Source organism: Arthrobacter globiformis, from assembly GCF_046536215.2.
In the GTDB taxonomy this organism is placed as follows: Bacteria; Actinomycetota; Actinomycetes; order Actinomycetales; family Micrococcaceae; genus Arthrobacter; species Arthrobacter globiformis_E.
This window is the reverse complement of record NZ_CM143421.1, coordinates 1,435,520-1,493,190: the sequence shown is the minus strand read 5'-3', so window position 1 is coordinate 1,493,190 and position 57,671 is coordinate 1,435,520. Positions and strand designations below refer to the sequence as shown.

The window sequence follows — 57,671 nt, the reverse complement described above, 5'->3', positions numbered from 1 at the left end:
TTGCCGCGGTGCGCGGATCCGGATCCTGGGCGGCCCAGGCGCGGGCGTCGTTGAGCAGCTGCAGATCGGCTTCGGAAGACGTCATGGAAACCAAACTATCGTCAAAGTGCGGCGGAGCGGTGCCGGGCGGGGCCGCGGACGCGTCATAACCCGGCGGGTTCAGAGCAGCCGGAATGCTTCTTGACAGCAAAAATTCTGGACACGTAGCGTCTGGGTTGTGAAGTTGAACCAGGGGGTGGAATGGGCACTCCATTGCTGCGTCAACATGGCGTGGGCGCCCGTCGGTGAACCGATCAGCAGCGGCCGGCTTGCCGAACTGTACAAGCTGCCGCCGGCATACCTGAACAAGCAGCTTCAGTGCCTGGTGCGGGCCGGTGTCCTGCAGTCCGTGTCCGGCCCCAAGGGAGGGTTTCAGCTGGCGCGCCGTGCCGACCGGATCTCGGTCCTGGACGTGGTGCTGGCCATCGAGGGCCGGGACCTGGCATTCCGCTGCGACGGCATCCTGGCGAACTGCCCCGGCGGTGATGCCGGCGAGGACTATCTCCGCAGCTGCATCATTTCGCAGTCCATGCGCCAGGCGGAGCTGGCGTGGCGCACCGAACTCGCGCGGCAGACCGTGGCAGGCATCGCGCAGTCCCTCGAACGGCGGTTTCCCCAGGCGCGTGCCGACGCGCTCGCCGAACTCCTCGGCGTCGACAAACGCGGGGTCACTTAGCGCCCCCTCCGAGGCCCGCAATGGGCGATAAGTGACCCCGCGTTGCGGTTAGAGCCGGGCGATGATTTCCGCCAGCAGCTTGGAGATGCGCGGCCCGGCAGCGTGTCCGGCTTCGAGCACTTCCTCATGGCTCAGCGGAGTGGGGCTGATGCCGGCCGCGAGGTTGGTGACCAGCGAGATACCGAAAACCTCCATGCCTGCGTGCCGGGCAGCGATTGCTTCCAGCGCCGTCGACATGCCCACCAGTTCGGCGCCGATCCGCTTGGCGTACTGCACCTCGGCCGGCGTCTCGTAGTGCGGGCCGGTGAACTGGGCGTAGACACCTTCCTCCAGGGACGGGTCCACCTCGCGCGCCAGGTTCCGGATCCGCGAGGAGTACAGGTCTGTCAGGTCCACGAAGGTGGCACCCTCCAGCGGGGATGCCGCGGTGAGGTTGATGTGATCTTTGATGAGCACGGGGGTGCCGGGTGCCCAGTCTTCGTTGAGGCCGCCGCAGCCGTTGGTGATTACCAGGGTCCGGCAGCCGGCGGCGGCAGCGGTGCGGACGCCGTGGGCCACGGCCCGGACGCCCTTGCCCTCGTAGTAGTGGGTGCGCGCCCCGAGGACCAGTGCGCGCTTGCCTTCCCGCGTCAGCACGGACCGGATGGTTCCCACGTGCCCCTCCACGGCGGGAGCCGAAAAGCCGGGAACCTCCGGTGCCGCCAGCGTGGCGGTCGTCTCACCGATGAGATCGGCGGCCTCGGCCCAGCCCGAGCCCAGCACCAGGGCGATGTCGTGCGCTGCGACGCCGGTCTCCGCCGCGATGTAGTCCGCAGCGGTGCGCGCCGCCTCGAAGGGATCCGTGTCCAGGAATTCTGTTGTGCTCACCCGGTCCAAGCTACCGTGCCCGGGCCGGTGCGGGCAGCAGAAACGCGCCCCCGCGGGCCGCCCGGCAGGCCCCGGAAGGTTGGTGGTCCGGCGCAGGATGCGGGAGAATGGTCGCTTGTGACTATGCATCCTGATTTCAGCGCCCCCCGAATCGCAATTCTCGGCGGAGGTCCGGGTGGTTATGAAGCCGCCATGGTGGCCGCCTCGCTGGGAGCCGTCGTCACCATCATCGAGCGGTCCGGCCTGGGCGGCTCCGCGGTGCTGACTGACGTCGTGCCGTCCAAGACGCTGATCGCGACGTCGGACCTGATGACCCGCGTCAGCGGCGCCGGGGAGCTGGGGGTCAAGTTCGACGTCGACGGCGGTGACTTCGTCCCGGTCATGCGCGCCGATCTCAAGCACATCAACGACCGTCTGCTCGGCCTCGCCCGCCAGCAGTCCCTCGACATCCAGACCGGCCTGGAGCACCAGAACGTCCGCATCCTGAACGGCTCCGGCAAGCTGGTGGACAATCACACGATCGAGGTCCTGACCGCCGACGGGACCGAAACCGTGGAGGCAGACGCCATCCTGCTGACGGTCGGAGCGCACCCGCGGGAGCTTCCCACGGCGCGGCCCGACGGCGAACGAATCCTGAATTGGGCCCAGATCTACAACCTGGACGAACTGCCCGAGGAACTGATCGTGGTGGGCTCCGGCGTGACCGGCGCCGAGTTCGCCTCCGCCTACAACGGCCTGGGCTCGAAGGTCACCCTGATCTCCAGCCGCGACCGCGTGCTCCCGGGCTCGGACACCGACGCCGCCGAGGTGCTGGAGGACGTCTTCGAACGCCGCGGCGTCCGGGTGCTGTCCCGCTCACGCGCCGAAACGGTGGAACGGACCGACGACGGCGTGGTGGTCACCCTGGGTGACGGCTCCAAGGTCACCGGCAGCCACTGCCTGGTGTGCGTGGGCTCCATCCCCAACACCGCAGGCATCGGGCTGGAGGAAGCCGGCGTGGCGCTGACCGAAAGCGGCCACATCAAGGTGGACGGGGTGTCCCGCACCACCGCGCCGAACATCTACGCTGCCGGCGACTGCACCGGAGTTCTGGCGCTCGCATCCGTGGCCGCCATGCAGGGCCGGATCGCCATTGCGCACTTCCTCGGCGACCAGGTGACCCCCATCAAACTGCACCAGGTGGCGTCCAACATCTTCACCTCTCCGGAGATCGCGTCGGTCGGTGTCTCCGAGGCCGAGATCGAATCCGGCAAGTACCAGGGCGACATCATCAAGCTGTCCCTGCAGAGCAACGCCCGTGCCAAGATGCGCAACGTCAAGGACGGCTTCGTCAAGATCTTCGCCCGCAAGGGGTCGGGCACCGTGATCGGCGGCGTGGTGGTGGGAGCCAACGCGTCCGAGCTGATCTTCGCCATCTCCATCGCGGTGAAGCAGAAACTGCACGTCGACGACGTCGCCAGCACCTTCACGGTGTACCCGTCGCTGAGCGGCTCCATCTCCGAGGCCGCCCGCCGCCTGCACGTGCACATGTAGGAGGCGCGGCCCGGGTCCACTGGTGGGGCCTGTCGAGACCCGGCGCCGCAACCTGTGAATGGCACAATTCTCCTAGTCGCCACCGGCAGAGCTGAGTAAAATTCAGACTGTCGATCCCCGGGATTGGCGGCTCCGGGCTCCGACAGACCGATCCACCAGCGGTCAGCTATGCGGAGATTTTCTTCCGAAAGGTCGGACCGCGGAAGCCAGGAGCGTGCCATGATCACTGTTCAAAAAGCCGCGATAAACACCGCCCTCGTGGCGGCCCTGGTGGGCGGCGGCGCCTACCTCGCCATGGGCTATCCCATCCTTGCCTCGTCCACAAACGGCACCCAGTCCAGCACGGACGGCAAAGGTGCCCACCAGGCCAATGGGATCACCGAGCAGCTGCTGACGGGGAGCACTGCCACACGGGTGAGGAACGCAGTGCTGGCCGCCAACCCCGGAGCCACAGTCCACCGGATTGAGACCGACGCCGAGGGTGCGGTCTATGAGGCCCACATCACCAAGGCTGACGGCTCGCGGGCAACAGTGAAGCTGGACGGTTCCTTCAACATCACGGCCACGGAAGCCGGACGCGGACGGTAAGCATCGGGCGCCTGTAGGCACAGGGCCCGATTAGGCACAGGGTCCGATTCGGCAGAGGGTCCGATGGGCAACCATCGGACCCTCTGCTGTCATGCCACAGCTCAGGAGCAGGCGTACGGGGGAACGGCGTCTCCGGGCGCAAAGGGCTCGAACCAGTGCCGGATGTCCAGGCTTCCCAGGTCCTGTCCGACGGCGGTGTCCGCTTCGCCGGCACTGTCCGCGTACAGGGTCTCCGAGTCGGCGTCCTCCAGCAGGACTTCCTCAACGATGGCCCGCCATTCCTCGGGGAGGTCCAGTTCGTAGATGTCTTCGGTGATCCGGGCTTGGTCCAGCAGGCAGTGGACCGCGAGTTCCCCTGCAAGGCAGCCGGGGGCGGTCCAGCCGCGGGCCAGGGACGCCGTAACGTCCGATGCCACCACAATGAACCGCTGGGTGAACTTCGCATCGTAGCTGGAAGCGAACTGCGGGGGCAGCGAGGACAGCACGGACGTTCCGGCGATGGCCTCGGGGGTGACGTTGTCCAGCTCGTGCAGCGTGCCCAGGTCCCTGAACAGCTGGTCGATGAGGATGCTGGACGAATTCCACAGCAGGCCGGCCAGCAGCCGCGTCTGGCGCACGGACCGCTCCCGCTCACCGGGGCTGTCAGTGGCCATCGCGGCAAGATCCTCGGGATCGAACTGAAGCCGCTGCTCGGCGGTCATGTCGTCGGGGTGCGGGTCCAGGCCCAGGAGCTCCAGGCTCAGCCCGGTCAGCTTTTCGGCGTCGGCCAGCAGTTCTTCGGTGATGTCGTCGTCTTCGTCGGCATTCATGATCCCGATGCTACCGGCCAGGGGCGGCATGCCAGATTTGTGTGACGCGGCAGTTCGGGGTCCTCCTTACAGGGCCACCGCACTCCTCCGTCGAGGCAGAACGCCGTACGCGCCGCGCGGTCTTCCAGGCAGGCCGCATCGACGAGTTTGCGGTTTCCGATGGGTCCTTGCAGCTCGATGGTCACGGGTACCTCGTCGTTGCCCGGGCAGGTGTAGGCACCTGGCGGAAGCCTCCGGACATAGGCCCGAATGAGGATCCGCCCCGGCTCAACCTGCACGCTGGGATCCAGCACAGTGCCGGTCTTTCCGCCCGAACAGTCCATCCGCATTACCCCTATCCGGAGGGTTCTGGCGAACGGACTGACGTCTGCGGGATTGAGAAGACTCCATGTGCCGGTATCCCCGGTTTCCGGCGCCACAGGCGCTGCCGTGCCCTCCTGCGGCGCGGCGGATCCGGGCGCACTGTCAGCGGGCGGCGGGGCGGAACATCCGGCGAGGAAGACAACCGCGCCAACCACTGCGCCCGCCATCAGGTGTCTTGGGCAGGAGCGCTCCACTTCAGCCTCCACGTGACAAACCCTGGTAGGAACCGGCGGCGATCGCCGCCGGTTCCCGAAGTATGACACCTTGGGTGCCCGGCGCCATAGGGCGGTTCGAGTCACCCGGCCGCGGCCTTAGGCGGCAGCCCCCTGAAAGTGCTTCTCGATGAGCCCCTTGATGTCCTCGTGGCAGCCACCGCAGCCGGTGCCCGCACGGGTGGCGGCGGAAACCTCGGCCACAGTGGAGCAGCCCCCGGTGGCGGCGTCGGCGATCTTGCTGCCGCTCACGCCGGCGCAGCGGCACACGGTGGCCTCGGGATCGTTGGAGGCACCCGCCGACGCCAGCTGGTCGGGCCCGTCGAGGCGCAGAAGCAGGGACCTGTCCGCGGGCAGCTCGGTGCCGCGTTCGAAGAGCTGGACCAGCTCTCCAGCTGTGCGCGGCATGCCCACGCTGACCAGGCCTTCCAGCACTCCGCCGCGGGTGGTCATCTTGACGTAGCGCCCGTGCTCGGGGTCGGCCCACTGGGCGATCTGCAGCCGCGGCCTGCCGTTGACGGCGCCGGCCGCCAGGACTTCGTCGTCCCACGGCTCGGCGGAGTTGTCGCCGGCCACCGCCATGTTCATGCCGCGGGCCTTGAGCACGATCACGCCGGGCTTTTCCTGGGGGAGCGGGGGCAGCGAGTCGGCGTCCGCCGCGGAGCCCCCGGACAGCAGCAGGAGGTATTCGGCGAGCCATTCCGCCTGCCGCCAGCCGGGACCCACCAGGCCGGACGGCCCCCTCGCGGTGCGGCACTCGAGGCAGGCGGGATCCGGGCAGCGGACCTCAGCACAGTCGCCGATGGCGAAGATGTGCGGCTCGTGGTGTGCGCGCAGCCGGTGGTCCACCAGGATGCCTGTGCCGGTGGAGAGCCCGCAGCCTTCCGCAAGCTCAATGCGCGGGCGGACGCCGCAGGAGAGAACCAGCAGGTCCCCGTCGATCGCCGACCCGTCGTCGAGCAGCAAAGCCGAGAACCCGCCGTCGGGAGCGTTGTGCTCAATGCCCGTGGAACGGGCGTTGCCGGCCACCCGGACGCCGCAGATGCGCAGGCTTGCCGCCAGCACGGCGCCTCCGCCGCGGTCGATGTTCCGGCCCAGCGGGTGGGGTCCGTTGTGCACCACCGTGACCGTGGCGCCTTCCTCCGCGGCCGCGAGGGCCGTCTCGAGCCCCAGCACGCCGCCGCCCAGCACCACCACGCGCTTGCGGCCGGCCACCGCCCGGCGCAGCACCTCGGCGTCGCGGAGGTCGCGGAGCGCGGTGACCCCAGGCGGGAGGACGGGCGCGGCAGGGTCCGGGTTCAGGCCGGTGAGGTTGGGGATCACGGGCCGGGAACCGGTGGCGAACACCAGCCGGTCGTAGCGGGCGGAGGTGCCGTCGGAGAGGATGACGGACTGCCGTGCGCGGTCCACGCGCCGGACCTTCACGCCCAGCCGGACGTCCACGCCGTCGGCCACCAGTGCCGCGGCGTCGGCGAGGGCCAGCGCCTCGGGGGTGGTGCGGCCGACCCCGAGGTCGGCCACCAGCACCCGGTTGTAGGCGGCCTCGGTCTCCTGGCCGATGACCGTCAGCCCCACCTGCCCCGCGCGCAGCGCCGGCAGCAGTTCGTCGACCAGCCGCGCGGCCACCGGACCAAATCCGACAATTACAATCTGCTCGCTCATGAGGCCTCCGCTGTTTGAAGAAGACTGGTTGCGGGGGCGGCCGCTGCCAGCCGGACCCACACCTTGTTGAACTTGAATTCGGGCATCCCCGAGATGGGATCCGTGGCCGCTTCCGTCAGCCGGTTCGCGCTTTCCAGTTCGGGAAAGTGGAACGGCAGGAAGACGGTTTCGGGCCGGATGGCCGTGCTCAGTTCGGCCCGGCAGACCACCTCGCCGCGCTCGTTCGCCACCGAGACCTGCGCGCCGTCCGTGATGCCCATGGCCGCGGCGGCCGCCGGGTGGATCTGCACCCTCGCCTCGGGCTGGGAGGCCAGGAGCTCGGCCACCCGCCGCGTCTGGGCGCCCGACTGGTAGTGCTCCAGCAGGCGGCCGGTAATGAGGGTCATGGGCTTGGCTGCCGGGTCCGGATTAACTAGGGGATCACGACGGCGGCGCGGCGCCACCGGGGTCATGACCGCCTTGCCGTCGGCGTGGGCAAAGCTGTCCAGGAACATGCGCGGGGTTCCGGTGCTGCCGGCAGGGTAGGGCCAGTACGCGGCCGCGCCGCTGTCCAGCATGGCGTAGTCGATGCCCGAGTAGTCTGCCGCGCCGCCTGCAGATGCCAGGCGCAGTTCCTCGAAGACGGTCTCCGGGTCGTCGCTGTAGGTGGACGGTGCCTCGAGCGCCTCGGCCAACCGGGCCATGATCCACAGCTCGCTGCGGGCTCCGGCGGGCGGCTGGATCGCCTGGCGGCGGCGGAGGACGCGGCCTTCGAGGTTGGTCAGCGTGCCTTCCTCCTCGGCCCACTGCAGCACCGGCAGGACGAGGTCGGCCTCGGCCGCGGTCTCGGACATGAAGAAGTCGCAGACCACCAGGAAGTCCAGGCTGCGCAGCCCGCGGATGACGGCGTTGGCATCCGGCGAGGCGACCGCGATGTTGGAGGCGTGCACGAAAAGGCACCGGACGCCGTCGGGCTGTCCCAGTGATTTGAGCAGCTGCACGGCCGGCAGGCCGGGGCCCGGGATGAGCGACTCATCCACGCCCCAGACCCTGGCCATGTGCCCGCGGGCGGCGGGGTCGGTGATCTTCCGGTAGCCGGGCAGCTGGTCCGCCTTCTGGCCGTGCTCGCGGCCGCCCTGGCCGTTGCCCTGGCCCGTGAGCGTGCCGTAGCCGCTGTGGGCGCTGCCGGGCAGGCCCAGCAGGAGGCTGAGGTTGATGGCCGCCGTGGCGGTGTCTGTGCCGTCCACGTGCTGCTCCACGCCGCGTCCGGTGAGGATGTAGGTGCCTCCCCGGCGGGCGCCGCTGGCGAGCCGCCGGGCCGTTTCGCGGATGAGTTCGGCGGGAACGCCGGTGATGGACTGGACCCGCTCCGGCCAGTAGGCGTTGACGGACCGGACCACGGCGTCCAAGCCGGTGGTGCGTGCCTGGATGTAGTCGGCGTCGACGAGGCCCTCGTGGATGACCACGTGGGAGATGCCCAGCAGGAGCGTGAGGTCGGTGCCGGGAAGGGGCTGCAGGTGGAGGCCGCCGCCGTCGGAGGTGAACGCGGCGGTGGCGGAACGCCGCGGGTCCACCACGATGAGGCCGCCGGCGTCCCGGACGCCCTGCAGGTGCTGGACGAACGGCGGCATGGTCTCGGCGACGTTGGAGCCGAGCATCAGGATGGTGCTGGCCGTATCCAGTGCCTCCAGCGGGAAGGGGAGCCCGCGGTCCAGGCCGAACGCCCGCATGCCGGCGGCAGCCGCCGACGACATGCAGAACCGGCCGTTGTAGTCGATCCGCGAGGTGCCCAGCGCGAGGCGGGCGAATTTGCCCAGCTGGTACGCCTTTTCGTTCGTGAGTCCGCCGCCGCCGAAGACGCCCACGGAGTCCGCACCGTACTTGGCGCGGGCGTCCTTGACGGCGGCGGTGACGCGGCCCAGTGCCTCGTCCCAGGAGATGGGGCGGAAGACGCCGTCGGGCCCTTTGAACATGGGCTCGGTGACGCGTCCGGGGTGCTGCAGGAGCGAGGCCGACGTCCATCCCTTGCGGCAGAGGCCGCCGCGGTTGGTGGGGAAGTCACGGCCGCTGACCTCGAGTGCCGGCGCTGCCGGCACGGGGCCTGGCCCCGGCTGCACAGCCGGGGCCAGGCCCGTTGCGGCCGGAGCCGCCGGGGACTTGAGCGTCATGGCGCACTGCAGGGCGCAGTAAGGGCAGTGCGTGTCGGCGCTTTTGGTCATGTTAGACGTGTCCCATCGCATTTCGGTTGGCGTTGCGGATGTAGCAGAACCAGCAGACGGTCAGCATCAGGGCGTACGCTCCGACGAAGCCGTAGAAGGCCGGGGTGTAGGAGCCGCTGGCAGTGTTGGAAGCGTTCAGCACCTGTGGGATCACGAACCCGCCGTAGGCGCCGATGGCTGAGATCAGGCCGAGCGCGGAGGACGCCAGGCGCTGGGTCTGCACCGAGCTGGCGCCGGAGCGGGCCGCGCGGCTGGAAGTCGCGAAGATCACCGGGATCATGCGGTACGTGGCGCCGTTTCCGAAGCCGCTGGCCGTGAACAGCATCAGGAAGAGAACCAGGAAGAGCCAGAAGTTCTTCAGCGGCAGCGTCCAGATCATCGTCAGGGTGATGGCGGCCATCGAGGCGAAGGCGAATACGGTCATCCGCGCACCGCCCATGCGGTCGGCCATACGGCCGCCGTAGGGGCGGGCCAGCGAGCCGACCAGCGGGCCGAGGAAGGCCAGCGAAAGGGCCACCGCGCCTACGTGGATAGAGGAGAACGCCGGGAAATAGTCCTTGATGAGCTTGGGGAAGACGCCCGCGAAGCCGATGAACGATCCGAATGTACCGATGTACAGCAGGGCCATGACCCACAGGTGGGGTTCCTTGATCGCCGCGAGGGATCCCGCAACGTCGCCCTTTGCGCTGGTGAGGTTGTTCATGTACTTGTAGGCGCCGAATGCTGCGAGCAGGATCAGCGGCACCCACATGAGTCCGGCAACCGGGAGGTTGACGCTGCCGGCGGCCAGCAGCGTGATGGCGATCGGAACGGCAAGCTGGGCGACGGCGGCACCGAGGTTTCCGCCGGCGGCGTTCAGGCCCAGCGCCCAGCCCTTTTCCCGGGCGGGGTAGAAGAACGTGATGTTGGCCATCGAGCTGGCGAAGTTTCCGCCGCCGAAACCGGCCAGGGCGGCCACCAGGAGCATGACGCCGAACGGGGTTTCCGGGTTGGAGACACACAGCGCGAGCCCGGTGGACGGGATGAGCAGGAGCAGCGCGGAGACGATGGTCCAGTTCCGGCCGCCGAATCGCGGAACCATGAACGTGTAGGGGATCCGGAGCGTCGCGCCGACGAGGCTCGGCATGGAGATCAGCCAGAAGATTTCGGAGGTGCTGAACGTGAATCCTGCGGCCGGGAGCTGGACCACCACAATGGACCACAGCTGCCAGACGACGAAGCCAAGGAATTCGGCGAAGATGGACCAGTTGAGATTGCGGCGGGCGATGGAGCGGCCCTGGGATTCCCACTGGTGCTTGTTCTCGGCGTCCCAGTTGGCGATCCAGCGTCCGGGACGCTCTTCAAGGGCGGGTGCGTCGGTGGTTGTGGCGGCGGCAAGATCGAGGGAATTGTGGGTTCCGGCGTCTGCGGTGCGGTCAGCAGTCACGGTATACCTCCTTGGGGAATGTTGTCCTTCCAAGGTAGGGATGGCGCGTTTCGCAGACGGTCGCGCTTTGTTAACGTGCTGTGACATTTGCCTATCAGCCCGCCCGGGGCGGCGTTAGGCTGGTCGGACGGTCTCATGCTGAGACAACCCGGAACGTCCGCATGCTGGACGAACTTGTCCGTTCAACGGACGGTGCGAAGTAAGATTGAACTCTGTCTTATCCCTATGTTTGGAGGGGCTTCGGAACGAGGTCCGTCCAGTTCTCATGAAAGCGTCCCCACATGTCATCGCCTGCAACGTCAACGGAACATGGCACCGCCAAACCGGTGAACTCCAAGGGCAAAGTGATCTTTGCCAGCCTCATCGGAACGACGATCGAGTTCTACGACTTTTACATCTACGCCACCGCGTCGGTGCTGGTCTTCCCCAAGCTGTTCTTCCCCCAGGCAACGGAGATCAACGCCCTCCTGAGCTCGTTCGCGATCTTCGGCGTCGCCTTCATCGCCCGCCCCATCGGCTCGGTCCTGTTCGGGCACTTCGGCGACAAGTTCGGCCGCAAGGGTACCCTGGTGGCCTCGCTCCTGACCATGGGCCTCGCCACCTTCTTCATCGGCCTGCTGCCGACGGCTTCCGTTGCCGGCTGGACCATCCTCGCGCCGCTGCTGCTCGTGCTGCTGCGCTTCGCCCAGGGCCTGGCGCTGGGCGGTGAGTGGTCCGGCGCGGCGCTCCTGGCCACCGAGAACGCGCCCAAGGGCAAGCGCGCCGTTTACGGAACATTCCCGCAGCTCGGCGCCCCCATCGGCTTCATCCTGGCCAACCTGCTCTTCATCTGGTTCAACGCCGCCCTCACCCCCGAGGAATTCATCGCCTGGGGCTGGCGCGTTCCGTTCCTGCTCAGCGCCGTGCTCGTGATCGTCGGCCTCTACGTCCGGCTGAAGCTCGTGGAAAGCGTCTCCTTCCAGAAGGTCCTGAAGGAGGACAAGGTGGCCAAGGTCCCGTTCGCCGCCACCATCAAGAGCCACTGGCGCCCGGTTCTGGCCGGAACGTTCATCATGCTGGCCACGTACGTGCTGTTCTACATCATGACCTCCTTCACCCTGACCTACGGCACCAAGCCCGCCTCGGTTGCGGCCGCGCAGGCCGCCGCGGAGAAGGCCGGCAAGCCGATGTCCGCCGCCGAAGTCGCCAACTTCGTTCCCGGCCTGGGTGTTTCCCGCGGTGACTTCCTCTGGATGCTGATCCTCGGCGTCGTCTTCTTCGGCATCTTCACGCTCGTGTCCGGTCCGCTGGCCGAGAAGTGGGGCCGCCGCAAGTTCCTCATGGGCGTCACTGTGGGCATCTTCGTGTTCGGCGCACTTTGGTTCACCATGTTCGGCCCCGGCCCGGGCGCGGCAATCGTCGGCCTCATTGTCGGCTTCACGCTGATGGGACTCACCTTCGGCCCGATGGCTGCGATCCTGCCCGAGCTGTTCCCGTCCAACGTCCGGTACACCGGCTCGGCGGTTGCCTACAACCTCTCCAGCGTCATTGGCGCCGCCCCGGCGTCGTTCATCGCCATTGCCCTGTGGCAGGCAGCCGGCGGCAGCACCTGGCTCGTCGGCGTCTACATGGCGGTGGCCGCGGTGCTGACGTTCATTGCGCTGTGGATCACGCGTGAAACCAAGGACACCGACTACGAGAACAACGTGGCCTGACTCTTAGGCCTTCCGCTTAAAACGACAATGCCCGGTGTGGTTCACACCGGGCATTGTCGTTTGCTCTTCGAGCGCTTAGTCTTGGACCGCTTTAGTCTTCGATCGTGGCGATGACGGCGCCGGCGGCCACCGTCTGGCCCGCCGCTGCGGACAGGCCGGTAACCGTACCGGCGCGGTGTGCGGTGAGCGGCTGCTCCATCTTCATCGCCTCAAGTACGACGACGAGATCACCTTCGGCGACGACGTCGCCGTCGGCCACGGCCACCTTTACGATCGTTCCCTGCATGGGGGAGGTCAGGGCGTTGCCGCCCGCGGCGGTGGCGGCGCCGCCAGTGCGGCTGCGCTTCTTGGACTTGGCCGGCTTCGCGCCGGCAGCTGCCGCCCCGCTGAAGCCGAGGCTGGCGGGCAGTGCCACCTCGAGGCGCTTGCCGCCCACTTCCACCACCACGGTGCGGCGCTCGGCGGCGTCCTCACCCTCCGGTACGGCGCCGTTGGGCGTCCAGGCGGGAAGGTCGTTGACGAACTCGGTTTCGATCCAGCGCGTGTGGACGCTGAACGGACCCTCGGCCGGCGCGAACGCCGGGTTGCTGACCACGGCCAGGTCGAAGGGGATGACGGTGGGAATGCCTTCCACCACCATCTCCTCGAGGGCGCGGCGGGCGCGCTGCAGGGCCTGGGGACGGTTGGCTCCGGTGACGATCAGCTTGGAGAGCATCGAGTCGAAGTTGCCGCTGATGACGTCGCCCTCTTCGATGCCGGAGTCAATGCGGATGCCCGGGCCGGTGGGGTTCTTCAGGGTGCTCACGGTGCCCGGTGCGGGCATGAAGTTCCGGCCCGGATCCTCGCCGGTGATGCGGAACTCGAAGGAGTGGCCGCGGACCTCGGGGTCGCCGTAGCCCAGCTCTTCGCCGCGGGCCAGCCGGAACTGCTCGCGGACCAGGTCGATGCCGGTGACTTCCTCGGAAACGCAGTGCTCCACCTGCAGGCGGGTGTTGACCTCGAGGAAGGAGATGGTGCCGTCCTGGCCTACGAGGAACTCGCACGTTCCGGCGCCGAGGTAGCCGGCTTCCTTCAGGATGGCCTTGGACGATTCGTAGAGGCGCTCGTTCTGCTCCGCCGTCAGGAACGGGGCCGGGGCTTCCTCCACGAGCTTCTGGTTGCGGCGCTGCAGTGAGCAGTCGCGGGTGGAGACCACCACCACGTTGCCGTGGGCGTCGGCGAGGCACTGGGTTTCGACGTGGCGCGGGGCGTCGAGGAACCGCTCGATGAAGCACTCACCGCGGCCGAAGGCAGCGGTGGCCTCGCGGACGGCGGAATCAAAGAGTTCGGGGATTTCCTCGCGGGTGCGGGCCACCTTGATGCCGCGGCCGCCGCCGCCGAAGGCCGCCTTGATGGCCACGGGCAGGCCGAACTTGTCCGCGAATTCCAGGATTTCCTCGGCGGACTCCACGGGGTCGGCGGTGCCGGGAACCTGCGGGGCACCCACCTTCTCGGCGATGTGGCGGGCCTGGACCTTGTCGCCCAGGGCTGAGATGGATTCGGGCGAGGGGCCGATCCAGGTGATGCCGGCGTCGATGACCTTGGCCGCGAACTGGGCGTTCTCGGACAGGAAGCCGTAGCCGGGGTGGATGGCGTCGGCGCCGGACTGGCGGGCAACCTCGATCAGCTTGTCCATCACGAGGTAGGACTCGGCTGCAGTGTTGCCGCCCAGGGCGTACGCTTCGTCGGCGAGCCGGACGTGGAGGGCGTCCCGGTCGGGATCGGCGTAGACGGCGACGGAGGCGATGCCCTCGTCCCGGGCTGCGCGGATGACGCGGACGGCGATTTCACCGCGGTTCGCGATCAGAACCTTGGTGATTTTTGACTGCACTGGACCTGCGGACTGCTCCGGCTTTACTGACAAGGCGTCTCCTTCTTTCCTTCAGGGAGCCTAGCCTGAATTTGAGGATTCCGCTGATATTACTGGCGGAATCCGCGTGTAAGAGGCCCGGCCTTTGTAGGGAAGCTACAACTCCCCGGGATTTGCCGAGCCGGGCAGGTCCTGCCAGAACTCGGTGATGCTCACGTTCGCCTGGGCCAGCAGGGAACGCAGGGTGGAGACGGACAATCCGACGACGGCGTGCGGGTCGCCGTCGACTTTCCGGATGAAAGCGCCGCCCAGTCCGTCGATCGTGAAGGAGCCGGCGCAGTGCAGCGGTTCGCCCGTTGCGATGTAGGCGTCGATCTCCGCGAGCTGCATCTCCATGAAGTGAACTTCCGCGGAGGCGACGCTGCCCAGTGTGGCGCCGGAGCCGCCGTCGTCGTCCGTGTCCCGGCAGTCCACCAGCCAGTGGCCGGTGTGCAGGACCCCGCTGCTGCCGCTCATCCGCAGCATCCGCTGCCGGGCAACGTCCACGGTGTACGGCTTGCCGTGCGACTCACCGTCGAACTCAAAAACCGAATCGCAGCCGAGCACCAGGGCACCTTCGGCTTCCGGGAGCGAGGCGACGGCTTCAGCCTTGGCGCGGGCCAGGAGCAGGGCGGTGTCGTGCGGATCGGTGACGCCGTAACGCTCCTGCACGGCGTCCTCGTCGACGTCGGACACGAGGACCTCGTGTTCGATGCCGGCCTCGGTCAGGAGCTTGGTGCGGGCGGGGGACTGCGAGGCAAGAATGAGGCGGGTCACGGCTCCAGCCTAGTTGCTTTTTCGGGCGGCGGCTTAGCGCGCGGCCACCTCTGCAGGCTCGGCATCCGGATCGGCGTCGGGCTCGGCCGCCGTCGCCGGTGCCGGCTTGCTGAGCTTCGCCCCTTCGACGTCCACGTCCGGCAGGATGCGATCCAGCCAGCGCGGCAGCCACCAGGCCTTCCCGCCGAGGAGGTACATGACCGCCGGAACGATGGTCATGCGCACCACGAAGGCGTCAACCAGCACGCCGAACGCCATCGCAAAGCCGAGCGGCCGGACCATGTTCAGGTGCGAGAAGATGAAGCCCGCGAAAACGCTGACCATGATGATCGCCGCGGCGGTGACCACCGCGGAAGCGTGGCTGAAGCCGGAACGGACGGCGTGCTTCGCTGACTCGCCGTGCATGAAGGATTCACGCATGCCCGAGGCGATGAACACCTGGTAGTCCATGGCCAGGCCGAACAGCACACCGATCAGGATGATCGGCAGGAAGCTCAGCACGGCGCCGGGGTTGTCGACGCCGAACACCGCACCCAGCCAGCCCCACTGGTAGACCGCCACCACGGCGCCGAAGGCGGCCGCCAGCGACAGCAGGAAGCCGCCGGTCGCCAGCAATGGCACCACGATCGAGCGGAACACCAGCAGCAGCAGAATCAGCGAGAGCCCCACCACGATGGCCAGGTACGACGGCAGCGCATCGCCCAGCTTCGTGGACACGTCGATGTTGCCTGCCGTCTGCCCGGTCAGGCCGATGCTGACCCCGGTGGAGTTCTCGATCCCGGCGCGCTCCGCGCGGATGTCAGAGACCACTTTGACGGTGCTGGCGCTTGCCGGCCCCTCCTTCGGGATGACCTGGAACACCGCGGTCCCGCGGTCCTCACTGAGTGCCACCGGAATGACGGCGGTGACGTTCTCCGTCTTGCGCAGGATGTCCGCGACGTCGAGCTGTTTGGCCGTTGCGCCGGACTCGCCCAGGCCGTCCGGGAAGTCACCCACCACGATGATCGGCCCGGTCATGCCTTCGCCAAAGCTGCGCTTGGTGACGTCATAGGCCTTGAAGGCCTGGGAGTCGGCAGGTTCCGAGCCGCCGTCGGGCAGGGCAAGCCGCAGCTGGGCGGCGGGCAGGGCCACGATGCCCAGCGCCAGGACTCCGGCCAGCAACGCCAGCACCGGGTGCCGGGTGACCAGCCCGCCCCAACCGTGGCTGCTGCGGTGTTCGTCCTTGGCGCGGTCCTCGGCCTCGTGGTTGGGGTCGGCATTGTGCCGCTCCGCCTTGGCCCAGGCCCGCCTGGAAACCAGCCTGCTGCCCACGAGGGAGAGGATGGCGGGCGTCAGCGTCAGGGCGACGAGGACGGCAACTGCAACGGTTCCGGCCGCGGACACGCCCATGACGCCCAGGAACGGAAGGCCCGGGACCACCAGCGCAGCGAGGGCGATGATGACGGTCAGGCCGGCGAAGAGCACGGCGTTGCCCGAGGTTCCGGTGGCGCGGGCCACCGACTCTTCCGGATCCAGGCCTGCCAGCAGCTGGCCGCGGTGGCGGTTGACGATGAACAGCGAGTAGTCAATGCCGACGGCGAGGCCCAGCATAAGGGCGAGCATCGGGGAGATGGAACTCATGTCAATGAGGCTGCTCAGCGCCATGGTGCCGCCGACGCCCACCGCCACGCCGATCACCGCCATCAGCAGCGGCAGCCCGGCGGCGACCAGCGTGCCGAGCATGATGATCAGGACCAGTGCGGCGACGGCGATGCCGATGACCTCGGCTGTGCCGAAGATCTCGGAGACGTCCTCGCTGATTTCCTTGCTGGGCAGCGCCGTGACGCCCGCCGTGGAGACCTCCTGCACGATGTCCTGGACTTCCTGGCGCACCTTGGGGTCCAGCCCGTTGATGGAGGTCTTGAACTGGACCTGGGCAATGGCAGCCTTGCCGTCCGCCGAGACGAAACGCAGACCCTTGGATGCCTCCAGCTGGCGCTTGGCGAGTGCCAGCTTCGCGTCACCCGCCTCCAGTTCCCTGGTTCCGGCGTCGAGCTTTGCCTGGCCGGCGGCCAGAGCGGCTTTTTTCTGGCCCAGCTGGGCCTCGATGGCGGACGCCGGGAGTCCGGCCGAGGTCATCTGCGCCTCGGCGGCGGCCAGCTGTTCCTTGCCGGCGGCCAGTTCGGCGGCGGCCTTGCCAAGTTGGGCCTTGGCCGCCGCCGCCTTGGCTTCGCCGCCGGCCAGATCCTTCGCCGCCTGGTCCAGCTGGGCCTGCGTGGCGAACGGGTCGACGGTTCCCCGGACCTCCGGAAGGGCCTCGAGTTTGGTCAGGGCTGCGGACACCGCGTCCTTGCCGGCCTGGCTGAACTGGGCGCCATCGGCCTGGAAGACAACCCCGGCCGAGCCGCCGGAGGATGCCGGCAGCTCCTTCTGGAGCTTGTCGGCCATCTGCTGGGTTTCGGTGCCGGGAATCTGGAAGTTGTTGGACAGCGTGCCGTGAAAGGCTGCCGCTGCACCGCCGACTGCCAGCAGGACCGCGAGCCAGAGCGAGACGACGAGCCACCGGTGGCGGTAGGAAAACTTGCCAAGGCGGTACAGGAGAAGTGCCATGTCAGGACCGTTCTGCGTTGCGGGTGGAGGTATGGGCGGAAGAGTTCTTCGGGCCCGCCGGCGGTCCGGCGAAACCGGATCCGAGCAGGCCCATCGAATCGATGAGCAGCTGGCGCAGGATCGCCAGCGATTTGGGGGAGAGGTCGGGTCCGCACCGGCGGAACCAGACGTCCATGGCAGCCTTGCCGCAGGAGACGACTGATCCGGCGAGGGCCCGGACGTAGAGCTCGTCCTGGTCAGTTCCGATGTCCCGGTCAGTTCCGATGTCCTGGTCAGTTCCGATGTCCTGGTCAGTTCCGGGGCCCCGATGGGTACGCTCGCGGGCCGCGGCGACGATCTGCTCGGTGCAGTGGTCCCAGGCCTCGAGTTCGGAGCGTGCCATGAGCGGGTTGCCCTGGGTCAGGCCGAAAAGCTCGGCGAGCGGCGCGACGGTCATGGGATCTGCCAGTTCCACCAGGGCGGCGCGGGCTGACTCGAGGATGGGTTCGTCTGCGGGACGGCGGCGGAACTGTTCGAGGGCGCTGTCCAGGAAGCCGTTGGTCACCGACGCGATGGCGGCCTCCGTGCTGCTGAAGTAGTTGAAGAAGGTCCGGCGGGAAATGCCAGCTGCTTCGGCAATGTCCTCCACCGTGAAGTTGCCGGGGCCCTTCCGCCGCAAGAGGGCAAGTGTTGCGCCGGTTATTGCCTGCCGGGTGGCGGCCTTGTTCAGCTCTCGACGGGAAACCGGCCCGTCGGCGTCGGCCGGGACAGGATCCGGCGCCGGCGAAGGCGTAGGGGAGGAAGTGGAAGTGGACACCCATTTACACTACGTGCAAGTTTGCACTCTGCGCAAATGATGGGCGTGGCTCACAGCTTGGGCGGCAAAATTCACAGCGTCTTCACAGCCGGACAAAAGCAGTTCTTGAGGAGGATGGTGCATCCTGTTGTCGTAGCCGGCACGGCGGCGATGATGCCTCAAGGCCGGCGGATCGAGGAGCGGACCATGGAGCGTTCAAAGAAAGTGGCTCTCGGACTGGGCGCGACCGCCTTGGCGCTGGGCACCGGATTCGGTGTCACCGGAATGGCGGCCACAACAACAGCCGCTCCCACACCCAGCCCTGCAGCAAGCAGCCCATCCAGCGGTCCCCTCGACGGGCCGCGATTCGACGGCGGCCGGCACGGGCACGGCCATGGATATGGACGCGGCCACGGGGTCCTCAAGGGGGACGCCGCGGCGCTCGCGGCCAAGCTGGGCGTGGACCAGGCCAAGCTGGAGGACGCCCTGCGGGCGTTCCGCCAGGCTAATCATCCGAACGGCCCCCGCACGGACGGCGCCAAACCGGACAAGGCAGCCCGGGAAGCGGCTCTGGCAGCCTCGCTGGCCAAATCCCTGGGCATCGATGAAGCCAAGGTCAAGGCCGCGCTTGAGGAGCTCCGCACCCAAGTGCAGGCGGACCGTGCGGCAGCCCTGAAGGGCCGGCTCGATCAGGCGGTGAAGGACGGCACGCTCACCCAGGCCGAAGCCGACGCCGTCACCAAGGCCGTGGAAAAGGGAGTGATTGGCGGCCACTAAACCCGTCAAGGGCCAGGAACCGGCCCCGGGCAGGACGGAGGGGTTTGGCGTGCCTCTCCAGTCAGTTTGTCCGGTCGACGGCGGCGAGGATTGCCGCTCCCAGTTCCGCGGGCTTGGTGAACTGGGGCCAGTGCCCGGTGGGCAGGTCCACGAGTTCCACATCGCGGATGCGGGCGAGCTCCTCAACGTAGGGATGCCCGGCGTCCATCCACTCCGTCAGCAGCGAGGACGGGAACTCGCACGCGATCACCGTGGCAGGGACGTCGTAGCGGCGCACATCGTGAAGGCGCTGCTTGTCGCAGGCCACGGCCTTTGGCTGCGGGATGGACCGTGCCCGGAATTGTTCGCGCAGCCCGTCGTCGAGATCGGTGAGGTCGGCGTCGTCGAACACGTCCCACGAGGGTAAAGGGATCTCATCACCGGCAGCCGGCAGTTCATCATTGATGACTCCGCCCTCGCCCAGAGGTCCGCTGTCCACGTACACCGCCCGGACCACCCGATCGGGGCGCTGGTCCACGGCGCCATGGATGATGGCGCCTCCGCCGGAGTGGCCCACCAGGACCAGCGGACCCTCAATGCCGTCAATGGCTTCCACCACTGCGTTGATGTGGTCGCGGAGTCCGATGCCGGAACGCTTGGCGTCCTTTGCCTCGAGTCCCGGGAGGGTCAGGGCATGGATCTGGTGGCCGGCCTCCACAAGCGGGGGAGTAACGCCGGACCAGGATGAACCATCGAGCCAGAAACCGGGAACCAGAATGATGTCCATGCCCGTACCCTACCCTTGCTCCCTGCCGCCCGTGCCCATTTGGGCGGCCGGACTTTGGCAGCCGGACTTAAATGAGCGTGCCCCGGGGGGTAAACTCCGGGGCACGCTCATTCAAGCAAAGTCAGGCCTTCGAACCCGCCAGCTCACGCTCGACGGCGGCGGGGGCCTCTTCCTCGCGGAAGGCCTCCCCGGTGCGCGGTGCGTTGTAGAGGGCTTCGTCGAGGATTCCCTGACGCTTGGCCACAATGGCGGGCACGAGTGCCTGGCCGGCCACGTTCACGGCAGTGCGGCCCATGTCCAGGATGGGGTCGATAGCCAGGAGAAGCCCGACGCCGGCCAGCGGCAGGCCCAGCGTGGAGAGGGTCAGTGTCAGCATGACGACGGCGCCGGTGGTTCCGGCCGTCGCAGCCGAACCGAGGACGGAGACCAGTGCGATCAGCAGGTACTGGCTGAAGTCGAGCTGGATCCCGAAGAACTGGGCCACGAAGATCGCGGCGACGGCCGGGTAGATCGCTGCGCAGCCGTCCATCTTGGTGGTGGCGCCCAGCGGCACGGCGAAGGACGCGTAGCCCCGTGGAACACCGAGGTTGCGCTCGGTGACGCGCTGGGTCAGCGGCAGTGTGCCGATGGAGGAGCGGGAAACGAACGCCAGCTGGATGGCCGGCCACGCACCGGAGAAGTACTGCTTGACGGACAGGCCGTGGCTGCGGACCAGAACCGGGTAGACGCCGAACAGCACCAGGGCCAGGCCGATGTAGATGGCAACGGTGAACTTGCCCAGCGAGCCGATGGTGTCCCAGCCGTAGACGGCCACCGCGTTGCCGATCAGGCCCACGGTGCCCAGCGGCGCGATGCGGATGATCCACCACAGCACCTTCTGGATGACGGCCAGTGCAGAGGCGTTGAGGGCGAGGAACGGCTCGGCCTGCTTGCCCACCTTGAGGGCGGCAACGCCGACGGCGATGGCGATCACCAGGATCTGCAGGACGTTGAAGCTGACGGAGGTGGTCACGGCGCCGGAGTCGGTGACCGTGGAGCTGGCGCCGAGGCCAAGGAAGTTCTTGGGGAACAGTCCGATCAGGAACGCCCACCAGTCGCCCTGCTTGCCGTCGTATTCCGCGTTGCCGGAGATGCCGGTGTTGGCGCCCGGCTGCAGGAGCACGCCCAGGCCGATGCCGATCAGCACGGCGACCAGCGACGTGATGGCAAACCACAGCAGCGTGTTCCAGGCCAGCCGCGCCGCGTTGGAGACCTCACGCAGGTTGGAGATGGAGCTCACCACGGCGGTGAAGATCAGCGGCACGACGGCGGTCTGCAGCAGCGAAACGTAGCTGGAGCCGATGGTCTGCAGCGTGGCGCCCAGCCCGTTGGGGTTCGCCTTGGTGCTGCCGGTGTACTTGGCCAGCAGGCCAAGCCCCAGCCCGACGATCAGGGCCGCAATGATCTGGAAGCCGAAGGAACCTGCCCACCGGGGCAGCTGGAAGCCGGAACGCCCGGCCGCGGATGAAGTCGATTGATTGCTCACCACAACAAGCTAGGCTGCATAAAATACAGCTTCCAGCTGACATTGAGAAATATTACGCGGTCATATGCGCCTGCGATGGTCCCGATGCCCGGAAAACCGGCGTGAGGCCGGTGTTTTATGAAGTTATTCCCGCGGCACGTGTGGCAAACATCTCGCCCTAGCCAGGGAGTTTTCGTCCAGATATCGCGACTTGGCGGGCCATAAACTCGCGATATCTGGACAAAAACTCGGATCCCCGGCGGGCGGGCGGGCCTTGAGGTCGACGGGCTCAGTCAGCGGCGCGTCAGTCGAGCATGGCGCGCTTGAGGGTGTCGAGGCCTACGGAGCCGATGTTCAGCGCCTTGGTGTGGAAGGCCTTGAGGTCGAAGCCCGGGCGGGCTTCGAGATCCGCACGGATCTGCTCCCACAGGCGTTGCCCCACCTTGTAGGACGGGGCCTGGCCCGGCCAGCCGAGGTAGCGTGCGAATTCGAACTGCAGGTTGCCCTCGCTGATGTCCAGGTTGGCCTTGAGGAAATCGAAGCCCTTCTCCGGCGTCCAGGCGCCCGTCCCCCAGCGCGCAGGAACATCGAGTTCCAGGTGGACGCCGATATCGAACACCACCCGGGCGGCCCGCATGCGCTGCATGTCCAGCATGCCCATGTGGTCACCCGGATCCTTGAGGTAGCCGAGTTCCTCCATGAGCTTCTCCGCGTACAGCGCCCAGCCCTCGCCGTGCCCTGAGGTCCAGCAGACATTGCGGCGCCAGCTGTTGAGCAGTTCGCGCCGGTAGACAGCGGTGGCCACCTGCAGGTGGTGGCCGGGCACGCCCTCGTGGAAGACGGTGGTGGTCTCGGCCCAGGTGGTAAACGTGTCCTCGCCTGCGGGGACGGACCACCACATGCGCCCGGGCCGGCTGAAGTCATCCGACGGCCCCGTGTAGTAGATGCCGCCCTCGTCGGTGGGCGCGATCCGGCATTCCAGCGTCTTCATGACATCGGGAATCTCGAAGTGGACGCCGGCAAGGTCGGAGACGGCGCGGTCGGACAGCTCCTGCATCCACGCCGTCAGGGCACCCGTTCCCTTGAGCCGGCGGGCGGGATCACTGTTGAGGATCACCTTGGCCTCCGCGATGGAGGCGCCCGGCTTGATCTGCCCGGCCACCTGTTCCTGCACGGCAATGATCCGCTCAAGTTCCTCAACGCCCCACGCGTAGGTTTCCTCGAGGTCGACGGCGGCACCCAGGAACACCCGCGAGGCAAGGGCGTAGCGCTCCCGGCCCACGGCGTCCTTCTCCGGGGCGACGGGCAGCAGCTCGTCCCGCAGGAACGCGGCCAGTTCGGTGTACGCCGCCCGGGCGGCGGCAGCACCGGCGTCGAGCTTCTCCTGCAGGTCCGCCGGCAGCGGGCCGTCCGCTGTTTTGGCGTCCGCGGCGAGCTTGGCAAAGAAGCCGTCGTCCGCGGCGTACTTGGTGGTCTGCTCGATCACGATGGACACCTGGCGCCGGGCCGAGACCTTGCCGTCGTCCTTGGCAGTCCGCAGGGATTCGATGTAGCCGCTGATGGCCGCCGGTACGCTGTGCGTGCGGCCGGCGATGTTGGCCCAGTGCTCCTCGGTGTCCGTGGGCATGAGGTCGAAGATGGAGCGGATGTTCTGCGCCGGGGAGTCGATGTTGTTCAGCTCGGCCAGATTCCAGCCGGAATCGTGGATCTCCAGCTGGAGGCCAAGGCGTTCGCGCAGGGCATCGAGGGTGACGGCGTCGACGTCGTCAACGGGTTCCAGGCCCTCGAGCGCTTCCAGGGTTTTCCGTTCCGCCGTGGCGAACCTGCCGAGCCCGGCAGGGGAAAAGTCCTGGAACTCGGTGTCGTGCCCCGGGATGCCGAGCGTGGTGGCCAGGCTCGGGTCCAGGGCGAGGAGCGTGTCGGTGTGGGCGTCGGCGACGGCGTCGATGGCGGTCCGGGGGCGCGCCGGGGCGGCAGATTCAGTAGTCACCCCACGAGACTAACGGCGGGGTTCCGGTTATGAAAGACTTATTGAACTTTCAGCCCCGGCTGCGCTTCCAGGCGCCCGGACCCGGCGTCGGCTCCAGCCGCAGCTGCTGCCGCCGCATCCACTGCCGGATGCTCGGCTTCTCCGGGCGGCCCGCCGAGGCGGAACCCAGGGAAAGTACGACGGCGGTAAGCGCCGCCAGCTCCTCGGCCGTCGGTTCGCCCTTGGTGACGGAAAACAGGGTTTGGGCCGGCTCGGCCGCCGGGTTCTGCGCGGTCACAGCGGGATGTTTCCGTGCTTCTTGGTGGGCAGGCTGGCACGCTTGTCGCGCAGCGCCCGGAGTCCCTTGATGATCTGCAGCCTCGTGTCCGACGGCGCGATGACGGCGTCAACGTAGCCCAGCTCTGCGGCCTGGTACGGGTTGAGCAGCTCCTCCTCGTACTGCCGGATGACATCGGCACGCTTGCCCTCGACGTCGCCCCCGGCCTCGGCCACGGCGGCGAGGTCGCGGCGGTAGAGGATGTTGACGGCGCCCTGGGCGCCCATCACGCCGATCTGGGCGGTGGGCCACGCGAGGTTCAGGTCAGCCCCTAGCTTCTTGGAGCCCATCACGATGTAGGCGCCGCCGTAGGCCTTGCGGGTGATCACGGTCAGCTTGGGAACGGTGGCTTCGGCGTAGGCGTAGAGGAGCTTGGCGCCACGGCGGATGATGCCCTGGAACTCCTGGTCCTTGCCCGGCAGGAAGCCCGGAACGTCCACGAGGGTGATGATCGGGATGTTGAAGGCGTCGCAGTGCCGGACGAAGCGGGCCGCCTTTTCGGAGGCCGAGATGTCCAGCGTGCCGGCGAACTGCAGCGGCTGGTTGGCCACGATCCCCACGGTGTGGCCTTCAACACGGCCGTAGCCGATGATCACGTTCGGAGCGTACAGCGACTGCATCTCCAGGAAGTGGGCGTCATCGACGATCTGCTCGATGACCTTGCGCATGTCGTAGGGCTGGTTCGCGGAATCCGGGATCAGCGTGTCGAGGGCGAGGTCGTCCTCGTCGAGCTCCAGCTCCTGCTGGTGCTCGAGCACGGGCGCCTCGGAGAGGTTGTTGGAGGGCAGGAAGTCGAGCAGTTCCCGGACGAACTCGATGGCGTCGGCTTCGTCGGAGGCCAGGTAGGTGGAGGTTCCGGTGGTGGCGTTGTGCTGCCGGGCGCCGCCGAGGGTCTCCATGTCCACGTCCTCGCCGGTGACGGTCTTGATGACGTCCGGGCCGGTGATGAACATGTGCGAAGTCTTGTCCACCATGACCACGTAGTCGGTCAGGGCGGGGGAGTAGGCGGCGCCGCCGGCGCACGGGCCCATGATGAGGGAGATCTGGGGTACGACGCCGGAGGCGTGGACGTTGTTGCGGAAGATGTCCGCGAACATGGCCAGCGAGGCGACGCCTTCCTGGATCCGGGCACCGCCGCCGTCGTTGATGCCCACCACCGGGCAGCCGTTGCGGAGGGCGAATTCCTGGACCTTCACGATCTTTTCGCCGTTGACCTGGCTCAGGGAGCCGCCGTAGACGCTGAAGTCCTGGCTGTAGAGGGCCACGAGCCGGCCGTCCACGGTGCCGTAACCGGACACGACGCCGTCGCCGAGCGGCTTCTTCTTCTCCATGCCGAAGGCGGTGGAGCGGTGGACCGCCAGGGCGTCGAACTCCACGAAGGAGCCCTCGTCCACGAGCAGGTCGATGCGCTCGCGGGCGGTGTTCTTGCCGCGTGCATGCTGCTTTTCGATGGCTTCAGGGCCGGAAGGCTGTTCAGCACGGGCCTGGCGGTCGCGGAAATCGGCAATCTTTCCCGCCGTCGTGGTCAGATCGTGGCTCATGAAGTGTCTCCGGCTCTGTAGCTGTTGTGCTGTAGCTGTTCTGCTGCGGCAGCGTGACGCGGGGCCTGGTTGCCGGTTTAAGTAGCATCCGTACAAATCCAAAGCCCTGATGGCTAGTCTAGTGACGCAAATTCCCGGGACCGCTGTAGGGTTCCTACAATTTTCGTCCGTGGCGCCGACGGAACTGTCGATGTTACTCATGAGTAACAAATTGCGGCTAGAGTGTCCCTATGACTTCGAGCAGCGACGCTTACCCCGTTCCGGCCACGCCCTACCGGGCCGCCGGCAGCCTGCGCGGCCGGACCATCCTGATGTCCGGCGGAAGCCGCGGCATCGGCCTGGCGATCGCCCGGCGGGCAGCGCGCGACGGCGCCAACGTGGTGCTGCTCGCGAAGACCGGAGAGCCGCACGCCAGGCTCGAAGGTACCGTCTACAGCGCCGCCGAACAGTTGGAAGCCGTTGGCGGCTGTGCCCTGCCGCTGGTGGGGGATGTCCGGAAGGATGACGACGTCGCCCGCGCCGTGGACGCCGCCGTCGGCCGCTTTGGCGGAATCGACGTCGTGGTCAACAATGCCTCCGCGATCGACCTCTCGCCGACGGACGCCGTGGACATGAAGCGCTACGACCTCATGCAGGACATCAACGTCCGCGGTACGTTCCTGCTGTCCAAGCTGGCGCTGCCCGCCCTGCGGAAGTCATCCGGCGGCCACATCCTCACGCTCTCGCCGCCGCTCAACCTTGACCCGAGGTGGGCGGGCCGGCACCTGGCGTACACCCTCGCCAAGTACGGCATGAGCCTGACTACGCTGGGCCTGGCAGAGGAGCTCAGGAACGACGGCATCTGCGTCAACTCGCTGTGGCCGCGGACGCTGATCGACACGGCCGCCATCCGGAACATGGCAGGCGGCGAATCAATGGTCCGGGCTGCCCGCGGACCCGAGATCATGGCCGACGCCGCCCACGCCGTGCTCACGGGGGCTGCGAGCCTGGCGGGCACCACTGGGACCTTCAGCACAGGCAACTTCTACACGGACGAGCAGGTTCTGGCCGCCGCCGGCGTCACCGATTTCCGTCCCTACAGCCTGGGGGCGGGGGAAGCGGACCTCGTCCCTGACATCTTCCTGTGACAGCGCGAACGTACACTTGTGGCCCCTTTCCCTCCGGAATTGGGGCCGCAAGTGTACGTTCGCGCCCGGCTTCTTCCCGTGGGCCGGCCTCTTTATGGTTTTGCTGGCATCTTCCTGTGAGCCTGCTTCTGACCACGGGCTTTCCCGGCCGGGCGGCCTGGCGAGTCGCTAGGATTCAACTATGGATGCCGCACGCCCTGACGATAGCCGTGGACCGCAGGAGAACCTGACCGGAGCGAAGGGCCTGCCCGAGCGGCCGGCACTGGACCGGGAGGCCCTGTCCGACGCCAACTTCCTCGCCGCCACCGGCATCGCCCAGCTCGCGGTGGTGGACACGACCGGGTCCACCAACGCCGACCTGCTGCGGGCCGTGGCCGCGGATCCCAAGGCCTGGCCCGACCTGGCAGTCCTGACGGCTGAGCACCAGACCGCCGCGCGCGGCCGCCTCGACCGCGCCTGGGAAGCGCCGGCACGCAGCTCCGTCCTGGTCTCCCTGGTGCTTCGGCCGGTCAATGCCGACGGCCAGCCCCTGCCCACCGAGACCTACTCCTGGCTGTCCCTCCTGGCCGCGGTCGCGCTGCGCGACGCGCTCGATGAGACAGCCGGAATTCCCGCTGACCTGAAGTGGCCGAACGACGTCCTGGTGCGGGGCGGGAAAATCGCCGGCATCCTCGCCCAGCTCGGCCCGATGGGCGACGGGTCGGTGCCGCCCGTCATCCTGGGCACCGGGCTGAACGTCACGCTCACCGAGGACGAACTTCCGGTGCCCACTGCCACGTCCGTCCAGCTGCAGGGTGCCCGAACGGTGGACCGCACGGCGCTGCTGAAGAGCTACCTCTCCCGTTTTTGCACGCTGTACCGCAGCTTCTGCAACGCCGACGGCGACGCTACCGCCGGCCTGGCCGGCGGGCCTTCGCTGCACAAGCGCGTCGAAACGGCGATGGTCACCCTCGGCCAGCAGGTCCGCGCCCAGCTTCCCGGCGACCACGAGATCATCGGCCACGCGTCCCGGCTTGATGACTCGGGCTCCCTCCTGGTGGTGGATGCCTCCGCCCACGAGCATGTGGTGACGGCGGGCGACGTGGTCCACCTGCGCCCGTGGTCGCCGCAGGACTCTGGAAAGCACGGGTCTGACAAGCACGGGTCTGACACGCACGGCTCCGGCAAGCACAGCTTCGACCAGCACAGCTCCGACAAACAGGGGTCCGGCGAAAGCGGTTATGCGTAAGGAACTCCTCCCGGGCGAGCAGGTCATTGTGGTGACCCGCCCGCAGCCGAGGATGCTGTTCATCCCGGCGGTGGTTTTCATTGTGGTGCCCGCCCTTGTGGCATTTGCCAGCGCGTGGATCATCCGCGGCGGCCTGTCCGCGCTCGCCCCCGCCGTCACCGGGGAATGGACGTCGTGGGCAGTGGCGGGCTGCGTGCTTGCCGGCCTCTGGATCCTGCTGGGATACTGCCTGCCGCGGCTGCTGCGGTGGCAGTCCACCCGGTACGTCCTGACCAGCCAACGGGTCCTGGCGCGCCACGGCATGCTCCGCCGCAGGGACCGGCAGGTTTTCCTGGTCTCAGTGCGTAATGTCACAATCAGCCAGTCGATGCTCCAGCGGATGTTGCGTTCGGGGAATATATCCTTGGATGCCGGGCACCATTTCGGCACCGTGCTGAAGGATGTGCCGGAAGTTGCCACCTTCCACCGGTTCTTGCTGGACGCCCTTGATGAGCTTCCGGACGAAGAACCATTTGGATTGGGTCAGGCGCCGGATGTGCCCGACGCCCGGTTTCCGCGGGATGTGAGAGAAGGTGGAAGAGATGAACGATGAGGATCAGCGCGGCGGCCACGAGGCAGGCACGCAGGCGGCAGGCACGCAGGAGACCGGCAGGTACGGGACTGGCGCAGACCAGGCCGGCGCGCAGGACAACGGCCACCGGGAGGTGACGGACGCCGTCGTCGAAAATCCGCCCACCGGCACCCTGTCCGCGGAACGGATCGCAGCCAAGACCCTCGAGGCACGGCTTCTGGGCGGCGAACGCAAGCTGCGCCGCCGCGAGGTGGCAGGCGGTGTGGGCCTGTCGCTGCTCTCGGCGCGCAAACTGTGGCGTGCACTTGGCTTCCCCAACTGGGGTGACGACGATGTCGCCTTCACGGAGCGCGACCAGGCCGCCCTGTCCACGGCTGTGGGCATGGTCCGGGCCGGAAAGCTCACCGAGGAGGCCGCCATCTCCGTGACGCGTGCCATCGGGCAGATGACGGACCGCATGGTGGTGTGGCAGATCGAGGCACTGGTTGAGGACATGGTCCATGAGCAGGGTCTTACGGATGCCCAGGCCCGCAAGCGCCTGGTCCATGAGCTGCCCGCGCTGGTGGACCCCCTTGAAGAGATGCTGGTCTACTCCTGGCGGCGCCAGCTCAACGCCGGCGTGCAGCGGCTGGCCGTCCGGGCTGAAGCCGGGCTGCAGGCCAGCGAGGAAGGCCGCGAGGGTGACGAGGACGACGCGCCGCTTCCCCTGGCCCGTGCCGTGGGCTTCGCCGACCTGGTGTCCTACACAAGCCTTTCCCGCCGGATGAACGAGAAGACCCTCGCCAAGCTGGTGCAGCGGTTCGAGAACAAATGCGCCGAGATCATCTCGGTGGGCGGCGGCCGGCTGGTGAAGACCGTGGGCGACGAAGTCCTCTACATCGCCGAGACACCCGCAGCGGGCGCCGAAATCTCCCTTGCCCTGGCGGAGGCCTTCACCCGGGACGAGATCCTGCCCGAGGCGCGCGTTGCCATGGTCTGGGGGCGGATCCTTTCCCGCCTGGGCGACATCTACGGACCCACCGTCAACCTTGCCGCGCGGCTGACCACGCTTGCCGATCCGGGCACCGTGCTGGTGGACTCGATGACGGCGGCGGCGCTGGACCAGGACGAGCGGTTCGTGCTCATTCCCCAGGACGTGGAGAACGTCCGGGGATTCGGCGAGATCCAGCCGGTCACCCTCGCGAGGGGGCGGGGCAAAGGCCTGGTGGTGGACTGAGGCGGTTGGACTTGCGGTCCCGGCGCGGATCCGGGCAGGCAAGCCGGCGTGGGCAGTCCTCCCCATCGCCCCGATGGGATTCCGCGGGTAGGCTGACCCGGTAACGGACGGCCAAAGGGCTGTTCTTGGACAAGCCGCCAGCGCCCATGTAATAGTCGAGACTCGAAAATTGTTCCGGCGTCTCTATGGGGGAGTGGCGGAATGTCACCGGCCCGTGATGAACATCAGGGGCCCGTAAGCCGCGCTCAGGCGGCTGTGATTTCAGGGGAATAATAACGCTGTGTCAACTTTGTTCGGCAAGCTGGGGCTGAGGAAACGCCGCAACAAGATCGTCACCGGTACCGTCTTTTCCGCTGCCGCCGCGGCGCTGGTGGCCGGTGCCGTGATCTACCCGGGGTTCAAGACAACCGAGGTGGACCTTAACGACGGCGGCGTCTGGGTGGTCAGCAAGGCCCGCAACGCCGTGGGCCGGCTCAACTACCCCTCGCGCGTCCTCGACGGTGCCGTGACCCCGGCCAGCACAACGTTCGATGTCCTTCAGAACGCCGGCAAGGTATTCGTCGACGACGAATCCGGCTCCACCCTGAACCAGGTGTCCGCCGCCAACATGAGGCTGGGCGGCGACAAGAAGCTTCCCGGCACCGCGCAGGTGAGCTTCGGCGCCGACGTCATCTCGGTCACCGACCCGTCCGCCGGCAAGATGTGGGCCATGTCCCCGTCGACCGTCAACGCCTTCGACGAGGAGTCCAGCGAGCCCGCAGTGAAGGGTTCCCAGGGCCTTGTGTCCGCCGTCGGCCCAGATGACCGCATCTATTCCGCGGACCCGAAGACGGGGCAGGTGACCGTGACCACGGTGGATGCCGCCGGGGCACCCACCCATACTGAGTCCAGCACGTGGGACGGCCTGAAGGGCGCCGGGGACCTCCAGCTCTCGGTCGTGGGGGACCAGCCTGTGGCCTTGGATTCGGCCGCCGGGAAACTGTTCCTGCCCGGCGGGCGCGAGGTGCCGCTGGCCGACGCGCGGGAGGCGAAGCTCCAGCAGTCGGGCCCGGCGTCGGACTCCGTGGCCGTGGCCACCGGCAAGGCGCTCCTCAAGCAGCCGCTTAATGGCTCCGCCGCGAAGACCGTCACCTTCGGCGGCCAGGGGGTGCCAGCGGCGCCGGTCCAGCTGGGCGGCTGCGTCCACGCGGCGTGGTCCGGGGCCAACAAGTACGTCCGCGAATGCGCGAACGTAGCGGACAACAAGAACCTGGCCGTGCCCAAGGCCAGTGCGTCGCCCAGCTACGTGTTCCGCGTCAACCGGGACCTCGTGGTCCTCAACGACGTGAACTCGGGCAACGTGTGGCTGGTCAACCAGAACATGCAGCTGGTCAACAACTGGGATGACGTTGTCCCGCCCAAGAACCAGGCTGACGACCCCGACGAGGAGTCCGCAGACGACAACACCATCAACGTCCTGCCGGACCGCACCAAACCGAACCGTCCCCCGGAAACGAAGCCCGACGTCGTCGGCGTCCGGCCGGGGCGCACCACGGTCCTGAGCGTCCTCGACAACGATTCCGACCCCGACGGCGACGTGCTGACCGCGTCGCTCGGTGCGGAAGGCCCGCAGGCCGGCAGCATTGAGAGCATCTATGGCGGGTCCGCCTTCCAGATCACGGTGCCGGCCGACGCCGGGCCGGGGACCGAGACCTTCGACTACACCGCGGCGGACGGCCGCGGCCTGTCCGCCGGCGGCAAGGTGAGCCTGAACGTCGTCGGACCGGATGAGAACCGGCCCCCCGCCTTCAAACGGGGGGACCCCACAACGCTCCTGGTGGAGCAGGGCAAGACCGTCAGCCAGAACATCCTCACCGACTGGGCCGATCCCGACGGCGACGACCTCGTCCTGATGTCGGCCACGGCGGACAACGAACAGGACCAGGTCAAGGTCCGCCGCGACGGCCTGCTCACCTACCAGGATTCCGGCGCGTCGGCCGGCAAGAAGAGCGTCACCGTGACCGTCTGGGACGGCCGCGCCACCACCACGGGCAAGGTGGTGGTCAACGTCCAGCCGCCGGGGGCACTCGCTCCCGTGGTCAACGCCGACCACGTCACTGCCGTGGTCGGCCAGGACCTGGTCATCGCACCGCTGAAGAACGACGTCGATCCCAACGGCGGCGCCTTGCGCCTCGCCCAGGTGGAAGCCAGCGGAGCCGCAGAACTGGGCCCGGTCACCGACGGCGGCACCTTCACGTTCCGCAGCCGCACCCCGGGACCGGTCTACCTGACGTACCTTGCCAGCAACGGGCCGCAAAGCAGCCAGGGCCTCATCCGGGTGGACGTCGAATCCGGCAAGGACACCGGAAATCCCGTCGCCGTCCACGACGTGGCGCTCCTGCCGGTGGGCGGCAGCGTGCTGCTGGACCCGCTGGCCAACGACTCCGACCCGTCCGGGGGCGTCCTGGTCCTGCAGTCCGTCGCCGTGCCGGAGAACGCCACGGCGTCGGTCAGCGTGATCGACCACAGCGTCCTGCGGATCACCGACATCGCCGGCACCAAGGACCCCTTCCTGTTCCGCTACACGATGTCCAACGGCAAGTCGTCCGCCACGGGAAGCGTCTCGGTGGTGCCCGTTCCCGCCCCCGCCGTGGTGGAGGCGCCGCAGCCCAAGCCCGACGAGGTCAACGTCCGCGTCAACGACGTCGTGACCATCCCGGTCCTCGACAACGACACCCACCCGCAGGGCGAAAAGCTGACCGTCGACCCGGTCCTGCCGCAGGCCGTCCCGGCGGAGGACGGCAAGAGCTTCGTGTCGGAAAACACCCTCCGGTTCATCGCCGGCAGCCAGCCCAAGACCGTGCGCGCCATCTACAACGCCGTGGACCCACAGGGCCAGAAGAGCGCCGCCGCCGTCACCATCCACATCCTGCCATTGGAAGGCGCCGAGAACTCCAGGCCGCAGCCCAAGAACCTGACAGCCCGGGTGGTGGCCGCCGGCACGGTGCGCATCCCCGTGCCGCTGGACGGCATGGACCCCGACGGCGACTCCGTCCAGCTGACGGGCATCGACAGCACGCCCGGCATGGGCACCGCGACGGCGGGCAGCAACTTCATCGACTTCGTCGCCGCCGGAAACGGCGCGGGAACCGACACGTTCCGCTACAAGGTGGTGGACCGCCAGGGCGCCGTGAACACCGGCACCGTCACCGTGGGCATCGCGCCCCGCAGCGACACCAACCAAAAACCCACCCCCGTGGACGACCAGGTCAAGGTCCGGCCCGGACGGCAGATCGCCGTCGACGCGGCCGGCAACGACACCGACCCGGACGGCGACCTGATCCGGATCCTCACCGACGGCATCGAAGCTGATGCCGCGCTGAAGGCCACGGTCAGCAAGCAAAGCGGCCGCATCCTGCTGCAGGCACCGGCCACCGAGGGCACCGTCAACGTCCGCTACACCGTGGCCGACGAACGAGGAGCCTCCGCGCAGGCAGCCATCCGGATGGTGGTGGACAGCAACGTCCCGCTGCAGGCACCAATCGCCCGGGATGACCGGGTGACCTCCGCACAGACGCTCGGCAAGACCGCCGTCGACGTCCCCGTCCTCAAGAACGACGAGGACCCTGACGGCGTCGGCGAGAACCTCAAGATCAGCAGCAGCGCCGAGAGCGCGCGCCCGGGGCCGGACGGCAACATGATCGTCGAGCTGACCGAGCAGCCGCAACTGGTGCCCTACACGGTGGAGGACGTGGACGGCCAGAGGTCGACGGCGATCATCTGGGTGCCGGGCCTCGGCCAGCAGGTTCCCACCCTGGCCAAGGACGAGGTGCTCGAGGTGGTCGCCGGCCAGTCCGTGACCGCCGACCTCGCCGAGTGGGTCAAGGTGCGGGACGGCCGCACGCCCCGGCTGACCCAGGCCGACCGGATCAAGCTCATCGGTGCGGACGGCGGCAACCCGGTGGCCGGCAACGGCACCGCCGTCAAGTACACGGCGGACAGGGACTACGTGGGCCCCGGGTCCATCACCTTCGAGGTCACGGACGGCACCGGACCTGACGACGCCGCCGGACTCAAGTCCACGCTGAGCATCCGCACCAAGGTGCTTCCCGACCCCAACCGCAACAACCCGCCCGTGCTGCTCGGCGGCTCGGTGGATGTTCCGCTGGGAGACTCCGCCTCGGCAGACCTCGCGAAGCTGACCACGGACCCGGACGGGGACGACGCCGCCAACATGAAGTACGAGGTTGACGGCGCGGTGCCCCAGGGCTTCAACGTGGCCATCGACGGCGCCACCCTGAAAGTATCTGCCAAGGACGGCGCACGGACAGGCGACGGCGGCGCCATTCAGGTGAAGGCCAAAGACCCGCGCGGCCTTGAATCCACCGCCACGTTCCGGCTTGCCATTACGGCAACCAACCGGGCCAAGCCTGTCGCCAACGACGACGTAGAGGAAAACGCCGCGGCCGGCAAGCCGGTGACCGTCAAGGTGCTGGCGAACGACGCCAACCCGTTCCCGGACACCCCGCTGAAGATCATCGGCGTCGCCACCGAAACAGGCCAGGGCACGGCTGCCATCAGCGGCGACTCGGTGATGGTCACGCCGTCGGACGGGTTCTCCGGCACCCTGATCGTGTCCTACACGGTGGGAGACAAGACCGAGGATCCGTCCCGCTACGCCACCGCCCGCATCCGCCTCACGGTCAAGGACGAGCCTCTCGCCCCGACCACGCCCCAGGCGCAGAGTGTGGGCGACCGGACTGCGCTGCTGAACTGGACGGCGCCGGCGGACCGGGGTTCGCCGATCACCACGTACACGGTGTACGGCGAAGGCGGCTACAAGCAGGACTGCCCGGCCAACTCGTGCACCCTGAACAACCTGGTCAACAACACCAAGTACCACTTCCAGGTGACGGCGACGAACGAATTCGGCGAATCCGACCGTTCACCGGCCTCGGCCGAGGTCCGGCCCGACGTCAAACCCGAGATGCCGCTGGCTCCGTCGCTGAAGTTCGGCGACAAGCAGCTCTCCGTTGCGTGGAAGGCACCGGCCAGCAAGGGTTCGCCGGTCAAGTCCTACGACCTTGAAATCTCACCGGCACCCAGCGGCCAGAACCCGCAGATCCAGAACCTGACCGCCACTAGCTACGTCTGGAAGGGCCTCACCAACGGCGTGTCCTACAAGGTGCGCGTCCTCGCCCGGAACGACGCCAAGGAACCCTCGGAGTGGAGCACCTACTCCGCGGCCGAGGTACCGGCCGGCGTTCCCGCGACGCCGGCCGCCCCCAGCGCGGCCAGCGTCGGTCCCTTTGGCAACCAGTCGCAGCTGAATGTCAGCTGGACCGCCCCGGACAACAACGGCGACGCCGTCTCCGCGTACACGCTGACCACGCTGCGGGGCGGATCTGTGGTCAAGAGTCAGAAGGTGGCGTCCGGAACGTCGCTGAATGTCACGGTGGACAACTCCGAGGCTGACTACACCTTCACGGTTTCCGCCACGAACAAGGCCGGGACGTCCGGGACCAGCGCCCAGTCGGCACCGGTCCGGGCCGCCGGAAAGCCGGGGACCGTGAGCGGCGGAACTGTGCGGGCGAACGGGAAGGACGGACAGCTGGACGTTACATTCGAGCCCCTGACGCAGGCACAACGCAACGGGTCCCAGGCCTCGGAAATCAGCTACCGCTGGTCCACGGCGTACGGATCAGGCCCGATCAGCACCGGCGGAGGGACCATCGGAGGCCAGCCGAACGGCCGGGACGTGACCGTCAACATCATCGCCTTTTCCACGAAGAACAACGTCTCCGGCGATGGCAAAGCCATCGGCTCGGGCAACCCCTACGCGCCGCCGAACGCGCCGAATGTGACTGGACAACAGTCCGCCAAGGGCGACGGTGATGTGCACTGGACCTGGAACAACCCGGCGAGCAACGGGCGCGCCATCAAGCGGTTCGAAGTGAGCTTCGATGGCGGCAACTGGACCAGCGTGGGACTCAGCAACCGGTACGACCGCGCCGCGGGAGGCTGGAACAAAACCCACACGTTGCGGGTCAGGGCGTTCACCGTGGTCAACGGACAGGCCGGCAGCGACAGCGCAACCAGCGGCGCAGATCCGACGCCTCCGCTGACGGAGGTTCGGGTCAAGCCGTCCGACAACAACAGCTGCCCGGGCAAGCCCGGCGTCCCTGACCGGTACAACGCCGCGACGCGCAGCTGCGGCGGCAGCGACGCCAACTGGGTGTCCTACTCCGACGGCTGGATACCCACCACCTGCTGGTCCGAAATCTACAACAACGGAACCCGCTGGTATCTGATGGACGGCGGGCCACACAGGGGTTGGTACGTCAAGGGCACGACGGTGGACATCCGCGGCCCGGGCGTGGGCCAGTGCTGAAACTGACTGCGGTGCTGAATTTGACGGGCCACAGCCTGCTGACAACGAACATCCCTGGAATGACACAGAAGAGGAACAACCATGACCATGACTAGCGAGCAGGCCGACTGGTTTGCAGGGACGTTCGAGAAGCTCGTCGCCAATGTGGGCCAGGCCGTCCTGGGCAAAGCCCACGTCATCCGCCTGACCTTCACCGCGATGCTCGCCGAAGGCCATGTCCTCTTCGAAGACGCCCCCGGCACCGGCAAAACCTCCCTGGCCCGGGCGCTCGCGGCCACGGTCCAGGGGTCCAACAGCCGCATCCAGTTCACGCCTGACCTGCTGCCCTCGGACGTCACCGGCGTGACTATCTACGACCAGAAGACCCAGCGGTTCGAATTCCACAAGGGACCGATCTTCAGCAACATCGTGCTCGCCGACGAGATCAACCGGGCCTCGCCCAAGACGCAGTCGGCGCTGCTGGAAGTCATGGAGGAGTCCCGCGTCACGGTGGACGGCACCACCTACGAAGCCGGCCGCCCGTTCATGGTGCTGGCTACCCAGAACCCGATCGAGCAGGCCGGCACCTACCGGCTGCCCGAGGCGCAGCTGGACCGCTTCCTGATCAAGACCTCCATCGGGTACCCGGACCACGCCTCCACCGTCCAGCTCCTGGGCGGCACCAACCTCAAGGACCGCTCCCGCGACCTGCAGCCGGTCATCACCACACAGGCCGTGGCCGACATGGCGGACCTCGCCGCCACGACGCACGTCGACACCGCGGTGCTGGAGTACATCTCCCGGCTCTGCGAGGAAACGCGCAACGCTCCCGAGACCCGCCTGGGTGTGTCGGTGCGCGGTGCCCTCGCCATGGTCCGGGCGGCCAAGGTCTGGGCTGCGAGCCAGGGACGCAACTTCGTCCTGCCGGACGACATCAAGGACCTCGCCGCGGTCGTCTGGACCCACCGTTTTGTGATGGACCCCGAGGCCGAGTTCTCCGGGGCCACGGCCGAAGCTGTTCTGGGACGCGTCCTGGCCGACGTCGCGGCGCCGCAGCAGCGCGCCGCCGTCTAGGGTGCGGCTGTCCAAAGTGCAGCGGTTTAAGGTTCGGCTACCCAGGATGCGGCTGCCCAAGGTGCGGCTGTCCGGCGTGCAGTGGTCCAAGGTCCGGCTGCCGAGGCAGCGGGTGTGGTCGGATGCCGCCAGCACGGCCCTCCTGGCGCTTGGTCCGGCCTGGCGGATGGCCGACGGCGTGTGGGGCCGCCGTGTGCGGCCCGTCCTGTCCGTGGTCAGCGTCCTGGGCTGGTCCGTGCTGGCCGCAGCGGTTCTGCTGTGGGCGGCCGGAAACGCCTACGGCTGGCAGGAGGCCAAGGCGGCAGCCGTTGCGGCTCTGGTGCTCTTCGTCATCGCCGTCGGCTTCATTCTGGGCCGGTCCTCCTACGGCGTTGTGCTTGATCTCGCCCGGACCCGGGTGGCGGTGGGGGACAGCGCGGTCGGAAGCATCGCTGTGTCCAACACGTCTGCCCGGCCGCTCCTGCCCGCCGACCTCGAACTGCCCGTCGGGTCAGCCACCGCCGTTTTCCACCTCCCGCGGATGAAACCCCAACAGGTGCATGAGGATCTGTTCACCATCCCCACTGCGCGCAGGGCCGTCATCGTGGTGGGCCCGGTGCGCTCCGTCCGGGCCGATCCGCTGCACCTGCTCCGCCGGCAGGTGCTCTGTACCGAACCGGAGGACCTCTACGTGCATCCGCGGACGGTTGCGCTGGCGGGTTCCGCCGCCGGGTTCATCCGCGACCTCGAGGGCATGCCCACCACGGAGCTGTCCAGCGCGGACGTCTCCTTCCACGCGCTGCGCGACTACGTCCCGGGGGACGACCGGCGGCACATCCACTGGAAAACCACCGCCCGGACCAACAAGCTCATGGTCCGCCAGTTCGAGGAAACCCGCCGCGCCCACCTGGCCATTTCGCTGTCCATCAACACGGACGAATACGCGTCGGAGGAGGAGTTTGAGCTGGCCATATCGGCAGCCGCGTCGATCGGCCGGCAGGCCATCCGCGAACAGCGCGAGCTGGACGTCCTCACCCAGTCCGGTCCGCTGCGGTGCGAGACCGGCCGCAACATGCTGGATGACATGACCCGGATCGTCGGCACCCCGCTGCGGAAGACCGCCGTCGACCTCGCCCGCACCCTTGCCGACACGGTGCCCAACGCCTCCGTGGTTTTCTTCGTCGTGGGCAGCCACGTGACGCCCACCCAGCTGCGCTCGGCCGCAGCCTCAGTGCCGCCCGGCGTCCGGAGCCTCGCCGTGCTCGTGGACCTTGGTGCCGCCCCGGCCCGTGCCAACATCGGCGACCTGACCGTGCTCACGGTCGGTGACCTCTCCGACCTTCCCTCCGTCCTGCGAAAGGCTGCAGCATGAGTGAGGCCACCGGTCTCCGCCCCCGCCGTTCAGATCGGAAGGACCGTTCAGGCAGCCCCCGCCGTTCAGCCCGGCCTGCTGCCGGGTCCGCCTTCGCCGACGGCCGGCCGCTGTGGCATTTTGTGCTCGACGGCGGTGCCCTCACCGTTCTGCTCGGGCTGGGTGTCCTGGGGTTCAGCCTCAGCTTCGGCGGCGACCCCCATTACCTGGTTGCCGGCTTTGGCGGGATCATCCTGGGCCTGGCCATCGCTGCCGGCAACGCCCATTTCCGGCTGGGGCTGCTGATCACCACAGCCCTGGCCTTCGGGGCCTACCTGGTACTGGGGACGGCCCTCGCTGTGCCCGACGCCGCCGTCGCCGGATTCCTGCCAGGCCTGGAATCGCTGCGGACGCTGCTGCTCGGCGTCGTCTTTTCGTGGAAGGACATGCTGACCGTTGGAGTTCCGGTGGGCACCGCGGGCGGCGTGCTGATCGTCCCTTTCCTGAGCTCACTCATGACGGCGTCCGCCGCCGGCGTGCTGACGTGGCGGATCCGGAGCCCGTACTGGCCGCTGCTGCCGGTCCTGGTCCTGTTCGTCACAGGCATCGCCTTCAGCACCAACGCCGGGTTCCTGACCGTGGAACGGGGCATCGCACTGACGGTGGTGGGCATCGCCTGGGCCACCTTCCGGCGGGACGTCCTGCGCCGTCGCGACACCCACAAGGTGTCGGTGAACCGTCCCCAGCACGACGCCGGCACGGCCGGGAAGGCGCACATGCGCCGCCTCGCGGCCGGAGCCGCCGTCCTGGCGGCCACGGTGGGAATCACCGCGGCCGTATCGCCGCTTATCGCCGGCGGCGACGAGCGGCGCGTCCTGCGCAACGTCGTCGTCCCTCCCTTTGACCCCAAGACCTACGTCACGCCGCTGGCGAGCTTCCGCAACTTCGTTAAGGACAAGAAGGACGACGCCCTGTTCACCGTCAAGGGGCTGCCCAAGGACGCGCGCGTCCGGCTCGGGGCACTTGATTCCTTCAACGGCACCAACTACACGATGGATCCGAACGGCTCCGGCAGCTTCAGCAAGGTGGGCGATGCGAAATCGATCAACACGTTGGCCGACGCCACGGACGCGGTCCCCACGGACGACTACAGCCTGGACATCACCATCGACGACTACCAGGGCTACTTCGTTCCGGGCGGACGGAAGACCACCGGACTCAGCTTCGGCCCGGGCTCATCCGCCGCTGCCTCGGGGCTGTACTTCAACTCCGGAACCGACACTGCGGTGACCACCCAGGGCCTGTCCCGGGGTGATTCCTACACCGTCCAGATTTCGGACCCGGTGAATCTCGAGCACGGGCAGCTGACGCAATACGACTTTGCCAAGGTCAGCCTGCCAGACACCACCGACGTGCCGCCGGTGGTGGGCGCCCAGGCCAATGACCTTGCCGCGGACGCCCCGACGGCCGTGGACCAGGTGCGGCAGATCGAGGCCCATTTCCAGAAGAAGGGCGCCTTCAGCAACGGGCTCATCGCCGACGGGCAGCTTCCCAGCGTCTCCGGGCACGGCGCTGCGCGCATTCGGGACCTGCTGACCGCCAAACAGATGCTGGGCGACGATGAGCAGTACGCGGTGGCGATGTCCCTGATGCTGCGGCACCTAGGCATCCCGTCGCGCGTGGTCATGGGTTTCTACCCGGACCCGAAGAGCCCGGAGAACGGTGCCGGCGAAATCAGGATCCTGGGCAAGGACGTCCACGCCTGGGTGGAGGTGGCGTTCGACCGGGTGGGCTGGGTGGCCTTCGACCCCACGCCGCCCAAGGACAACATTCCCATCCCGCCCGATCCGGAAAACAAGTCCAAGCCGAAGCCCCAGGTCCTGCAGCCGCCGCCACCGCCGCAGGAGCCGGCCGACCTGCCGCCGGATTCCTCTCCCGACGCGCTTGACGCCGACGAGAAGAAGAACAACCCCTGGCTGATCTGGGGTCCCATCCTGACGGCCATCGGCATCGCCATGGTTCCCCTCGGCATCCTGGCCCTGCCGCTGCTGCTCATCGCCCTGCTCAAGGCCCGCCGCCGGAAGGCGCGCTTCACCGGCGGCGACCCTGCCCAGCGCGTTGGCGGCGGCTGGAACGAGGTCCTTAGCCTGGCAACGGACATGGGTGCGGCCGTGGACACCCGTGCCACCAGGCGGGAAACGGCGGCGGTCGTCGCCGAAGCGTTCCCCGCCACCGGCAGCACCACAACCCTGCTGGCGCACCGTGCTGACGCCTCCATCTTCGGGGCCGGCCAGCCCAGCGAGGATGAGGTGCGGGAGTACTGGGACGTCGTGGACGGCTCGCTCAAGGAGATGACCGAAACCGTCGGTTTTTGGCGGCGCCAGCAGGCGCGGTTCTCGCCGCGGTCGCTGCTGGCCGAGGCCCGGACTGCCCTGGCCGCGCGGGGGTTCCGGCGGTGAGCGGTTCGTCTGTGCCTGGCGGCGGAGCTGCAGTTGGCGAGGGAACGGGGCCGTGCCCACGCTGCGGGCAGCCGGTCCGCGCCGGGGCAAGCTTCTGCGGTGCGTGCGGCACCCCCCTGCCCAACCGTGGAGCCCCGGCCAACAGAGGAGCCCTGCCTAACAGGGGAGCCCTGCCTAACAGGGGAGCCCTGCAGGATCCGGGAGTGACGCCCGGCCGCGGCGGGAGGCAAGCCGCCCCGATTCCCGGTAGCATCCCGTTAGGGCTGGGGGAAGGATCGGACATGTCAGGCACTCTTGCGCTGGTTCCCGCAGCGCCGGGCAAGCGTCTCGGCGCAGCCGTCCTCGACTGGCTTGCGCCCGTGGCCATCCTGACGGTGCTGCTGTCCTTCGGATTCGCCGGCATCACCAGCACGCGGAGCGCCGGACTCATCATCTACGACACAAGCCTGCTGGCGCTCCTGGGGAGCATCGGAGCCGGACTGACCATTGCCTATGCGTTCGCCGTCGCAATCGTCGAGGGCCGCTCAGGCAACACCATCGGCAACCGGCTCATGGGCATCCGCAGCGCCGACAAGGACGGCTACGCCCCGGGCCTCGGTGCCGTGTTCCTGCGGGGCATGGTGACCGGCGCGGGCATTCTGCTGGCCGTCCTCGCAGCCGTACTGGTGGCGGTCCTCAAGTGGTTCGAGGCCGCCCCGCTGATCCTGGGACCGTTGCTGCTCCTCGGCGCGGCCTGGGCCGTCGTCGTGGTGGTATCCAGCGTCTGGGACCGGAACGGCAAGCTCCGCGGGTGGCACGACCGTGCGGCGAAAACCCTCGTCTTCGACGTCGTGAACGGACGCAACCCCGTGGCCACCGGCGGCATCGAAGGCCCGTACAGCTTCGCACCCCTGGACCTGCCCCCGGTGCAGCAGGTGGCCTCCCCGGTTGCGTCCCGGAACCCGGTTGCCCCCAGCACCCCTGTTGATCCGGCATCGCCCGCATCCCCGGTCCCGCCTGCAGCCCCTGTCCCGCCTTACCCGGGCAACGCTGTTTACCCGGGCAACGCTCTGCACCCCGATAGCGCTCCCCACCCGGATGACGCCATGGACCGCACCCAGGTGCGTGCCGGAGCGCGGCAGGACGCGCCTGAGGCGGTGCTGCGGATAACGCTCGACGACGGCCGCGACTTCCGCCTGGAGCGGACGGTCCTGATCGGGCGCAACCCCGCCCCGGCCGCGGGGGAATCGCAGGCGCAGCTGCTGCCCGTCCCGGACCCGGGCAGGACCATTTCCAAGACGCACCTCCACCTGCTCACAGACGGCTCCGGCATCTGGGTCACCGACCGCCACTCGACCAACGGCAGCGCCGTCACCACACCCGATGGCATGCGCACGCCGCTGCAGCCGGGTGTGCCCGCATTTGTCAGCCCCGGAACCACAGTTCATTTCGGGGACCGCACCTTCAACGTAGGACACGCATGAATTCACAGCAGGCGGCCGGAACTCCAGAGGCCGGCGGCGAGCCCGGCCTCAGGCTGAGCTACGGCTACGGAACGGACCGGGGCCTTCGCCGCGAGCTCAATGAGGACTCGTACATTGCCTCGGATCCCGTGTTTGCCGTGGCTGACGGCATGGGCGGCCATGAAGCCGGCGAGGTGGCCAGCGGCATGTGCGTCCGGGCGCTGGCCCAACTGCCGCAACTGGCCACCGGGGAGCGGACGGCCACCGCGGGAGTGGTGCAGCAGTACCTTGCCAGCGCCGACGAATCGATCCGCTCCGCCACTGGCTCGAGGGCCGGCACCACGCTCAGCGGCGTGGTGGTGGTGGAGCAAATGGGTGTTCCCTACTGGCTGGTCATGAACATCGGCGATTCCCGGACGTACCGGCTGAGCCAGGGCCGTCTCGCGCAGGTCAGCGTGGACCACTCCGAGGTTCAGGAACTCGTCGAGAGCGGCGAGATCACCGCCGAGGAGGCCGCGGTTCATCCGCGCCGGCACGTCGTGACGCGGGCGCTGGGCGCAGGCGATGAGACCGAGGCCGATTACTGGCTCCTGCCGATTGAGGAAGGCGACCGGGTGATGGTCTGCTCGGACGGCCTCAACGGTGAACTGACCGACGGCCAGATGCTTGAGATCCTTAGCACTGTCGAGGACCCGCAGGAGGCAGTGGATGCCCTGATCCAGGCGGCGTTGCGGCGCGGCGGCCGGGACAATATCACGGTGATCGTGATCGATGCCAGGAATGTACTCAACGACGCCGGTGTGGCCACGACCGCGCCCCGCACAGCCGCCGACGCGGAAGACGAGGACACGCTGCCGCGTGCCGGAAGCGAGGACACTGTCAATGGCCGCAGCTAGCTATATCCCCGGCGGATGGCTAGGCGTCATCCGCTCGGGAACTGCGGTGATCCTCGACCCCGCCACCCCGGCCCCGCTGGTCAGCACGGTGTGGGAGCTGCTGGCGAAAAGCCCGGACGCAGCCGAGGTTCTCCATGCCGTGACGGGAGGGTTTGGTGCACCGCTGTCCGCCAGCCCGTGGTTCGGGATCATCGGATTCAGCGACTCGCTGCGGGTCTTCCTGCGCGGCGACATCGACCTCACAGTCCAGCTCCCGTCAGGTCCTGTGAACCTCGACGGCCGGAACGTCACCACCTGGACCGAGCGGTGGCTGGACGCTCCCGAGTGGTTCAGCGTGAAGGTGCCCGCTGCCGCGCAAGCACACCCTGAGGGGCGCGCCGCAGCATTGCACACCGCCGAATTGCCGGTGGTTGAGGGAACCGTGCTCCTGCAGTCGCTGCGCGTCAGCGTCACCGGATCCGGGGGCACCCCGTCAGGCCGGCTGGAAACTGCCGCAACGCCAGCCGCTGCACCGGCTCCTGCCGCACCATCCACTCCCGCAACGCCTGCAGAGGCGTCGGCCGAGACCATCGCGGCGCCCGGCGAGGACATTTCCCTGGCGGCGGAGCCTGAGCAGGAAGCGTCGGCCGAGACAGTTGCGGGGCTGCAGGAAACCGTCACGGGATTCACCGAGACGGGTGCTGCCGGTGCCCGGACATTGCCCGAAGACAGCCCGGCCACCGAACTCACCGGCTCGTACGACCACCTCTGGGACAAGACCGTGGTTCGCAGCATTGAAGACGCCGCGGTGCGGACAGACCAGGAGAACGACGGCGGTGCTCCGGCGGGCGGGGAAGTGGCAGTTCCGGAGACGGGGACCAAGGAAACAGCTGCTCAGGAGTCCGTATCAGCCCAGTCACCGTCGGCGACTGACCCTTCAACCCAGTCCCCGTCAGCGCCTGACCCTTCAACCCCGGCACCGTCGGCCCCTGCCCCCGCAACCCCGGCTCTGTCAGGCCTGATCGACTCCGTTCCGTGGGCAACCGGCGGCGACCGTGCCCCGGCATCGGAAGTACCGCCCGCGTTCTCGGCACCTCCGGTGCCGCCCACCTCCGCAGCGGCTGAGGCGCCCCCGTCGTTCTCAGCGCCCGGCGTCCAGCCGTCACCCACAGGAGCCCAAATGCCGCCGTCGTTTGCGGCAGCCCAGGTGCCGCCGTCGTTCATCTCCGTACCCGGGGCCGGCGGGGCGGCGGAAGGGGACCACGACGGTCAGACCATCCTCAAGAGCGACCTCCCCACCTCCGGGGCGGGGAATCCGGGGCAGGGGCCGGAACCCGGCCAGGCCGCTGCGGCGGGCAACGGCCCGCTGGTGCTCGCCCGCGTCTGCCCGGCGGGCCACGCCAACCCGCCCACCAGCGGACAGTGCTTCACCTGCGGCGCGCAGCTGCCGGATGTCGCCATCCAGGTGCCGCGCCCCCGGCTGGGCAGGCTGCGGCTGTCCACGGGCGAGCTGCTTGACCTGGACGAGTCGCTCGTGATCGGCCGGCAGCCGTCGGTGTCCCGGGTGCAGGGCGGCACCATGCCGCGGCTGGTCCAGGTCGCCAGCCCCGGCGGCGACATTTCCCGGTCGCACGTGGAGGTCCGGCTGGAGGGCTGGCACGTAATGCTGTGCGACCTGAAAGCCACCAACGGCACGGTGCTGGTCCGCGAGGGGCAACCGCCGCGTCGCCTTGCCCAGAATGAAATGGCCATTGTCCTGGACGGCGACATCGCAGAACTCGGCGATGACGTTTCCTTGCGCTTTGAGGAGATCCTGTGAGTTCCAAGCGGCCGGCGGCACCGCCGCCCCGCATCCCCGGTTTCAGTTACGTCAGCCTGCTCGGATCGGGCGGCTTCTCCGACGTCTACCTCTACGAGCAGGACCGGCCGCGCCGCAAGGTGGCCGTGAAGGTGTTGCTGTCCGGCCTCAAGACGGAGGGTGCCCGCCGCCGGTTTGAGTCCGAGGCCAACCTGATGGCCCAGCTGTCCTCGCACCCCTTCATCGTCACCATCTTTGAAGCCGAAGTGACCGACGACGGGCATTCCTACCTCGCCATGGAGTACTGCTCCCGGCCCAGCCTGGACGTCCGGTACCGCCGGCAGCGCTTCAGCGTGGACGAGGTCCTGGCCGTCGGCATCCAGGTGGCTTCCGCCGTGGAAACAGCGCACCGGGCCGGCATTGCCCACCGGGACATCAAGCCCGCCAACATCCTGGTCACCGACTACAACCGCCCCGCGCTCACCGACTTCGGCATCTCCGGCACACTGGCCGGCGACGTCGACGAGGACGCCGGGATGTCCATCCCCTGGTCGCCGCCGGAACAGTTCAGGGACGGCAATGTCGACGGCGTGCTGGTGGACGTGTGGGCTCTCGGCGCCACGCTGTACACCCTGCTCGCCGGACGGTCGCCGTTCGTGCTGCCGGGCGCCGACAACTCCCAGCGCGAGCTCATTTCGCGCATCACCAACATGCCGGTACCACGGCTGGGCCGTGCCGACGTGCCGGAATCCCTTGAACTGGCCCTGGCGACGGCGATGGCCAAGCAGCCGGCCTCACGCTATTCGTCCGCCCATGCTTTCGCCCTGGCGCTGCAGCGGATCCAGGCCGAGCTCAACCTGTCCGTCACGCCGTTCGAGGTGCTCGAAGAACGCCTCCCGGAGGACGTGCACCTGGACGACGGCGTGGAGGAGACGCGCGTCCGCAACGTCGCCTCCATCGACCCGGACCGGACCGGAAGCGCCCCCACCTTCCCGGCCCGCACCAAGCCGCTGGACGGGGGAGGCGCGCCGGCACCGGCTGTAGCGGGGCCAACAGTACCGGGGCCAACAGCACCGGCGCCCCAGCCGGGGCCTCAGCCGGTGAATGGGCTGGTACCGGGCATCCCGCCGTCGGCCGCTCCGGCGGCGGCCCGGGAGCCTGCGGCGTTCACATCACCTGCGGCAGACGGCTGGGCCGACGCCACGGTCCTGCGCAGCAACCAGCCAAAGGCCGGGGAGGATGATGCCTCCGGCCAGCCGGCGGATGACCCGGCGGACCACGGGAAGCGCAACCTGTGGCTCGCCATCTCCGGCGGAACGCTCCTGGTGCTGGCGGCCATCGTGGGTATTGTGATGGCATCGGCTGCGCCGCAGCCCGAGTCGCGGCCCACCGAAACCATCAGCAAGCCGCCCGCCGACGCCGTCGACGACGGATCCGTGCCCGACGTCGCCAAGCTGGCCGGCAGCGCTGGCGTGCAAGGGAAGGTCCGCTTCACCTGGACCAACCCGCAGCCGAAGCCGGGGGACACGTACAAGTGGCGGATCAAAACGGTCAAGGGCGGCGGAAGCTACCTGTCGACGTCGGCAACCCGGGCGGATGTCACGGCGAATCCGGCGGAGCCCACCTGCGTCCAGGTGATCATCGTCCGCAGCGACGGCTCCGCCTCGCCGGCGGGCGAGGATTCCATCGCGTGTCTCTAGGACGCCCTTAGCACCCTGCGGCATCAAGCACGGCCGCCCAGCAGCAACAGACCCGACGAGAAGACAGGGAAACATGGGAGACCTGGCCATAGATTTCTGCGGCGAGTGGTACGAGCCCACCGATGAGGACATCTTCAGCATCGGCCGCGAGGGCGACCTCGAGGTGGACGACAACCCGTACCTGCACCGGCGCTTCCTTCAGATCGCCCGGTACGACGGCATCTGGTGGCTCAGCAACGTGGGCAGCCGGCTGTCCGCCACGGTGGCCGACGGATCCGGTGGCATGCAGGCCTGGCTGTCGCCCGGCGCCCGGCTGCCCCTTGTCTTCAGCCACACCAGCGTCATCTTCACGGCCGGGCCCACCACCTACGAATTCGCCGTCCACCTGAAGACGCCGTCGTTCCGGCAGGAAACGAGCAGCGAAACCAGCGGCGGCGACACCACCATCGGCCCGGTGGTGTTCACCGACTCCCAGAAGGCCCTCATCGTGGCGCTTGCCGAGCCCATGCTCCGGCGGGAAGGCACCGGATTCAGCGCCATTCCGTCCTCCGCGGAGGCGGCCCGGGCCCTGGGCTGGGCCCTCACCAGGTTCAACCGGAAGCTGGACAACGTGTGCGACAAGCTGGACCGGGCCGGGGTGGCCGGACTCCGGGGCGGCGGCGGAAAGCTGGCCACCAACCGGCGTGCCCGCCTCGTCGAGCACGCGGTCACCTCGCACCTGGTCACCGCCGAGGACCTGCACCTGCTGGAAAAGATGCGAGGGGACGTCGAAGCATGAGGATCCGACTCACCCTGCGCCGGGACCCCGCCGAGGCCAAGGACTTGGCCGTCACCGTGGACGGCCGCGCCACGGTCGCGGACATCGCCACCGAACTGTGGACTGCAGACCCCGCCCGGCGGGAGGAGCCCGCTCCGCCGAACCTTTCACTCCGGATCGACGAGGCTTTCGTGGCCGGCGGCATGCGCGGCATCGTCCTGGACCGGGCGGACAACCTCCTCGAGTCCGGGCTGCGGCCCGGGTCCGTCGTTTCGCTCACCCAGGTGAGCGACCAGTTCGGCAACCCGAACGACGCCGGCCCTGCTGCGGACCGCGGCCCCGCCGCGGCGACGCTCCGCATAGTCTCCGGGCCCGACGTCGGCCGGGAGTTTTCGCTGCCGTCCGGCACCAGCTACATCGGACGGGACCGGAACGTGGACGTCCGGCTCACCGACCCCCTGACGTCGAAGCGGCACGCCCGCATCACGGTGGGGGAGAGCATCGAGATCGTCGACACGAATTCCGCCAACGGCCTGCAGATGGACGGGCTGCCCGTCACCCGCGCCACGCTGAATTCCTCCGACACCGTCACACTGGGCGACACCGGGCTGACCGTGATGCCGCTGGCGCGCAGCGGGGCGGCAGCTCCGACGTCGCCCCTGGTTGATTTCAACCGTTCCCCGCGGGTGGTGCCCCGGTTCGCCCCGGGCAAGCGGGTGCCCCCGGCCGGACCCAAGCGGCAGGACCACCACCCTTTCCCGTACATCATGCTGATCGCTCCGCTGATGATGGGCTCGGTGCTGTTCGCGGTGACCCAGAGCCTGCTGTCCATGCTGTTCATGCTGATGATGCCGCTGTTCATCGTGGGGCACTACGTGGACCAGAAGCTGCAAAACAAGCGTGAGCGCAAGGAGCAGCTGAAGCAGTTCCGGGAGGCCATGGCGGCCTTCCGGCAGGACACCACCGAGCTGCAGCGGGTGGAACGGGCCGTCCGGCTCCAGGAAGCCCCGTCCGTCAGTGACACCGTCGACTCCATCTACAAGCTGGGCCCGCTGCTCTGGACCCACCGGCCCGAACACGCCGGGTTCCTGGCCCTCCGGTTCGGGCTCGGCACGGTGCCGTCCCGGATTCCGTTCGAGGAGCCGAACACCTCGGAAACCGAGACGGAGTACCGGCGCGAGATCGAGGACTGCCTGGACCAGTTCCGGCAGATCGAGGGCGTGCCGGTGGTTTCCCAGCTGCGGTCCGCGGGCTCGTTCGGCCTCGCCGGGCCGCGCGGACTCGTCGACGACGTGGCACGGGGGGTAGTGCTCCAGCTCGTGGGCCTGCACTCCCCGGCGGAAGTGGCCGTGGCCGCCATCACCTCGGCCCGGTCCCGGGAACGCTGGAACTGGCTGCAATGGCTGCCGCACGTGGGCTCGAGCCACAGCCCCCTCGGCGGCGACCACCTTGCGGCCGGCTCGGCAGGCGGCACCAGCCTGCTGGCCCGGCTCGAGGACCTCGTGGAACTCCGGGAGGCCGCGCTGCGCTCGCAGGGCCCGGGGCAGGGTCCTGTGCACCGGCCCGGCATCCTTGATGAAACCTCGGAGGTTCCGCCGCCGGTACTGCCCTCGGTGCTGGTGATCGTCGAGGACGACGCGCCGGTGGACCGCGGCCGGCTGACCCGGCTCGTGGAGCGCGGACCGGATACCGGCGTCCACGTGCTGTGGGTGGCTGCCGGCGTCGAATCCCTTCCGGCCGCCTGCCGTGACTTCATGGCGGTCGACGGCGAGCACGGCACCACCACCGGCCAGGTCCGGCTGGGACGCCACACCTACCCCGTTAGTTGCGAAAGCCTCGACGCCGATCTCGCAGGCCAGCTGGCCCGTATGCTCTCGCCGGTTGTCGACGCCGGAAAGCCCGTGGAGGACGACTCCAACCTGCCGCGCGCAGTGTCCTATGCGGCGCTGCTGGGCAAGGACTTCCTCGACAACCCGCAGGCCGTCGCCGAACGCTGGCAGGAGAACAACTCCGTCCGCTCCACAGCCGTCGCCAACCGCAAGGACAACGGCTCGCTCCGTGCCCTCGTGGGATCCAAGGGCGTGGAGCCGCTGCATCTGGACCTCAAGAACGAGGGGCCGCACGCGCTGGTGGGCGGCACCACGGGCGCCGGCAAGTCCGAGTTCCTGCAGTCCTGGGTCATGGGCATGGCCACCGCCTATAGCCCGGACCGCGTCAGCTTCCTGTTCGTGGACTACAAGGGCGGCGCTGCGTTTGCCGACTGCGTCGACCTGCCGCACACCGTGGGCCTGGTCACCGACCTCTCGCCGCACCTGGTGCGCCGCGCCCTCACATCGCTGCGGGCCGAGCTCCACTACCGCGAACACCTGCTCAACAGGAAAAAGGCCAAGGACCTGCTCGCCCTCCAGCGCGAGGCCGATTCGGAGGCCCCGCCCTACCTGGTGATCGTGGTGGATGAATTCGCCGCCCTCGCCACCGAGGTGCCCGAGTTCGTGGACGGCGTGGTGGACGTTGCCGCCCGCGGCCGGTCACTGGGCCTGCACCTGATCCTCGCCACCCAGCGGCCCGCCGGCGTCATCAAGGAAAGCCTGCGCGCCAACACCAACCTCCGGGTGGCGCTGCGCATGGCCGACGAAGACGACGCCACGGATATCCTCGGCGTTCCGGACGCCGCGTACTTCGACCCCTCCATTCCGGGCCGCGGCGCAGCGAAAACCGGGCCGGGCCGTATCCAGGGGTTCCAGACCGGTTACGCCGGCGGCTGGACCACCGAACGCCCGCAGCGCCCGCAGATCGAGATCGTGGAGATGGCCTTCGGGTCGGGTCCCGTGTGGGAAACGCCGGCCCCCGAGACCGCCGTGCAGGAAGAACCCGCCGGGCCCAACGACATCGCCAGGATGACCGCCAACGTCATCGCCGCCGCGGGCCTGCTGGCCATCGAGCCGCCGCGGAAGCCGTGGCTGAACGAACTTGCCACCACCTACGACTTCTCGCTGCTGCCCAACCCGCGCACCGACGAACGGCTCCTGCTGGGCGTGGCGGACGATCCCGCCCGCCAGGACCAGCCCACCGTCTTCTACGAACCGGACAAAGACGGCAACATGGCCATCTACGGCACCGGCGGCTCGGGCAAGTCCGCGGCGCTTCGGGGGATCGCCATCGCGGCTGCCGTCACGCCCCGCGGCGGCCCCGTGCACGTCTACGGGATTGACTGCGGCTCGGCCGGCCTCAAAATGCTCGAGGAGCTCCCGCACGTGGGCGGGATCATCGACGGCGACGACGTGGAGCGCGTGGGCAGGCTCCTGCGCTGGCTCAGCGACCTCGCCGAGGACCGGGCACGGCGCTTCGCCGAGGTCCGCGCCTCCACCATCGGGGAGTACCGCCAGCTCGCCGGACTGCCGGATGAAAAGCGCATCTTTGTGCTGGTCGACGGCATGTCGGCCTTCCGCGAAGCCTACGAGTACAGCAAGCTTTCCGGCCTCTGGGACCTCTTCCTGCAACTGGCCACGGACGGCCGTCCCCTGGGCATCCACCTCGTTGTCACCGGCGACCGCCCCAACTCCGTCCCGGCGTCGTTGCTTGCCTCCATCCAGCGGCGGCTGGTGCTGCGGTTGTCCGCCGAGGACGACTACCTGACCATGGACGTGCCGAAGGACGTCCTGGGCCAGGCCTCGCCTCCCGGCCGCGGCCTGCTGGGCGGCCACGAGGTGCAGCTCGCCGTCCTGGGCGGCAACTCCAACCTGGCCCTCCAGGCACGCGAAGTCCACAAACTCAGCGAGGCCATGCTCCGCCAGGGCGTGGAGCGTGCCCCCCGGATCGAGCGGCTGCCCGAGCAGATCGACCTGGACATCCTACCCGCCGGGATTCGGGACCTTCCCGTCATCGGTGTGGACGACGAAACGCTGCAGCCGGCAACGCTCATGGCCAAGGGGCCGCTGCTGCTCGCCGGCCCGCCCGGCGCCGGCCGGACCGTGGCCCTGGTGACCATGGCCTACGCGCTGCGCCGGTCCAACCCCGGCACCGAACTGGTTTACCTTGCCGCCCGGAAGTCCGCGGTGGCTTCCCTGCCGGTCTGGGACCGTTCGCTGGTGGGGGCTGACGACGTCGAAGAGGCGGTGGAGGCACTCACGGACCACGCCTCGGCCAACCCGGGAAAGGTGGCCATCTTCATCGAGGGGCTCACGGAATTCACGGACACCCTGGCCGAATCCGGCATCGAAAGGCTGGTGGCGGCGTCCATCAAGGCCGACCAGTGGATAGTCGGGGAATCCGAAACGTCCACCTGGTCATCGGCATGGTCGCTGGCCCAGCCGTTCAAGTCGGGCAGGCGGGGACTGCTGATCAATCCGGGCGATATCGACGGCGACAGCCTCCTCAATACGTCGCTCGGACGGGTCGGCACGGACTTCATCCCGGGACGCGGCTACATCGTCGGCCGGGGCAAGGTACGCAAGCTCCAGATCGCGCTGCCGCCGGAAAACCGGCAGTAGCCGATTTGGCGCGACGCGCCGGACTGTAGGAAGATACCCGGGACAAAACTGGGCGCGGGGTATCCTGCGCGGCTGCAAAGGTACTTCCATGATCCGAACCACTCGTCTGCGCGGCGCGCTGCTGCCCGGAATTGCCGCCGCCATGCTGGCTTTCACCGTTGCGGCCGGCGCCGCCGGAACGGCGCAGGCGGCCTGCCTGCCCGAGCAACAGTGCACCGAATCACCGGTACCGGTCGCCCCGCCGTCGTCCGGTTCCCCGGCTCCGACGACGGCGGCTCCCGTCCCGGCGCCTGCTCCGGCGCCGGCGCAGCCGCCGGCACGGAAGGCACCTGCGCCTGCGCCGGCCCCCGCTCCTGTGCGGCCCGTGGCGCCTGCGGCGCCGCGCGTTGCCCCCGTGCCGTCCGTCCCCGCTCCCGCGATGACGCCTTTGGCGCCGCAGCCGGCCGATGCCGGGGCTGCAGTGGTGGTGGCGACACTCGCGGCGGTTCCGGTGACCACCGCTTCCGCTACCCCCGCCCCGTCGTCCTCCGCCCCTTCGGCCGAATCCAGCTGGACCAAACCGATCGCCACCCCGGTCCAGGCCAGCCAGGCCGCCGCCGTCGTGGTCGCGGACAAGAGCTCCGGGATTGGCATCTTCGGCCTGTTTGCCGTCATGGGCGGTGTCCTCCTGGTGGGTCTGGGCGGGCTGGCCTTCGCACTGTGGAGCCGCAACCGCCCCGGTCACTGGTAGGGCTCCTACCGGCACGGGAGGCCTGCCGCCTCGGCAAAATGTCCCTGCCGTAAGGCAAGATAGGTCTGTGAGCACACCATCAGGCCCCACAGATAACGCAGATACGGGAACCGCCGCAGCCACCGGAACTGACCAGCTTGAGCCGGAAGCCGTTCCCTCTGAGTCGGTACGGGATGAGTACGAGAACCTGGCGGACCTCGTCCGGAAGTACCGCTTCGCGTATTACCAGGAGGACGAACCCCTGGTCTCCGACGCCGAGTTCGATACTCTCTTTCGCCGGCTGGAGGAACTCGAGGCGCTGCATCCGGAGCTCGTCTCCAATGACTCGCCCACGCAGGAGGTTGGCGGGGAAGTGTCCGCGGCCTTTGCCGCCGTCGAACACCTCCAGCGCATGTACAGCCTGGAGGACGTGTTCTCCATCGACGAACTGAAGGCCTGGATCGCCAAGGCGGAGGCAGGGGTCGCCAAGTCCGGGAATCCGGACGCAGCCTGGCTCACCGAGCTGAAAATTGACGGCCTGGCCGTGAACCTGCTCTACCGGGACGGCAAGCTGGTCCGGGCCGCGACCCGCGGCGACGGCACCACCGGCGAGGACATCACGCACAATGTGCTCACAATCAAGGAGATCCCGCAGCAGCTCAGCGGCACCGGGTTTCCCGCCGAGATGGAAATCCGCGGCGAGGTGTTCATCCCGTCCAAGGCGTTCGCCGAATTCAACGAGGCGCTGATTGAGGCTGGCAAGGCGCCGCTGGCCAACCCGCGCAATGCCGCAGCAGGCTCGCTCCGGCAGAAGGACCCGGCAGAAACCGCCAAGCGCCCGCTGCAGATGTTCGTCCACGGAATCGGCGCCCGTGAGGGCCTCCAGGCCGCCAGCCAGTCGGAGACCTACCGGCTCCTCTCGGAATGGGGACTGCCGGTCAGCCCCTACTTCGAGGTTCTGGGCAGCCCCGCCGACGTGCTGGCATTCATCGAAAAATACGGGGACAAGCGGCACAGCCTGCTCCACGAGATCGACGGCATCGTGGTGAAGATCGACGACTTCGCCACCCAGCGCGCCCTGGGCTACACCACCCGGGTCCCGCGCTGGGCAGTCGCCTACAAGTACCCGCCCGAGGAAGTGCACACCAAGCTGCTGGACATCGCGGTCAACGTCGGCCGCACCGGCCGGGTTACGCCGTTCGGGATTATGGAGCCCGTCAAGGTCGCCGGCTCCACCGTGGGAATGGCCACCCTGCACAACCAGGACGTGGTCAAGGCCAAGGGCGTCAAGATCGGCGACATCGTGGTCCTGCGGAAAGCCGGGGACGTCATCCCCGAGATCGTCGGCCCGGTGCTGGCGCTGCGGGACCAGCAGGACCCGCCCGTGCGCGATTTTGTGATGCCCACCGAATGCCCGTCCTGCGGAACGCCGCTCGCGCCCGGGAAAGAAGGGGACGTGAACATCCGCTGCCCCAACGCCAGGTCCTGCCCGTCGCAGCTGCGTGAGCGCGTGTTCCATGTAGCCAGCCGCGGGGCGTTCGACATCGAGGCCCTCGGCTGGGAGGCCGCGATCGCGCTGACCCAGCCGACGGAACCTGAGGTCCCGCCGCTGGTCAGCGAGGCGGCCCTGTTCGACCTGACGCCGGAGGACCTGGAACCGGTGAAGATCCGGCGCGAGAAGCGGTCCAAGGGTGTCCCCACCGGTGAGTTCGAGCTGGTGCCCTACTTCTACAGCAAAGGCACGGCCAAGACGCCCTCGAAGCCGACTGCCACCACCGCGAAGCTCTTCACCGAACTCGAAAAGGCCAAGACCCAGCCGCTGTGGCGCGTCCTGGTGGCACTGTCCATCCGGCACGTCGGTCCCCGGGCGTCGCGCGCCCTGGCCAACCACTTCGGCACCATGGACGCCATCCGGCAGGCTTCCGAGGAGGAGCTCGCGGGCGTGGACGGGGTAGGCCCTACCATCGCCGCAGCCCTCAAGGAATGGTTTGCCGAGGACTGGCACGTGGAGATCATCGACCGCTGGGCAGCAGCCGGGGTCCGGATGAAGGACGAGCGGGACGAATCCACGCCGCGCACCCTCGAGGGGCTGACCGTCGTGGTCACCGGAACCCTGGAAAGCTTCAGCCGCGACGAGGCCAAGGAAGCCATCCTGGTCCGCGGCGGCAAGGCAGCGGGATCGGTCTCGAAGAAGACCAGCTACCTGGTGGCCGGTGACAACGCCGGCACCAAACGGGACAAGGCCGAGCAGCTGGGCGTGCCCATCCTGGACGAGGACGGTTTCCGGGAACTGCTGGCCAACGGGCCGGCCGTGGCTGACGGGGATGACGCAGCCGGCGGCGCCGGGGAACCTGACGCGAAAACTGACGATCCCGAGGCAACCGCCGTGTCGGGCAACGGGGAGGATTCCGAGTGACACTGGATACTGCAAAGCGCGTGGACCTGACCGCGCTCCTCGACGTGGCCAAGTCCGCCGCGGCGGCCGGTGCCGGTGTACTGGCCGAACGCAGCAACGGCGCTCTGGACTCGGGGACGGTGGCCAACAAAGGCGAAGCCGGCGACTGGGTCACCGCCTTCGATGTTGCCGCCGAGGAAGCCGTACGCACCGCCATCCGCAGTGCGCGGCCGGGCGACGTGATCACCGGCGAGGAACACGGGACCACGCGGCCCGAGCAGCCGACCGGGCTGCGGTGGTCCATTGATCCGCTGGACGGCACCACCAACTTCATCCGCAACATCGTCTACTACGCCACCTCCGTGGCGGTTGCCGATTCCGACGGCGTCTGGCTGGCCGGCGTCGTACATGCCCCCGCGCTGGGGCGCGTGTACTACGCTTCCCGGGGCCAGGGTGCCTGGCTGGAGCAGGATGGAAAGCGGGTGCAGCTCACCGGCCCGGTTCCCGGGCGAACCGGCCAGCTCCTGTCCACCGGCTTCAGCTACGACCCGGACGTGCGCGCGGAGCAGTTCGCGGCGCTGGGCAGTTTCGTGGACGGCTTCGCGGACGTGCGGCGGCTCGGCTCGGCTGCCCTGGACCTCTGCATGGTTGCCGACGGAACAGTCGACGCCTTCGGAGAGCGCGGCCTGAACGAGCACGACTTCGCCGCGGGTGCGCTGGTGGCCGAGGAAGCCGGGTGCTGGGTGCGGCGCCCGCGGCTCACCAGCCCGCTGGAGGGAGGGCCCTCAGCCGAGGAACGGCTGTCGGCCTGGACATGCGCGGGCACGCTGGAGATGTCCGGCAAGTTCCCGCTGTAGTTCTCACGCGCGTTCATTCGCGCCTTTGCACGCACCGCCGCCCGGGCCAAGTGCGGCCCGGGCGGTTCTGCGCGGTTCACGTGCGGGCGGTTCACGTGCGCGCCGTTCACCTACGCGTGGTTTACATCCGCGGCGGGGTCAGGTTGTAGCGCGCAATAATATCCGGCAGCCAGGGCGCCTCGGCGAAGCGCAGGCCGAAGTGGGCCGCGAGTTTCTCGACCGTCTCGGGGTCCGGCAGTCCGGCTTCGATGTGGTTGGCAAGGCCCCAGAAGAAGTGCTCAAATCCGGCCGGACTGATCACCTCGATCGTGCGGGCGGGCACCTTCCCCGCGTTCCACATGGTGTGAAGTTCGTTCCGTGGCTTGGTGATGTACCCGCCCGCACCCAGGACCGCCTCGCGGTCACCGGAGCGGAACCCTATCTCGCCCTCGATGACGATCGAGTACTCGTCTTCGCGGGTGTGGATGTGAGGCGGCACCAGCGCGCCCACCGGGAACGGGTGCTCCACGATGGACAGCTGCTGGTTGGTGTCCTCGCCAAAGAGCTTGAACACGACGCCGATGCCGCCGAGCGGTGCTTCCCTGCCTTGTCCGGGCTGCACGACGGTAAGCCGCGGAGCCCCTTCCTCATTCATGGGCTCTTCCCTTCATTCCGTTGCACCGCGAATGTTGTTGAACACGCGGTGCAGGAATTATGGTCCCGGCGGGCGTCCGGGTCTACACCGAATTCAAAGCGAGCGCGCCGGAGTACCGGTTCAGCGGCCGCTCCAGGCCGTAGTGCTCGCGCAGCGTGTTGCCGGTGTACTCGGCGCGGAACAGGCCTCTTGCCCGGAATACCGGAACCACGTGGTCCACGAATGTTTCCAGCCCTGACGGGAGCACCGCGGGCATGATGTTGAAACCGTCCGCGGCGCCGTTCCGGAACCACAGTTCGATGGCGTCTGCCACCTGTTCCGGCGTCCCTGTGAAGGTCCGGTGCCCGCGCCCGCCGCCAAGCCGGGCGATGAGCTGCCTGACGGTCAGGTTCTCCCGGCGGGCCAGCCGGACGATCAGCGTGTACCGGCTTTTCGCGCCCTCGATCTCATCTTCGTTGGGCAGGTCCGCCGGGAGCTGGCGGTCCAGGGCAAGATCGTCAGGATCCACCCGCAGTGTCCTGGCCAGCTGCACCCTCGCGTACTCCGGCTTGATGAGGTCCTCAAGTTGCTGGTCCAGCCTCCGGGCTTCGCTTTCGGTGGACCCGATCACCGGCACGATGCCCGGGAGGATTTTGATTCCTCCCGGATCCCGACCCGCGGCCGCAGCCCGGCTTTTCAGGTCGGAGTAGAAGGACTGTGCATCGGCGAGGGTCTGCTGGGCGGTGAAGACCGCCTCGGCGTATCTGGCAGCGAGGTCCTTGCCGTCCTCGGACGAGCCCGCCTGGACCAGCAGCGGATAGCCCTGCGGGGAGCGCGGGACGTTCAGCGGCCCCTGCACGCTGAAATGCTTGCCTGTGTGATTGATGGGCCTGACCCGCTCGGGATCGGCCCAGATCCCGGACTCCTTGTCCGCCACCACGGCGTCGTCGTCCCAGCTGTCCCAGAGCTTGCCGGCCACATCGAGGAACTCCGCCGCCCGCTCGTAGCGCGCCGCATGGGATGGCTGGTCATCGATGCCGAAGTTGCGGGCGGCGTCAGGGCCCGCCGTCGTCACCACATTCCAGCCGGCGCGGCCGCCGCTGACCACATCGACGGAGGCGAAACGCCGCGCCAGGTTGTAGGGATCGTTGTATGTGGTGGAAGCCGTGGCGATCAGGCCGATCTTCTCCGTCACCGCCGCCAGGGCCGTCAGGAGAATTGTGGGCTCCAGCCGCCCGGCGGGCCGCCGGCCGACGTCACCGAAGATCACGGGGGAGTCGGCGAAGAACACGGAGTCGAACTTTCCGCGTTCCGCGATGGTGGCGAGGTTCTGGAAGTGGCGGACGTCGGTCCCCGCCAGGGGGTCGCTTTCCGGCAGCCGCCAGGACGCCTCGTGGTGGCCGGTGCTCATCAGGAAGGCGTTCAGGTGCAGCGTGCGTTCGGGAGTGCTCATGGTTCGGTCCTTTTCGAAAGTGTCTGGCTGTCGACATGCCGGGGCGTGGGCTTCTGGCCTGGCGTTCCGGGCTGAAGTTACCCGGCTGAAGTTTCTGTCCCGGAGTTCTACGCGGCGGCTTCTACGCGGTGCCGGTCCACACCCAGGGCTCCCAGCAGGTCGGCGTGCAGCCCTGCAAAGCCGGCGTCGTCCGGGGCGCGGTTGGTTCCAGTAATGACCTTCCGTTCCAGCGCCACCC

General features: G+C 68.3%; 40 protein-coding genes (2 of these 40 running past the window's edge). 22 read left to right on the top strand and 18 right to left on the bottom strand.

From position 1 onward, the window contains the following. Positions 1 to 85, bottom strand: partial view of a phospho-sugar mutase gene (locus tag R5O87_RS06705; RefSeq protein WP_410555775.1) — the start only. The gene continues 1,730 nt to the left of window position 1, outside the view; only the first 85 of its 1,815 coding nucleotides appear in the window; the start codon lies at positions 83 to 85; the stop codon falls past the left edge of the window. A gap of 132 nt (positions 86 to 217) precedes the next feature. Between R5O87_RS06705 and R5O87_RS06700 the strand changes: the two genes are divergently transcribed. Further along, positions 218 to 715, top strand: coding sequence for an RrF2 family transcriptional regulator (locus R5O87_RS06700; RefSeq protein ID WP_410555774.1), 498 nt, complete (start codon positions 218 to 220; stop codon positions 713 to 715). 48 nt (positions 716 to 763) lie between these two features. On the opposite strand, the gene R5O87_RS06695 is transcribed toward R5O87_RS06700, so the two are convergent. Continuing rightward, positions 764 to 1,582, bottom strand: coding sequence for a purine-nucleoside phosphorylase (locus R5O87_RS06695; protein ID WP_410555772.1), 819 nt, complete (start codon positions 1,580 to 1,582; stop codon positions 764 to 766). A 117-nt stretch (positions 1,583 to 1,699) separates the two neighbouring features. Between R5O87_RS06695 and R5O87_RS06690 the strand changes: the two genes are divergently transcribed. Next, complete coding sequence (locus R5O87_RS06690) at positions 1,700 to 3,115, top strand: NAD(P)H-quinone dehydrogenase (RefSeq protein ID WP_410555771.1); 1,416 nt, start codon at positions 1,700 to 1,702, stop codon at positions 3,113 to 3,115. Positions 3,116 to 3,334: 219 nt separating this feature from the next. Beyond that, on the top strand, positions 3,335 to 3,703 hold the full coding sequence (locus R5O87_RS06685) for a hypothetical protein (RefSeq protein WP_410555770.1): 369 nt from the start codon (positions 3,335 to 3,337) through the stop codon (positions 3,701 to 3,703). Positions 3,704 to 3,804: 101 nt separating this feature from the next. Here the strand turns inward: R5O87_RS06685 and R5O87_RS06680 are convergent, their stop codons facing one another. The 4 genes from R5O87_RS06680 to R5O87_RS06665 all read right to left on the bottom strand — a co-directional run bounded on the left by R5O87_RS06680 (position 3,805) and on the right by R5O87_RS06665 (position 10,373). Then, positions 3,805 to 4,512, bottom strand: coding sequence for a hypothetical protein (locus R5O87_RS06680; RefSeq protein ID WP_410555769.1), 708 nt, complete (start codon positions 4,510 to 4,512; stop codon positions 3,805 to 3,807). 674 nt (positions 4,513 to 5,186) lie between these two features. After that, on the bottom strand, positions 5,187 to 6,749 hold the full coding sequence (locus tag R5O87_RS06675) for an FAD-dependent oxidoreductase (protein ID WP_410555768.1): 1,563 nt from the start codon (positions 6,747 to 6,749) through the stop codon (positions 5,187 to 5,189). After that, positions 6,746 to 8,947 (bottom strand): molybdopterin oxidoreductase family protein, encoded by a 2,202-nt coding sequence (locus R5O87_RS06670; protein ID WP_410555767.1) that lies wholly within the window; start codon positions 8,945 to 8,947, stop codon positions 6,746 to 6,748. Before R5O87_RS06670 ends, R5O87_RS06675 begins: the two co-directional genes overlap by 4 nt. 1 nt (position 8,948) lies before the next feature. Next, the gene (locus R5O87_RS06665) at positions 8,949 to 10,373 is read right to left on the bottom strand and encodes an MFS transporter (protein WP_410555766.1); all 1,425 of its coding nucleotides are present in this window, start codon (positions 10,371 to 10,373) and stop codon (positions 8,949 to 8,951) included. Positions 10,374 to 10,654: 281 nt separating this feature from the next. Between R5O87_RS06665 and R5O87_RS06660 the strand changes: the two genes are divergently transcribed. Continuing rightward, positions 10,655 to 12,067: an MFS transporter gene (locus tag R5O87_RS06660; RefSeq protein ID WP_410555765.1), complete on the top strand. Its 1,413-nt coding sequence runs from the start codon at positions 10,655 to 10,657 to the stop codon at positions 12,065 to 12,067. A gap of 91 nt (positions 12,068 to 12,158) precedes the next feature. On the opposite strand, the gene R5O87_RS06655 is transcribed toward R5O87_RS06660, so the two are convergent. From R5O87_RS06655 to R5O87_RS06640, 4 genes are all read right to left on the bottom strand, one after another. Then, on the bottom strand, positions 12,159 to 13,970 hold the full coding sequence (locus tag R5O87_RS06655) for an acetyl/propionyl/methylcrotonyl-CoA carboxylase subunit alpha (RefSeq protein ID WP_410555764.1): 1,812 nt from the start codon (positions 13,968 to 13,970) through the stop codon (positions 12,159 to 12,161). A 102-nt stretch (positions 13,971 to 14,072) separates the two neighbouring features. Beyond that, complete coding sequence (locus R5O87_RS06650; RefSeq protein WP_377994089.1) at positions 14,073 to 14,732, bottom strand: Maf family protein; 660 nt, start codon at positions 14,730 to 14,732, stop codon at positions 14,073 to 14,075. Positions 14,733 to 14,765: 33 nt separating this feature from the next. Further along, positions 14,766 to 17,321 (bottom strand): MMPL family transporter, encoded by a 2,556-nt coding sequence (locus tag R5O87_RS06645; protein WP_410555763.1) that lies wholly within the window; start codon positions 17,319 to 17,321, stop codon positions 14,766 to 14,768. A 1-nt stretch (position 17,322) separates the two neighbouring features. Continuing rightward, positions 17,323 to 18,117, bottom strand: a complete 795-nt coding sequence (locus tag R5O87_RS06640; protein WP_410555762.1) for a TetR family transcriptional regulator — start codon at positions 18,115 to 18,117, stop codon at positions 17,323 to 17,325. Between the two features lie 186 nt (positions 18,118 to 18,303). Here R5O87_RS06640 and R5O87_RS06635 point away from each other — a divergent pair, with 186 nt between their 5' ends. Next, positions 18,304 to 18,873, top strand: coding sequence for a hypothetical protein (locus R5O87_RS06635; protein WP_410555761.1), 570 nt, complete (start codon positions 18,304 to 18,306; stop codon positions 18,871 to 18,873). Positions 18,874 to 18,934: 61 nt separating this feature from the next. On the opposite strand, the gene R5O87_RS06630 is transcribed toward R5O87_RS06635, so the two are convergent. From R5O87_RS06630 to R5O87_RS06610, 5 genes are all read right to left on the bottom strand, one after another. Continuing rightward, a complete protein-coding gene (locus R5O87_RS06630; RefSeq protein WP_410555760.1) occupies positions 18,935 to 19,639 on the bottom strand; it encodes an alpha/beta fold hydrolase in 705 nt (234 codons plus the stop codon). Between the two features lie 121 nt (positions 19,640 to 19,760). Next, the gene (locus tag R5O87_RS06625) at positions 19,761 to 21,167 is read right to left on the bottom strand and encodes a dicarboxylate/amino acid:cation symporter (protein ID WP_410555759.1); all 1,407 of its coding nucleotides are present in this window, start codon (positions 21,165 to 21,167) and stop codon (positions 19,761 to 19,763) included. Between the two features lie 280 nt (positions 21,168 to 21,447). Next, positions 21,448 to 23,133: a DUF885 domain-containing protein gene (locus R5O87_RS06620; RefSeq protein ID WP_410555758.1), complete on the bottom strand. Its 1,686-nt coding sequence runs from the start codon at positions 23,131 to 23,133 to the stop codon at positions 21,448 to 21,450. 49 nt (positions 23,134 to 23,182) lie between these two features. Next, positions 23,183 to 23,410 (bottom strand): acyl-CoA carboxylase subunit epsilon, encoded by a 228-nt coding sequence (locus tag R5O87_RS06615; RefSeq protein ID WP_410555757.1) that lies wholly within the window; start codon positions 23,408 to 23,410, stop codon positions 23,183 to 23,185. Beyond that, entirely contained in the window at positions 23,407 to 24,990 is a 1,584-nt protein-coding gene (locus R5O87_RS06610; protein ID WP_410555756.1) for an acyl-CoA carboxylase subunit beta, read from the bottom strand. The genes R5O87_RS06615 and R5O87_RS06610 overlap by 4 nt, the downstream gene beginning before the upstream one ends. A gap of 230 nt (positions 24,991 to 25,220) precedes the next feature. Between R5O87_RS06610 and R5O87_RS06605 the strand changes: the two genes are divergently transcribed. From R5O87_RS06605 to R5O87_RS06525, 17 genes are all read left to right on the top strand, one after another. Beyond that, positions 25,221 to 26,117, top strand: a complete 897-nt coding sequence (locus tag R5O87_RS06605) for an SDR family oxidoreductase (protein ID WP_410555755.1) — start codon at positions 25,221 to 25,223, stop codon at positions 26,115 to 26,117. Positions 26,118 to 26,298: 181 nt separating this feature from the next. Then, complete coding sequence (locus tag R5O87_RS06600; protein ID WP_410555754.1) at positions 26,299 to 27,345, top strand: biotin--[acetyl-CoA-carboxylase] ligase; 1,047 nt, start codon at positions 26,299 to 26,301, stop codon at positions 27,343 to 27,345. Then, positions 27,338 to 27,937, top strand: coding sequence for a PH domain-containing protein (locus R5O87_RS06595; RefSeq protein WP_410555753.1), 600 nt, complete (start codon positions 27,338 to 27,340; stop codon positions 27,935 to 27,937). The genes R5O87_RS06600 and R5O87_RS06595 overlap by 8 nt, the downstream gene beginning before the upstream one ends. Further along, positions 27,927 to 29,132 (top strand): adenylate/guanylate cyclase domain-containing protein, encoded by a 1,206-nt coding sequence (locus R5O87_RS06590; protein ID WP_410555752.1) that lies wholly within the window; start codon positions 27,927 to 27,929, stop codon positions 29,130 to 29,132. Before R5O87_RS06595 ends, R5O87_RS06590 begins: the two co-directional genes overlap by 11 nt. Before the next feature lie 280 nt (positions 29,133 to 29,412). Then, positions 29,413 to 35,502, top strand: a complete 6,090-nt coding sequence (locus R5O87_RS06585; RefSeq protein WP_410555751.1) for an Ig-like domain-containing protein — start codon at positions 29,413 to 29,415, stop codon at positions 35,500 to 35,502. A gap of 81 nt (positions 35,503 to 35,583) precedes the next feature. Further along, positions 35,584 to 36,555 carry an AAA family ATPase gene (locus tag R5O87_RS06580; RefSeq protein ID WP_354261880.1) on the top strand — a complete coding sequence of 324 codons (972 nt, stop codon included), beginning with the start codon at positions 35,584 to 35,586 and terminating at the stop codon, positions 36,553 to 36,555. 46 nt (positions 36,556 to 36,601) lie between these two features. After that, positions 36,602 to 37,906 (top strand): DUF58 domain-containing protein, encoded by a 1,305-nt coding sequence (locus tag R5O87_RS06575; protein ID WP_410555749.1) that lies wholly within the window; start codon positions 36,602 to 36,604, stop codon positions 37,904 to 37,906. After that, a complete protein-coding gene (locus tag R5O87_RS06570) occupies positions 37,903 to 40,344 on the top strand; it encodes a transglutaminase TgpA family protein (protein WP_410555747.1) in 2,442 nt (813 codons plus the stop codon). The genes R5O87_RS06575 and R5O87_RS06570 overlap by 4 nt, the downstream gene beginning before the upstream one ends. Positions 40,345 to 40,355: 11 nt before the next feature. Further along, on the top strand, positions 40,356 to 41,807 hold the full coding sequence (locus R5O87_RS06565; RefSeq protein WP_410555824.1) for an RDD family protein: 1,452 nt from the start codon (positions 40,356 to 40,358) through the stop codon (positions 41,805 to 41,807). After that, positions 41,804 to 42,682 (top strand): PP2C family protein-serine/threonine phosphatase, encoded by an 879-nt coding sequence (locus R5O87_RS06560; RefSeq protein ID WP_410555746.1) that lies wholly within the window; start codon positions 41,804 to 41,806, stop codon positions 42,680 to 42,682. The genes R5O87_RS06565 and R5O87_RS06560 overlap by 4 nt, the downstream gene beginning before the upstream one ends. Then, positions 42,669 to 44,480: a hypothetical protein gene (locus R5O87_RS06555; protein WP_410555745.1), complete on the top strand. Its 1,812-nt coding sequence runs from the start codon at positions 42,669 to 42,671 to the stop codon at positions 44,478 to 44,480. The genes R5O87_RS06560 and R5O87_RS06555 overlap by 14 nt, the downstream gene beginning before the upstream one ends. Then, positions 44,477 to 46,159, top strand: a complete 1,683-nt coding sequence (locus R5O87_RS06550) for a serine/threonine-protein kinase (protein ID WP_410555744.1) — start codon at positions 44,477 to 44,479, stop codon at positions 46,157 to 46,159. Before R5O87_RS06555 ends, R5O87_RS06550 begins: the two co-directional genes overlap by 4 nt. Before the next feature lie 73 nt (positions 46,160 to 46,232). Beyond that, positions 46,233 to 46,937 carry a hypothetical protein gene (locus R5O87_RS06545; protein WP_410555743.1) on the top strand — a complete coding sequence of 235 codons (705 nt, stop codon included), beginning with the start codon at positions 46,233 to 46,235 and terminating at the stop codon, positions 46,935 to 46,937. Beyond that, complete coding sequence (locus R5O87_RS06540) at positions 46,934 to 51,406, top strand: FtsK/SpoIIIE domain-containing protein (protein ID WP_410555742.1); 4,473 nt, start codon at positions 46,934 to 46,936, stop codon at positions 51,404 to 51,406. Before R5O87_RS06545 ends, R5O87_RS06540 begins: the two co-directional genes overlap by 4 nt. Positions 51,407 to 51,494: 88 nt before the next feature. Beyond that, complete coding sequence (locus R5O87_RS06535; protein ID WP_410555741.1) at positions 51,495 to 52,136, top strand: hypothetical protein; 642 nt, start codon at positions 51,495 to 51,497, stop codon at positions 52,134 to 52,136. A 67-nt stretch (positions 52,137 to 52,203) separates the two neighbouring features. Continuing rightward, a complete protein-coding gene (gene ligA / locus R5O87_RS06530) occupies positions 52,204 to 54,531 on the top strand; it encodes an NAD-dependent DNA ligase LigA (RefSeq protein ID WP_410555740.1) in 2,328 nt (775 codons plus the stop codon). Further along, on the top strand, positions 54,528 to 55,367 hold the full coding sequence (locus R5O87_RS06525) for an inositol monophosphatase family protein (RefSeq protein WP_410555739.1): 840 nt from the start codon (positions 54,528 to 54,530) through the stop codon (positions 55,365 to 55,367). Before ligA ends, R5O87_RS06525 begins: the two co-directional genes overlap by 4 nt. A gap of 121 nt (positions 55,368 to 55,488) precedes the next feature. On the opposite strand, the gene R5O87_RS06520 is transcribed toward R5O87_RS06525, so the two are convergent. The 3 genes from R5O87_RS06520 to R5O87_RS06510 all read right to left on the bottom strand — a co-directional run. Further along, on the bottom strand, positions 55,489 to 56,001 hold the full coding sequence (locus tag R5O87_RS06520; RefSeq protein WP_410555738.1) for a cupin domain-containing protein: 513 nt from the start codon (positions 55,999 to 56,001) through the stop codon (positions 55,489 to 55,491). 82 nt (positions 56,002 to 56,083) lie between these two features. After that, on the bottom strand, positions 56,084 to 57,433 hold the full coding sequence (locus tag R5O87_RS06515; protein WP_410555737.1) for an LLM class flavin-dependent oxidoreductase: 1,350 nt from the start codon (positions 57,431 to 57,433) through the stop codon (positions 56,084 to 56,086). Positions 57,434 to 57,540: 107 nt separating this feature from the next. After that, positions 57,541 to 57,671 carry the 3' end of an ABC transporter ATP-binding protein gene (locus tag R5O87_RS06510; protein WP_410555736.1) on the bottom strand. Its footprint extends 628 nt past the window's final position, so 131 of the gene's 759 nt are visible here — the last part of the coding sequence; its start codon lies beyond the right edge, outside the window; the stop codon is at positions 57,541 to 57,543.

Bases quoted from the DNA above. Each gene is read 5' to 3' on its own strand.
- R5O87_RS06685 (WP_410555770.1), top strand. From the start codon at position 3,335: ATGATCACTGTTCAAAAAGCCGCGATAAACACCGCCCTCGTGGCGGCC.
- R5O87_RS06680 (WP_410555769.1), bottom strand. From the start codon at position 4,512: ATGAATGCCGACGAAGACGACGACATCACCGAAGAACTGCTGGCCGAC.
- R5O87_RS06675 (WP_410555768.1), bottom strand. From the start codon at position 6,749: ATGAGCGAGCAGATTGTAATTGTCGGATTTGGTCCGGTGGCCGCGCGG.
- R5O87_RS06670 (WP_410555767.1), bottom strand. From the start codon at position 8,947: ATGACCAAAAGCGCCGACACGCACTGCCCTTACTGCGCCCTGCAGTGC.
- R5O87_RS06660 (WP_410555765.1), top strand. From the start codon at position 10,655: ATGTCATCGCCTGCAACGTCAACGGAACATGGCACCGCCAAACCGGTG.
- R5O87_RS06645 (WP_410555763.1), bottom strand. From the start codon at position 17,321: ATGGCACTTCTCCTGTACCGCCTTGGCAAGTTTTCCTACCGCCACCGG.
- R5O87_RS06635 (WP_410555761.1), top strand. From the start codon at position 18,304: ATGGAGCGTTCAAAGAAAGTGGCTCTCGGACTGGGCGCGACCGCCTTG.
- R5O87_RS06630 (WP_410555760.1), bottom strand. From the start codon at position 19,639: ATGGACATCATTCTGGTTCCCGGTTTCTGGCTCGATGGTTCATCCTGG.
- R5O87_RS06610 (WP_410555756.1), bottom strand. From the start codon at position 24,990: ATGAGCCACGATCTGACCACGACGGCGGGAAAGATTGCCGATTTCCGC.
- R5O87_RS06605 (WP_410555755.1), top strand. From the start codon at position 25,221: ATGACTTCGAGCAGCGACGCTTACCCCGTTCCGGCCACGCCCTACCGG.
- R5O87_RS06600 (WP_410555754.1), top strand. From the start codon at position 26,299: ATGGATGCCGCACGCCCTGACGATAGCCGTGGACCGCAGGAGAACCTG.
- R5O87_RS06595 (WP_410555753.1), top strand. From the start codon at position 27,338: ATGCGTAAGGAACTCCTCCCGGGCGAGCAGGTCATTGTGGTGACCCGC.
- R5O87_RS06590 (WP_410555752.1), top strand. From the start codon at position 27,927: ATGAACGATGAGGATCAGCGCGGCGGCCACGAGGCAGGCACGCAGGCG.
- R5O87_RS06580 (WP_354261880.1), top strand. From the start codon at position 35,584: ATGACCATGACTAGCGAGCAGGCCGACTGGTTTGCAGGGACGTTCGAG.
- R5O87_RS06575 (WP_410555749.1), top strand. From the start codon at position 36,602: ATGCGGCTGCCCAAGGTGCGGCTGTCCGGCGTGCAGTGGTCCAAGGTC.
- R5O87_RS06570 (WP_410555747.1), top strand. From the start codon at position 37,903: ATGAGTGAGGCCACCGGTCTCCGCCCCCGCCGTTCAGATCGGAAGGAC.
- R5O87_RS06560 (WP_410555746.1), top strand. From the start codon at position 41,804: ATGAATTCACAGCAGGCGGCCGGAACTCCAGAGGCCGGCGGCGAGCCC.
- R5O87_RS06555 (WP_410555745.1), top strand. From the start codon at position 42,669: ATGGCCGCAGCTAGCTATATCCCCGGCGGATGGCTAGGCGTCATCCGC.
- R5O87_RS06545 (WP_410555743.1), top strand. From the start codon at position 46,233: ATGGGAGACCTGGCCATAGATTTCTGCGGCGAGTGGTACGAGCCCACC.
- R5O87_RS06540 (WP_410555742.1), top strand. From the start codon at position 46,934: ATGAGGATCCGACTCACCCTGCGCCGGGACCCCGCCGAGGCCAAGGAC.
- R5O87_RS06535 (WP_410555741.1), top strand. From the start codon at position 51,495: ATGATCCGAACCACTCGTCTGCGCGGCGCGCTGCTGCCCGGAATTGCC.
- R5O87_RS06520 (WP_410555738.1), bottom strand. From the start codon at position 56,001: ATGAATGAGGAAGGGGCTCCGCGGCTTACCGTCGTGCAGCCCGGACAA.
- R5O87_RS06515 (WP_410555737.1), bottom strand. From the start codon at position 57,433: ATGAGCACTCCCGAACGCACGCTGCACCTGAACGCCTTCCTGATGAGC.